The sequence below is a fragment of the Staphylococcus sp. GDY8P67P genome (genome assembly GCF_017892545.1).
GTDB classification, from domain to species: Bacteria; Bacillota; Bacilli; order Staphylococcales; family Staphylococcaceae; genus Staphylococcus; species Staphylococcus ureilyticus.
Genome location: NZ_JAESLH010000006.1, coordinates 1 through 57,422, shown reverse-complemented (window position 1 = coordinate 57,422; position 57,422 = coordinate 1). Strand labels below are relative to the sequence as shown.

Below are 57,422 nucleotides of genomic sequence, written 5' to 3'. Positions count from 1 at the left end.
GTAACATGGAAGCAGCAATGCCTACCTCAGATGATCAAGACGGCGAAAATAGCATGCCTTCTGTTAAACTCAAAGACATTGCCAATATTTCAGTTGGTGATGAACGACAATCTATTTCTAAAACAAATGGCAAAGATGCAGTCAATGTACAAGTGACGAAAGCACAAGATGCCAATACTGTTAAAGTAGCAAAAGATACGAAAAAAGAAATTGATGAATTTACCAAAGACAATAAAGATATCAAAGCTACTAAAGTTATGGATACTGCGAAACCAATAGAAGACTCGCTGTATACAATGATTGAAAAAGCAGCACTCGGTACGATTGTTGCCATAATTGTTATATTATTATTTTTAAGAAATATTAGAACAACAGCAATTTCAGTCGTTTCGATACCGATGTCTATATTAATTGCAATGGTTGCATTGAAATTAACAGATGTGTCGTTAAATATATTGACACTTGGTGCGTTAACAGTTGCGATAGGTCGGGTGATCGATGATTCAATTGTTGTAGTTGAAAATATTTATAGACGTTTATCAGATAAAAAAGAAACACTAACTGGTAACAACCTCATTATTAGTGCGACGAGTGAAGTATTTAAACCGATAATGTCGTCGACTATCGTTACTATTATAGTTTTTCTCCCATTGGCGTTTGTCAATGGTTCAGTAGGTGAGATGTTTAGGCCATTTGCATTAGCGATTGCATTTAGTTTACTAGCTTCTTTACTTGTTTCGATTACCATCGTACCTTCTTTAAGTGCTACTTTCTTCAAAAAAGGTGTCAAACAACAGAGAGAAGAAACATTAGGTCTGGTAGGAAGAGGATATAAACGTATACTCCGCTGGTCATTAGCGCACAAATGGATTGTAATGATTTTAAGTACAATCATTTTAATCGCTAGTATCGGTTTAGGGGCCGCTAAACTGGGGACTAGTTTTATCTCAACTGGAGAAGATAAATTCATGGCATTAACTTACACTCCTGAACCAGGTGAGACAGAGCAAGGTGTATTAGAACATGCCGAACAAGTACAAAAATACTTGAACACTAAAGATAAGGTGAAAACAGTTCAGTACTCTGTAGGTGGAGCAACGCCAACGGATCCTACAGGTAGTTCAAATAGTATGGCTATCATGGTTGAATATGAGAGTGATACACCTAACTTTGATGAAGAACCAGATAAAGTATTAAAACATATCAACAAATATCATCATCCTGGAGATTGGGCAAATCAGGATATGGGTACAGGTGGTACAAATAATGAATTAGCAATCACTGTTACTGGTCCATCTGTTGATGCTATCAAAGGAACTGTCAATAAAGTCGAAAAAGAAATGAAACATATTCATGGCATTGCTAATGTTAAGTCTGATTTATCTCAAACATACGAACAATATAATATCAAAGTCGATCAAAATAAAGCTTCCAATTATGGTTTGTCTGCATCACAATTAGCCATGACATTAAATCAGAATACACCTGAGCAAAGTGTCACAACCGTAAAGGAAAATGGTAAATCGATAGATGTGAAAATTAAAGAAGATAAAGAAACGGATTGGACAGAAGAAAAACTTAAAAATGCTAAAATACAAACAGCTACTGGTCAATCTATTGAATTAAGTGATATCGCAAAATTAGAAAAAACAACGACGCCAAACAAAATAGAAACTAAAGCAGGAGACTATACGTCAAAAGTTTCCGGAAAAGTGACAAATGATGATGTTGGCGGGACTTCACAGAAAGTGTTGTCACAGTTAAATAAAATAGATAAGCCGAATAACGTAGACGTCAACATGGGAGGGGCAAATGAAGATATAGGAAATGCAGTAACACAATTATCTATGGCGATGTTAGCAGCAATTATTATAGTTTATTTAGTACTTGTGTTAACATTTAAAGGCGCATTGGCACCTTTCACAATATTATTCTCATTGCCATATACAGTGATAGGTGTAGTGGTTGCATTAGTGGTGACTGGCGAGACAATATCTGTACCTAGCATGATTGGTATGCTTATGCTAATTGGTATTGTTGTAACCAATGCAATTGTGTTAATTGATAGAGTGATTAATAAACAACATCAAGGTATGGCAATGCAAGCGGCACTGTTAGAAGCAGGAGGAACGCGTATCAGACCAATACTTATGACAGCATTAGCAACGATTGGTGCGTTGCTGCCAATGTTATTTGGTCAAGACAGTTCTATTATTATTTCAAAAGGTATGGCAGCGACTGTAGTAGGTGGATTGGTTTCTTCAACCTTATTAACTTTAATTGTTGTACCAGTAATATATGAAATATTATTTACATTAAAGTCAAAAATCTTGAGAAAAAGAAAGTAAAATAAAATGCGGACATACGAGATGACATGCTTTTTGTAGATTTTGTATGTCCGTACTTATATATATGAGCACATGTTTGAATATATAAAATCAGCCCCGATAAGTTTCTTTTAATCAGAAATCTTGTCGGGGCTGATTTATATGTGTGACGTTACAGTATTTTAAAATAGTGGTTTTTAATATAAAACTAAAGTCAAAATAACATAAATTACAAATAAGATAACGCTCATTATATTTAAAATTTGAACGGCTTTTTGGTCTTTTTTGCCGTTTTTGAAAGCTGTAATTTCTACATTACCTATGATAAGCAGTAGGACAATAAAGACCCACCAATTGATTGCTGGGAACGATAATGTTGTAATAGCTACCACGAATAATAAAAGTAAAGACATAATAATACGTAAAATACGCGTTATAATGGTGTTCATTTTAAATATACTTATGTAACTTACGATTAAATATAACACTGGCAAAAATATAAGATACAGTTGCATTTATTACATCCTTTCTATGTTCGCCCTTAATCTTAGCATGTAAGTTATTGATTTACTAGGATGTTATTTATTTTCTTTTTGTCTAATTTCTGAACGTACCTCTGACATTTCTTGCTCTATTTTTTCAAGTTGTTTTATTAAAGGATCCACAGATTGATTAACTGATTCTCTTTTTTCGAGGTCTCCTTGTAATCTAACATAATCATATTTCAGTTCCGCTAATTTATCATTTAAATCCATTCAATTACCTCCATTTTTGTTTAATGTAAGCATTTCGTATATAAGTTGAATTATAACATGGATTCGAAAGCTTCTAAAATGGTTGCCACTTATGTTAAAGTATGAAAATAGAATGAAAACAGATGATTGGATGAAAGAAGGAATAATGTGACCCAACAATTTATCATTATTATATTACTCATTGCATTAGGCTATGTACTCAAACGGATAAATTACTTTAAAGCTAACGATAGTCAAGTCTTTTCAACACTCGTATTAAACATAACATTACCTTCTTTAGTGATTGTTAATTTAAATGGTGCAAGTTTAGATTTGTCACTATCAATATTACCGATAATGATGATATTGTATGGTGTTATCGCTAAGGTCATCGTGATTTGGTTTTTCTTAAAATATGACAATCACATACGTGGAACAGTTGGCATGATGACAGCTTCGCTAAATATTGGTTTATTTGCTTATCCACTTGTAGAAGCGATATGGCCTAAAACAGGAATGATATATTTTGGAATGGCAGATATAGGTGGCGCAATGATTATGTTTGGTGTTACATACTTTGTTGGCAGTTATTTCAGTAGTGCAGGTGATAATTTTGATTTTAAATATTTAGGAAAGAATTTACTTAAATCGGTTCCTTTAATGACATATATCATTATGTTTATATTAAATATGCTTAATATACACTTCCCAGAGCCTGTAATTAAATTTTTCTCTGTACTATCTGGCGCTAATATGCCACTTTCAATGATATTATTAGGTTTGATGCTCAACTTTAGTATTGATAAACGCTTCTTGCCTATTGCTTTAAAGTATTTAGGTTTACATTATGGATTGGGAATCATCGCAGGATTGCTCGTTTACTTCTTTTTACCAGTTGATAATGATATGATTAAAACAACACTACAAGTTGCTTGGTTATTACCAGTAGGTGTTGCTATTATACCTTATTCCATTCAATTTAAGTATAAGACTTTGCCACTCGTTGGAATGGTGAGTAATTTAACGATTTTAATTAGCATTATTATTTTGTATGTATATCAAGCGTTATTTGTTTAATTGATTTTTGGAAGACTATGAAACGATTTGAATATAAAAAATAAGGGTCTGGGACATATCAATGGTGTCCCGGACCCTTAAATATTGAGCATAAGTATTAATGACTAAATGCATGTGTTTGGATTGGCGTGATGACTTTATCCTTTACCTCCCATAAACGCGGGGTAATTAGTCATTCCGCCATCAACGTAAATGGTAGTTCCATGAATATAACTTGCTAAATCAGAGGCAAGAAATCTTGCTACATTTGCGACTTCATTTGCTTCACCAATCTCTTTTGCCGGAATCATTTCTAATGTTTCTGCACGTGTTGCTGGGTCTGAAAATTTTTCTTTTGTATGTTCCGTTACAATTGCCCCTGGTGAAATATTATTAATGCGGATGCCATATTGAGCATATTCCATAGACATTGTTTCCATCATTAATTTTAAACCACCTTTACTAGCAGCGTAATTCACATAGTTAGGCCAAGGGATTTTATCATGTACACTTGAAGTATTAAGAATAACACCTTTTTTATTCTCTTTGAGAAATTGATTAACTGCGGCTTTGGAACCTAAAAAAGCACCTGTTAGGTTAATATCAATTACTTTTTGCCACTCATCTAAAGGCATTTCATGTGTTGGGATTGCTTTTTCAAATCCGGCATTGTTAATCATGATATCTAATGTACCAAAGTGATTTACAGTAGTTTGAATGAGGTGATCAATATCATTTTCTTTAGAGATATCTGCTTGAACTTTTAATGCTTTGCCACCAGCATTTTCAATTAATTTAATTGAGGCTTCTATAGCATCCATATGACGTTCGGATCTGTAGTTTAATACGACATTCGCTTGTTCTTCACCAAACTGCTCTGCCATGGCTTTTCCAATACCACTACCAGCCCCAGTAATAATGACTACTTTTCCTGCTAAATCTTTAAACATTTAAGATTCCTCCTAGTTATTCGGCATAAATTTTGATGAATTAAAGTGTTTAGTCGAATATAGTTTTATAACACTTGATTAAGCTTTAATATTGCCTAAAACAAATGCAGCGATAACGATTAAAATGATACCTGTCCAGATGCCTATCATCTGACGTTTATCTTTTCGTTCACCTAAAAGAAAAATGCCACCAAGTGTAGAAACAATTACTAATAATTGTGAAAATGAGAAACTTGTCGCCACACCTACTTTTGGTTGTGAATAGAACATAAACAAGTTTCCTATACCCCATATGACACCAGGTATTAGATTCCAAACTGTACTTCTAATCGTAGTTTCATGTTTAGCTGATAATATTAATCCACCTATTGCCATACCAATAGATTGGAAAAATAGGGCATTCATACCATCAACACCAAAAATTTGTGCAACTACAACATAGACGACATAACCTACAGTGGAAATTAACAAGATAGGAATTGCTTTACCAAAGTTTTTCGTACTTTCTGAAGCTTCATTTTTACCTTTAATTGAAGTAAGCGCAATACCGCCAACAAGTAAAATCATTGCAACTAAGCCAAGAATTACTTGTGTGCCAGTACTCCATTCACCTAAAAATATAGCACTAAATAAAGTGGTACCTACAAGTTGTAACCCTGTTGAAATTGGCATTGTTTTAGATACGCCAATTAAACTGACTGATTTTAATTGATAACCTTGTCCTAATGCCCAAAAAGCACCAGATATTAAACCTACAATAATGACGATGGGGTCATCGAATTTTGTATTGCCAGTAAGTAATAATAAGATACCTATGATAAGTGCACCGAAAGTAGTCCCTCTGATTTGATTGTAAGGGCCACCACCAACGAGTACATTAATTAAAACAACACTTCCCCAAAATAATGCTGGGAGCAGGGCAATTAATAAATCCATAATTAAGCTTCACTCACTCTCTATTTATTTTTACTTTCCCTTTATAAAACAATCACTGAAGATTGCCCTAGACACTCATTTTAAAGTAAAGGTATCGAATAGTAAAAATATTAGATTACAGTTCAGCTTTTTAATTTTTAAAAAAGTCTATATGGATATTAAAAATGTAAAAATATAAAACACTTATAATTTAAATGTATGCCGCTACGTACTTGAATTTTTTATATTCATAATTAATGTTAAAACCTAATTCGTTGAAACGCTCAACAAGTGTAGTATTTTTACTGCGTATTTTAAAATATATCTTATCAATATCAAAAGTTGAAAAAGCAAAATGTAGAGAATATGATAGTAAATCAAAAGCAATCCCCATTAATCTGTAATCAGAGTGCGAAGAAAAGTATTTGATTTCAGCTATATGGTTGTTTTCAGCGATTTCAAGATATAAATAACCTTTTAATAATCCTTCAGACATGAATATAAATAGGCGATGGTACTCATCTAATGATTTTACAATTTCAGCAGCAGTCATTACATCATGTTTAAATGTTTGATCATGTAATTTACTAAAATAAGGATAGAACGCAGGTTGATATTCAATAATATTTTGTTCATTACCAACATTTCCAATATCTTTTGTAGAAATGAGATAGTAGTCAGTAAAGCTATAGGATGCACCTAATGATTTCATAAACGGTAAGTATTCTTGTTCATGTTCTTCAAAAGAAAAATTAAAATTTGCAGTATCAGGTTTACTTTGAGCTAAAGCATCAAAAAGTTGTGTCATTTCTTCGATAGTAGGCGTAATATTTTTGTGTATGAATGGGCCTAATACTTTATATTTATTATCTTCGTACTTTAAAGCTAAAAGTAACATTGTAATTTCATCTTGATTGTTCACTTGTGCAAATACACCAGGATCCTGTATTGCATTGATAATAACAGACCTAATATCATTATGCATTTGTGGTAATTTGTACAAATAAGAAGCAGATTGATAGTTAGCATTATTCAAAAATTCCAAGATTTGATCGACATCGTTCGGATTTGTTGTTTTCATATAATACCTCCATATGATGAACTATTAAGTTAATTATAAGAACTTTTTCATGTAAATGGAAGTTTTGATGTGCTATATACATGTTACAATAAGAATATCATTGAACTGAAAGGACGAAATTATGAAATCACTCATTATTGCAGAAAAACCTTCTGTAGGTAGAGATATTGCGCAAGCATTAAATATAAATGATAAACGTAATGGTTACTTTGAAAATAATAAATATATTGTGACTTGGGCATTGGGGCATTTAGTTACAAATGCTACGCCAGAACAATATGATAATAATTATAAAGAATGGAAACTTAACGATCTCCCTATTATACCTAACCGTATGAAGACGGTTGTCATAAGTAAGACCAAAAAACAATTTTCTATTGTACAATCATTAATCAATAACAAAAACACAAAAGATATTATTATCGCAACAGATGCCGGTAGAGAAGGTGAACTTGTTGCGCGTTTAATTTTGGATAAATCTCATAATAAGAAACCGATTAAAAGGTTGTGGATTAGTTCAGTAACAAAAAAAGCAATTAAAGATGGCTTTTCAAAATTACAAGATGGTCGTAAATTTAACAATTTATATTATGCAGCACTTGCTCGAAGTGAGGCAGACTGGATTGTTGGTATCAATGCAACGCGTGCATTAACTACGAAATATGATGCACAATTGTCTCTCGGTAGAGTTCAGACACCGACGATACAACTCGTTCAAATGAGACAAAACGAAATTAATCACTTTTCTCCACAAACTTATTTTAAAATGAATATTGTTGCTGGGGGGCTTACATTCCAATGTGTGACGCCAGAGACAAGTAATGATAAATCAGTTTTTGAAAAGATAAAAAGTGAAATCAGTGAGAAAGACGGTTTGATTGAAAGTATTAATAAAAAACATAAAAAGTCCTATGCACCTAAACTGTTCAGTTTAACAGATTTGCAACAAGAGGCATACAAACGTTATCACTATGGTCCAAAAGAAACATTGAATGTTTTACAGACTTTGTATGAAAGACATAAACTAGTAACATACCCACGAACAGATTCTAATTATTTAACTGATGATATGGTAAATACACTAAAAGATAGAATACAAGCTATCATGGGCACATCGTTAAAAGAAATTGCAAAAAAACAATTAACACAATCTTTTTCAATAAATGAAAAATTTATAAATAATCAAAAAGTATCAGACCACCATGCAATTATCCCAACAGAAGTACGTCCAGATATGAATCAACTAACCCAACGTGAAACAAAAATTTATCTGATGATTGCTCAAAGATTTTTAGAAAATCTTATGCCGCCACACGAATACGAGGCTGTATCAATCCAAATTGTAAGTGGGAAATATAAATTCGAATTTAAAGATAAAATCACTAAAAAATTAGGGTTTAAGGCGATTTATGAAACTGAAGCATCAGTAAACGAGCAAATAGAAAAATTAACAAAATCATCCAAATTGCATATCACACAAGCTAAAATTGAGCACCATGAAACAACGCCACCTTCATATTTTAATGAAGGTACATTATTAAAAGCGATGGAAAGCCCACAAAAATTCTTTAAATTAAACAATAAAAAATATAATGAAACATTAAAAGAAACAGGTGGAATTGGAACAGTTGCGACTAGAGCAGATATCATTGAAAAATTATTTAATATGAATGCAATCGAATCACGTGACGGTAAAATCAAAGTTACCTCTAAAGGAAAACAAATACTAGAGCTTGCACCACAAAAATTAACATCTCCGCTATTAACTGCTGAGTGGGAAGAAAAACTATCTTTAATAGAACAAGGTAAATATAATGCCAATCAATTTATATCTGAGATGAAAAATTTCACACATGAAGTTGTCAGTGAAATAAAAGAAAGCGAACAGAATTATAAACACGATAATTTAACCACAACGGAATGTCCTACATGTGGCAAATTTATGATTAAAGTTAAAACTAAAAATGGACAAATGCTGGTTTGTCAGGATCCGAAATGTAAAACTAAAAAGAATATTCAAAGAAAAACCAATGCGCGTTGTCCAAATTGCCATAAAAAAATGATGTTGTTTGGAAAAGGAAAAGAAGCAGTATATCGTTGTGTGTGTGGACATACTGAAACACAAGCACAAATGGATAAACGTCATAAAAATAAAAAATCAGATAAAGTAAACAAAAAAGATTTAAAAAAATATATGAATAACAATGATGGCTTAGAGAACAATCCATTTCAAGATGCGTTAAAAGGTTTGAAATTTTAAATTAATCGAACGAATAGCATTAATTTTGACAAGAAGTTCGTGTTTGCTATTGTAAAATAATGAAATTGGTATTAGAATGTGTAGGTATTTTAAAAAAAGGAGAACTAAACCGTGAAAAAGTATTTCAAGTTTGAAAAACATAAAACAAACTATAAGAAAGAGATACTTGGTGGGCTTACAACTTTCTTGTCAATGGCATATATCTTAGCTGTCAACCCTCAAGTACTAAGTTTAGCAGGCGTAAAAGGTGTTTCAGAAAATATGAAAATGGATCAAGGTGCTATTTTTGTTGCTACAGCACTAGCAGCGTTTGTTGGTTCGTTATTCATGGGCTTGATAGCTAGGTATCCAATTGCCTTAGCACCCGGCATGGGCTTAAATGCGTTTTTCGCATTTACAGTGGTGTTAACAATGGGAATTCCATGGCAAGTAGGTTTGACTGGTGTGTTATTCTCTGGTGTAGTTTTTGCAATACTAACTATGACAGGTTTAAGAGAGACCATTATTAATGCAATACCCTATCAAATGAAAATGGCGGTTTCAGCGGGTATAGGTTTGTTTATTACCTTTGTAGGATTACAAAGCTCAGGAATTATTACTAATAATGATTCTACGTTAGTGACTTTGGGTCATATAACTGATGGTCCAGTATTGTTAACAATATTTGGGATTATAATAACAGTGATTCTGTATGCTGTTAGAGTACCTGGTGCTATATTTATTGGTATGGTACTAACATCTATTTTAGGTATGCTTACAGGATTAATACATACACCAAGTGGCATTGTAGGCAAAGTACCAAGTATTGAACCTACTTTTGGAGCCGCTTTTGAAGCATTCAAAGATCCCGGTCAGTTGTTCACTGTGCAATTTTTAATTGTAATTTTAACGTTTTTATTTATAGATTTCTTCGATACTGCAGGTACACTTGTTGCAGTAGCAACACAAGCAGGTATGATGAAGAATAATAAATTACCGAGAGCTGGACGCGCATTATTTTCTGATTCATTAGCAACGATAGTTGGTTCAATTTTTGGTACGACAACAACAACTTCCTATATTGAATCTACTTCAGGTGTCGCTGTAGGGGCGCGTACTGGATTTGCTAGTGTTGTTACAGGTTTTTGTTTCCTATTAGCGATATTTTTTAGTCCTTTAATGGAAGTAGTAACAAGTGCAGTGACTACGCCAGCGCTTGTAGTCGTGGGTGTGTTGATGGCTGCCAATTTTGCGGAAATAGATTGGAAAAAATTCGAAGTTGCCGTACCGGCATTTATCACGATCATTATGATGCCATTATCTTATTCAATCGCAACTGGTATTGCTTGTGGTTTCATCTTTTATCCAATCACAATGTTGATTTCTAAAAGACATAAAGAAGTCCACCCAATCATGTATGCTTTAATGATATTGTTTATATTATATTTTGTATTTGTTCACGGCTAAATAAAAAATCCTTTTGCAGCGTTTCGTATCGCAGCAAAAGGATTTTTTTGTAAGCACTTATTACTAATAAAAATTTTATAAAAAAGGATGTGTTTCTTCATTATAATATAGCTATCATAACTATATATTTTTAAAACTTCTTATTCTCTTGTTTGTGTTGTGTATAAACAACTTTTGCATGTTTATTTGGAACATAAAGTGGTGTCGAAAAAATAATTAACACAAAGAACAACATTAAAAAGAATAAAATCCAATGCACAATCATACCAACAAAAGGTACAAATGCTAAAAAGGAACCGAAAACACCTAATAAAGGAATCACTAACATTGGTTTAATAGAATTTTGTTTATCGACGACTAATATAATCACGATTACAAAGTAGAGCAATGCATTGATTAATAAAGGTTGCCAACCAAAACTAAAAATAATACTCCCACCTAAAAACGGAATACCATATATAAACTCACCAACAATTAATATTAAACTCAAAATTATAAGCGTTGTACGAATACCACTTTTCATTAATATTCACTCCTAACTAAATAATAGTATAAACGAAATAAATGAAATAGAAATAAAAAAGAACAAATAATCAATTAAAATTACAAACATCAAAAATTTCCGAAAAGAGGTTGAACTGAATAAGTAGTTCAAGTATAATAACAAGGTATGTGTTAGGCAAATAGTAAAAACATTTGCAGAAAAGCTTGATAAATCACTGCTTTTCATGTAACATATCTAATGTTGGACTTTAAGAACACGCGATGAAGCGAAAGGTTACTGACACACCCGGCCGCTTTGCCATGGCGCTGTGTGAGATAGTTTTCGTGGAGAAGTCTATCACTTAAATGTAGACGAATAAGGAGGGAAAATTATGGCAAAACAAAAAATCAGAATCAGATTAAAAGCTTATGATCACAGAGTTATCGATCAATCTGCAGAAAAAATTGTTGAAACAGCAAAACGTTCTGGTGCAGATGTTTCTGGACCAATTCCGTTACCGACTGAAAGATCAGTTTACACTGTAATTCGTGCCGTGCATAAGGATAAAGATTCACGTGAACAATTCGAACAACGTACACATAAACGCTTAATCGATATTGTTAACCCTACACCTAAAACAGTAGATGCTCTTATGGGCTTAAACTTACCATCTGGTGTAGACATCGAAATCAAATTATAATAGAAAAATTTAGGAGGTGGACTTTCGATGACCAAAGGAATCTTAGGAAGAAAAATCGGGATGACACAAGTTTTCGGAGAAAACGGTGATTTAATCCCTGTAACAGTAGTAGAAGCTAGTGAAAACGTAGTATTACAAAAGAAAACTGAAGAAGTAGATGGCTATAATGCAATCCAAGTAGGTTATGCTGATAAAGCAGCTTACAAAAAAGGAAGCAAATCAAGCAAATATGCTAATAAGCCAGCTGAAGGTCACGCTAAAAAAGCGAGCTCAGCACCTAAGCGCTTCATTCGTGAATTCAGAAACGTCAATGTTGATGAATACGAAGTAGGTCAAGAAGTCTCAGTTGAAACATTTGAAGCTGGTGACATCATCGATGTAACTGGCGTATCTAAAGGTAAAGGATTCCAAGGTGCTATCAAGCGCCATAACCAAGCACGTGGACCAATGTCACATGGTTCTCATTTCCATAGATCACCTGGTTCAGTAGGTATGGCATCTGATGCTTCAAAAGTTTTCAAAGGACAAAAAATGCCAGGACGTATGGGTGGAAACACAGTAACAGTCCAAAACTTAGAAGTAGTTCAAGTTGACGCTGAAAACAAAGTTATCTTAGTAAAAGGTAACGTACCAGGTCCGAAAAAAGGATTCTTAGAAATTTCTTCATCAATTAAAGGTAATAAATAATTATAGAGCGAAAGGAGGAAATGCATAATGGCAAATTATGATGTATTAAAAGTAGATGGAACTAAATCAGGTTCAGTTGAATTAAGCGATGCAGTATTTGCAATCGAACCAAACAACAACGTTCTTTTTGAAGCAATTAATTTACAACGTGCTTCATTACGCCAAGGTACACATGCTGTTAAGAACCGTTCAGCAGTACGTGGTGGTGGACGTAAACCATGGAGACAAAAAGGTACAGGACGTGCGCGTCAAGGTACTATTCGTGCGCCACAATGGCGTGGTGGTGGTATCGTATTCGGACCAACACCAAGAAGCTATGCTTACAAAATGCCTAAGAAAATGCGTCGTTTAGCTTTACGCTCAGCATTATCTTTCAAAGCACAAGAAAATAGCTTAACAATTGTAGATACATTAAGTTTTGAAACTCCGAAAACAAAAGAATTCAAAACTGTACTTTCTAACTTAGAACAACCTACAAAAGTGTTAGTGATCACTGAATCTGAAGATGTAAATGTTGCACTTTCAGCACGTAACATCCCAGGTGTTCAAGTAACAACTGCACAAGGTTTAAACGTTCTAGATTTAACAAGCGCTGACAGTGTCGTAATCACAGAAGCAGCTGCTAAAAAAGTTGAGGAGGTGCTCGGATAATGGAAGCAAGAGACGTTCTTAAGCGCCCCGTAATCACTGAAAAATCTTCAGTTGCAATGGCTGAAGACAAATATACATTCGATGTTGATACTCGTGCGAATAAAACACAAGTAAAAATCGCTGTAGAAGAAATCTTTGATGTAAAAGTTGATAATGTGAATATTATTAACTACAAACCAAAGAAAAAACGTATGGGCCGTTACCAAGGCTATACAAACAAACGACGCGTAGCAATCGTTAAATTAAAAGAAGGATCAATCGATCTATTTAACTAAAAAATTACCAATAAGGAGGTAAACGACAATGGCTCTAAAAAAATATAAGCCAATTACTAACGGTCGTCGTAATATGACTAGTTTAGATTTCGCTGAAATTACGAAAACTACTCCTGAAAAGTCACTATTACAACCGCTACCGAAAAGAGCGGGACGAAATCATCAAGGTAAATTGACTGTACGCCATCATGGCGGTGGACACAAACGTCAATATCGTGTAATTGATTTCAAACGTAACAAAGATGGTATCCAAGCAAAAGTTGATTCAATTCAATATGATCCAAACCGTTCAGCAAATATCGCATTGTTATTTTACGCTGATGGAGAAAAACGTTATATTATTGCACCTAAAAACTTAAAAGTAGGTCAAACACTTGAAAGTGGTGCAGAAGCAGATATTAAAGTAGGTAATGCACTACCACTACAAAATATTCCAGTAGGTACTGTTATCCATAATATCGAGTTGAAACCTGGTAGAGGTGGACAAATCGCTCGTTCTGCTGGTGCAAGTGCACAAGTATTAGGTAAAGAAGGTAAATATGTATTAATCAGATTAAGATCTGGCGAAGTACGTATGATTCTTTCAACTTGCCGTGCTACTATTGGACAAGTTGGTAATATCCAACACGAACTTGTTAACGTTGGTAAAGCTGGACGTTCAAGATGGAAAGGTATCCGTCCAACAGTTCGTGGTTCTGTAATGAACCCTAACGATCACCCACACGGTGGTGGTGAAGGACGCGCACCAATCGGTATGCCTTCTCCAATGTCACCTTGGGGCAAACCAACACTTGGTAAGAAAACACGTCGCGGTAAAAAATCATCAGATAAACTTATCGTTCGTGGACGTAAGAAAAAATAAAAATAACTTATTTGGGTGTGCGGCTTAACCGCTGCACGCACATAATAAGAAGGGAGGCGCCACTATGGCTCGTAGTATTAAAAAAGGACCTTTCGTTGACGATCACCTAATGAAAAAGGTTGAAGCTCAAAGCGGAAGCGAGAAAAAACAAGTAATCAAAACTTGGTCACGTCGTTCAACTATTTTCCCTGATTTCATCGGACATACATTCGCTGTATATGATGGACGTAAACATGTGCCTGTATTTGTAACAGAAGATATGGTTGGTCATAAACTTGGAGAGTTTGCACCAACACGTACATTTAAAGGTCACGTTGCAGACGATAAAAAAACAAGAAGATAATATCTAACAGGTAGAGGAGGAAATTGGAATGGAAGCAAAAGCGGTTGCTAAAACAATAAGAATCGCACCTCGTAAAGTTAGATTAGTATTAGATCTAATTAGAGGCAAAAGCGCTGGTGAAGCGATAGCGATTTTGAAATTAACAAACAAGGCTTCATCACCAGTAATTGAGAAATTATTAATGTCCGCTTTAGCTAATGCAGAACATAACTATGACATGAACACAGATGAGTTAATAGTTAAAGAAGCTTATGCTAATGAAGGACCAACTTTAAAACGTTTCCGTCCACGTGCACAAGGTAGTGCAAGTGCGATCAACAAACGTACAAGCCACATTACAATCGTCGTAAGTGACGGTAAAGAAGAAGCTAAAGAAGCTTAATAAAATCTTAAGGAGGGAACACTGTGGGTCAAAAAATTAATCCAATTGGACTTCGTGTCGGTGTAATCCGTGATTGGGAAGCTAAATGGTATGCAGAAAAAGACTTCGCATCATTATTACACGAAGATTTAAAAATCCGTAAGTTTATTGATAACGCATTAAGTGAAGCTTCAGTTTCTCATGTAGAAATTGAACGTGCTGCTAATCGTATCAACATCGCTATTCACACTGGTAAACCTGGTATGGTAATCGGTAAAGGCGGTTCAGAAATAGAAAAACTTCGTAACAAATTAAATTCATTAACAAATAAAAAAGTACACATCAACGTAATTGAAATCAAAAAAGTAGATTTAGATGCTAAATTGGTAGCGGAAAACATTGCGCGTCAATTAGAAAATCGTGCATCTTTCCGTCGTGTACAAAAACAAGCTATTACAAGAGCGATGAAACAAGGCGCTAAAGGTATCAAAACACAAGTATCTGGTCGTTTAGCTGGTGCTGATATCGCTCGTGCAGAACAATATTCAGAAGGAACTGTTCCACTTCATACACTACGTGCTGACATAGGCTATGCACACGCAGAAGCAGACACAACTTATGGTAAGTTAGGTGTCAAAGTGTGGATTTATCGTGGAGAAGTTCTTCCTACTAAGAACACTAGTGAAGGAGGAAAATAATAATGTTACTACCAAAACGTGTTAAATATCGTCGTCAACATCGTCCTAAAACAACTGGTCGTTCTAAAGGCGGTAACTATGTAACATTTGGTGAGTATGGTTTACAAGCAACTACAACGTCTTGGATCACATCTCGTCAAATCGAATCAGCTCGTATTGCAATGACTCGTTATATGAAACGTGGCGGGAAAGTTTGGATCAAAATCTTCCCACACACACCTTACACTAAAAAACCTTTAGAAGTTCGTATGGGTGCTGGTAAAGGTGCCGTTGAAGGCTGGATTGCTGTTGCAAAACCAGGTAGAATTTTATTTGAAGTTGCAGGCGTAAACGAAGAAGTTGCGCGTGAAGCATTACGTTTAGCTAGTCACAAACTTCCAGTTAAAACTAAGTTTGTAAAACGTGAAGAATTGGGTGGTGAAACAAATGAAAGCTAAGGAAATTAGAGACTTAACCACTTCTGAAATCGAAGAACAAATCAAATCTTCAAAAGAGGAGCTTTTTAACCTACGCTTTCAGTTAGCTACAGGACAATTAGAGGAAACTGCACGTATTCGTACAGTAAGAAAAACGATTGCACGTCTAAAAACTGTTGCTCGTGAAAGAGAAATTGAACAAGGTAAGGCTAATCAATAATCAAATTGAAAGAGGAGGTTACTAAAGTGAGCGAAAGAAATGATCGTAAAGTTTATGTAGGTAGAGTCGTTTCCGATAAAATGGATAAAACAGTAACTGTACTTGTTGAAACATACAAAACACACAAACTATATGGCAAACGAGTAAAATACTCTAAAAAATACAAAACACATGATGAAAACAACTCAGCTAAATTAGGGGACATCGTTAAGATTCAAGAAACACGTCCTTTATCAGCAACTAAGCGTTTCCGTTTAGTAGATATTGTTGAAGAATCAGTAATTATTTAATAAACAGTGAAGATAAAGGAGGTTTAACTCATGATCCAACAAGAAACACGATTAAAAGTAGCAGATAACTCTGGTGCACGTGAAGTACTTACAGTCAAAGTATTAGGTGGATCTGGTCGTAAAACAGCGAACATTGGTGACGTAATCGTCGTTACTGTTAAACATGCTACACCAGGCGGCGTTGTCAAAAAAGGTGAAGTAGTTAAAGCTGTTGTTGTACGTACTAAATCAGGTGTACGTCGTAATGACGGTTCATATATCAAATTTGATGAAAATGCATGTGTCATCATTCGTGACGACAAAGGCCCACGTGGTACTCGTATTTTTGGACCAGTTGCGCGTGAATTACGTGAAGGTAATTTCATGAAAATTGTATCATTAGCTCCAGAAGTACTTTAATAAACTATTTATAAATATATAAATTTAAGGAGGTGCCACACATGCATATCAAAAAAGGTGACAACGTAAAAGTTATCGCAGGTAAAGACAAAGGTAAAGAAGGTAAAGTAGTAGCTACTGAACCTAAAAAAGACCGTGTCGTTGTGGAAGGTGTTAACACTATTAAAAAACACCAAAAACCAACTCAATTTAATCCTGAAGGTGGAATCTTAGAAACAGAGGCAGCAATCCATGTTTCTAATGTACAATTATTAGACCCTAAAACGAATGAACCTACTCGTGTAGGTTACAAATTCGAAGACGGTAAAAAAGTTAGAATTGCAAAAAAATCTGGCGAAGAAATTAAATCTAATAATGAATAATTAATTGAAAGGAGGATCCACTGTGAATCGTTTAAAAGAAAAATTTAATACTGAAGTTACAACGGACTTAGTAAAAAAATTCAACTATAGTTCTGTAATGGAAGTACCAAAAATAGAAAAAATTGTAGTAAACATGGGTGTTGGAGATGCTGTACAAAACTCTAAAGTATTAGATGATGCTGTAGAAGAATTACAAGCTATCACTGGTCAAAAACCATTAGTAACTAAAGCGAAAAAATCTGTCGCTACATTCCGTTTGCGTGAAGGTATGCCAATCGGTGCTAAAGTAACTTTACGCGGTGAAAGAATGTATGACTTTTTAGATAAATTAATTGCGGTATCACTTCCACGTGTTCGTGACTTCCGTGGTGTATCAAAATCAGCATTTGACGGTAGAGGTAACTACACTTTAGGTGTTAAAGAACAATTAATTTTCCCTGAAATCGACTATGACCGAGTAAGTAAAATACGAGGAATGGATATCGTTATCGTAACAACTGCTAACACTGACGAGGAAGCTCGTGAATTGTTAACACAATTCGGTATGCCATTTCAAAAATAATCTCTAAAGGAGGCTAATTAAGTGGCTAAAAGTTCAATGGTTGCTAAGCAACAAAAAAAACAAAAGTTCCAAGTACGTGAATATACGCGTTGTGAACGTTGTGGTCGTCCACATTCTGTATATCGTAAATTTAAATTATGCCGTATTTGTTTCCGTGAATTAGCTTATAAAGGCCAAATCCCTGGCGTTCGTAAAGCTAGCTGGTAATAGAAAAAAGTCTGAAAGGAGGCAACATTCAATGACAATCAACGATCCAATTGCAGATATGCTAACTCGTGTAAGAAACGCAAACATGGTGCGTCACGATAAGTTAGAATTACCTGCATCAAATATTAAAAAAGAAATTGCTGAAATATTAAAAAGTGAAGGTTTCATTAAAAACGTAGAATACGTTGAAGACGATAAACAAGGGGTTATCCGTTTATTCCTTAAATATGGTCAAAACAATGAACGTGTTATCACTGGATTAAAACGTATCTCAAAACCAGGTTTACGTGTTTATGCTAAAGCAAACGAAGTACCTAAAGTATTAAATGGTTTAGGTATTGCATTAGTTTCTACTTCTGAAGGTGTAATCACTGATAAAGAAGCAAGAAAACGTAATATTGGTGGAGAAATCTTAGGTTACGTTTGGTAATAATTAATAACAAGGAGGTGCGATAACATGAGTCGTGTTGGTAAAAAAATTATTGACATCCCTAGCGACGTTACAGTAACTATCGAAGGAAATACAGTTTCTGTTAAAGGTCCAAAAGGCGAATTATCACAAACAATGAATGAAAGAATGACATATAAGCAAGATGAAAACACATTAGAAGTTGTTAGACCAACTGATTCTCAAAATGATAGAACAGTTCATGGTACAACTCGTGCTTTGATTAATAATATGATTCTAGGTGTTAAAGATGGCTATAAAAAAACACTTGAGCTTGTAGGTGTTGGTTACCGTGCTCAAATGCAAGGTAATGACCTAGTATTAAACGTTGGATACTCACATCCAGTTGAATTTAAAGCTGAAGATGGAATCACTTTCGGTGTTGATAAAAACACTACAGTAACTGTAGAAGGTATTTCAAAAGAACAAGTTGGAGCGATTGCTTCAAACATCCGTTCAGTAAGACCTCCAGAACCTTACAAAGGTAAAGGAATCCGTTACCAAGGTGAATACGTTCGCCGTAAAGAAGGTAAAACTGGTAAATAATAAATAACTTTCAGAAGAAAGGAGTAATAAAATGATCAGCAAAATTGATAAAAACAAAGTGCGTTTGAAAAGACATGCACGTGTCCGTAACAAATTGTCTGGCACTGCTGAAAAACCACGTCTAAATGTTTATCGTTCAAACAAACACATTTATGCACAAGTTATCGATGATGTTAATGGCAAAACATTAGCACAAGCTTCAACACAAGAAAAAGATCTAGCTAATGAAACTGGATCTAAAGTTGATTTATCAGCTAAAGTCGGCGAAACAATTGCTAAAAGAGCAAATGAAAAAGGCGTAAAAACAATTGTATTTGACCGCGGAGGATATTTATATCACGGACGTGTTAAAGCATTAGCAGAAGCAGCTCGTGAAAATGGTTTAGAATTTTAATTTAAAGGAGGGACATTTACATGGCTCGTAGAGAAGAAGCGAAAGAATTTGAAGAACGCGTTGTTACAATTAATCGTGTTGCAAAAGTTGTAAAAGGTGGTCGTAGTTTCCGTTTCAGCGCTTTAGTAGTAGTTGGAGATAAAAACGGTCGCGTTGGATTCGGTACTGGTAAAGCACAAGAGGTACCTGAAGCAATCAAAAAAGCAGTTGAAGCAGCTAAGAAAAACTTAGTTGAAGTTCCACGTGTCGAAGGTACAACTCCTCACATGATTACTGGACAATTCAGTTCAGGTAGTGTATTAATGAAACCAGCTGCACCTGGTACTGGTGTTATTGCGGGTGGTCCTGTTCGTGCGGTATTAGAACTAGCAGGTATCACTGATATCTTAAGTAAATCTTTAGGTTCAAACACACCAATCAACATGGTGCGTGCAACAATTAATGGATTACAAAACCTTAAAAATGCTGAACAAGTTGCGAAATTACGTGGCAAGTCAGTAGAAGAATTATATAATTAAGGAGGGAAAATAAGTTATGGCTAAATTACAAATTACCCTCACTCGTAGTGTTATAGGTCGTCCAGAAACACAACGTAAAACTGTTGAAGCTTTAGGTTTGAAAAAAACAAACTCTTCAGTAGTTGTTGAAGATAACCCTGCTATTCGTGGGCAAATCAACAAAGTAAGTCACTTAGTGACAGTAGAAGAAAAATAATTAAGGAGGTGCCGAAATGAAATTACATGAGTTAAAACCAGCAGAAGGTTCTCGTAAAGTTCGTAACCGCGTAGGTCGTGGTGCAGCTACTGGTAACGGTAAAACTAGTGGCCGTGGACAAAAAGGACAAAAAGCGCGTTCAGGTGGTAGTATCAGACCAGGATTTGAAGGTGGACAATTACCTTTATTCCGCCGTTTACCAAAACGAGGTTTTACTAACATTAACCGCAAAGAATATGCTATTGTTAACTTAGACCAACTTAATAAATTTGAGGATGGTACTGAAGTAACTCCTGCTTTATTAGTAGAATCTGGTGTAGTTAAAAGTGAAAAATCTGGTATTAAAGTACTAGGCAATGGTTCACTTGACAAGAAGTTAACAGTGAAAGCTAACAAATTCTCTGCTTCTGCAGCAGAAGCTATTGATGCTAAAGGCGGAGCACACGAGGTGATCTAATGTTTCAAACGCTTGTGAGCTTCTTTACTACAAAAGAAGTTCGTAACAAGATCTTTTTTACGCTCGCAATGTTAGTTATTTTTAAAATAGGTACTTATATTCCAGCACCTGGCGTAAATCCAGCTGCTTTTGACAGTCAACAAGGTTCTCAAGGTGTCACTGACTTACTGAATACGTTTGGTGGCGGAGCCTTGCAGAACTTTTCTATCTTTGCCATGGGTATAATGCCATATATTACTGCATCAATTGTGATGCAGTTATTACAAATGGATATTGTTCCAAAGTTTTCAGAGTGGGCAAAACAAGGTGATGCAGGTAGAAAGAAACTTAATAACGTAACCCGTTATTTTGCGATTGTACTTGCTTTTATCCAATCAATAGGAATGGCGTTCCAATTTAATAATTATTTACAAGGTCAACTTATTATGGATCAGTCCGTAATAAGCTACCTGACAATAGCTGTTGTATTAACAGCTGGAACAGCGTTTTTAATTTGGATAGGTGAACAAATCACTCAATTCGGTGTTGGTAATGGTATTTCCATCATTATCTTTGGAGGTATTTTATCTTCATTACCTTCATCATTAATCCAGTTTTACCAACAGTCCTTTGTAGGACAAGATGACACAACTTTAGCATGGTTAAAAGTTATTGGGTTAATTGTTGGAATGATATTGCTAACAGTTGGTGCAATATTCGTACTACAAGCTATTAGAAAAATACCAATTCAATATGCGAAAAAACAGTCTGCACAACGATTAGGTTCACAAGCAACATATTTACCTTTGAAAGTTAACTCTGCAGGGGTTATCCCAGTCATCTTTGCAATGGCGTTCTTCTTATTACCAAGAACATTAACTTTGTTCTTCCCTGATGCAAGTTGGGCGCAAAAAGTATCTGACGTTGCAAATCCATCGAATAATATAGGGATGATTGTTTATGTAATCCTTATTATTGCATTTGCATATTTCTATGCATTTGTACAAGTCAATCCTGAAAAGATGTCTGATAACCTTAAAAAACAAGGAAGTTATGTTCCGGGTATTAGACCTGGCGAACAAACAAAAAAATATATTACTAAAGTTCTCTACAGATTGACCTTTGTAGGATCAATATTCTTAGCTGTCGTTGCTATACTACCAATCATTGCTACTAAGGTGATGGACTTACCACAATCGATTCAAGTCGGTGGTACAAGTCTACTTATCGTAATTGGTGTTGCGATTGAAACAATGAAGAGTCTTGAAGCTCAAGTGAGTCAAAAAGATTATAGAGGCTTTGGTGGTAGATAAATTGTAGGAGGGCACTTATGAATATCATTTTAATGGGTTTACCTGGCGCAGGTAAAGGAACTCAAGCGAGTGAAATTGTTAAGAAATTCCCAATTCCACACATATCTACTGGAGACATGTTCAGAAAAGCGATTAAAGATGAAACGGATTTAGGCAAAGAAGCTAAATCATACATGGATCGTGGAGAATTAGTCCCTGATGAAGTTACTGTGGGCATCGTAAAAGAAAGAATTTCTGAAGACGATGCAAAAAAAGGATTCTTACTTGACGGCTTTCCTCGTACTATTGAACAAGCAAAAGCATTAAGTGAAATCATGCAAGAATTAGATAGAAAAATTGATGCTGTTATCAATATAGAGGTACCTGAAGAAGAATTAATGAACCGCCTTACTGGTCGTAGAATTTGCGAAAAATGCGGGCACACTTATCATCTTGTATTCAATCCTCCAAAAGTTGATGGCATTTGTGATATTGACGGTGGTAAATTATACCAACGTGAAGATGACAACCCAGAGACAGTTGCAAATCGTTTAAATGTCAATGTGAAACAATCTAAGCCAATCCTAGAATACTATGATAATGAAAATGTATTGAAAAACATTGATGGTTCAAAAGATATTAACGAGGTTACTTCAAACGTAATCGATATTCTTGAGAATCTAAAATAGTATCAACTTTGTACGGTCTATGTAATGCCAAGAGTATAAACGAAAAAGAGTGACAATGCGATATAGTAATTCATTTTAATTTTGTTGAACTTATTAACAACACTTATAGACTCGTAGGGTTAGAGTTGATCTTAGACGATAACCAACTATTGTAAAAAGGGGGAAGTTAATAAATGGCTAAGCAAGATGTTATTGAATTAGAAGGTACAGTATTAGATACTTTACCAAATGCAATGTTTAAAGTAGAATTAGAAAATGGTCATGAGATTTTAGCTCACGTTAGTGGTAAAATCAGAATGAATTATATTCGAATTCTACCTGGCGACAAAGTAACTGTAGAAATGTCTCCGTATGATTTAACACGCGGAAGAATTACGTATCGTTATAAATAATCGTCACTCCATAATATAGGGAGGTATTAAAATGAAAGTAAGACCATCAGTAAAACCAATTTGCGAAAAATGTAAAGTCATTAAACGTAAAGGTAAAGTAATGGTAATTTGTAGCAATCCAAAACACAAACAAAGACAAGGTTAATAAAGAGAGGTGTAAATAATTATGGCACGTATAGCAGGAGTAGATATTCCACGTGAAAAACGTATTGTTATTTCGTTAACTTATGTATATGGTATCGGTACTACTACAGCTCAAAAAATTGTTGAAGAAGCAAATGTATCTGCAGATACACGCGTTAAAGACTTAACTGATGACGAATTAGGTCGTATCCGTGAAGTAATCGACAATTATAAAGTAGAAGGTGACTTACGTCGTGAGCAAAACTTAAACATTAAACGTTTAATGGAAATCTCATCATACCGTGGTATCCGTCACCGTCGTGGATTACCAGTACGCGGACAAAAAACAAAAAACAATGCTCGTACTCGTAAAGGCCCAGTTAAAACTGTAGCTAACAAGAAAAAATAATAGGTAAAGGAGGCAAATTTTAAATGGCACGTAAACAAGTATCTCGTAAACGTAGAGTGAAAAAGAATATTGAGAATGGTGTAGCACATATCCGCTCAACATTCAATAATACAATCGTAACTATTACTGATGAATTTGGTAATGCTTTATCATGGTCATCAGCAGGTGCACTTGGATTTAAAGGATCAAAAAAATCAACACCATTCGCAGCACAAATGGCATCAGAAACTGCAGCTAAAGCAGCTATGGAACATGGTTTGAAAACTGTTGAAGTTACAGTTAAAGGTCCTGGCCCAGGTCGTGAATCAGCGATCCGTGCATTACAATCAGCTGGATTAGATGTAACTGCAATCCGTGACGTTACTCCAGTACCACATAATGGTTGTCGTCCACCAAAACGTCGTCGCGTATAATATTATCGTTATTGTCGCAAGTCACTGAGAAACACAGTACAATTCAAGTCGACGTAATCAAGGAGGATATTTGTAAATGATTGAAATCGAAAAACCTAGAATTGAAACAATTGAAATTAGTGAAGATGCTAAATTCAGTAAGTTCGTTGTTGAACCACTAGAACGTGGCTACGGTACTACACTAGGAAACTCCTTACGTCGTATCCTACTATCTTCATTACCAGGTGCAGCCGTTAAATACATCGAAATCGAAGGTGTATTACATGAATTCTCAGCAATAGATAATGTTGTAGAAGATGTTTCAACAATTATCATGAACATCAAAAAACTAGCATTGAAAATTTATTCTGAAGAAGATAAAACATTAGAGATTGATGTAAAAGATGAAGGCGAAGTTACTGCAAGTGACATCACACATGATAGTGATGTAGAGATTTTAAATCCTGAGATTAAGATCGCAACAGTATCTAAAGGTGGACATTTAAAAATCCGTCTTGTTGCTAATAAGGGTAGAGGTTACGCATTAGCAGAACAAAATAACACTAGTGATTTACCAATTGGTGTAATTCCAGTGGATTCACTATATTCACCAGTAGAACGTGTTAACTATACTGTAGAAAACACACGTGTAGGTCAAAGTAGTGATTTTGATAAATTAACTTTAGATGTTTGGACTAATGGTTCTATTACGCCACAAGAGTCTGTTTCTCTAGCGGCAAAAATCTTAACTGAACATTTGAACATCTTCGTTGGATTAACTGATGAAGCTCAAAATGCTGAAATCATGATTGAAAAAGAAGAAGATCAAAAAGAAAAAGTACTTGAAATGTCTATTGAAGAATTAGACCTATCTGTACGTTCATATAACTGTTTGAAACGCGCAGGTATTAATTCTGTTCAAGAATTAGCTGATAAATCTGAAGCAGATATGATGAAAGTGCGCAATTTAGGACGTAAATCATTAGAAGAAGTTAAATATAAACTTGAAGATCTAGGTTTAGGTCTTAGAAAAGAAGATTAATATAAAGGAGGTTAACTCATGGGTTACAGAAAATTAGGACGTACATCTGATCAACGTAAAGCGATGTTACGTGACTTAGCTACTTCACTTATTGTAAGTGAGCGTGTTGAAACTACAGAAGCACGTGCAAAAGAATTACGTAGTGTTGTTGAAAAATTAATCACTTTAGGTAAAAAAGGAGATTTAGCATCTCGTCGTCAAGCTGCTAAAACTTTACGTAATGTTGAAATCTTAAATGAAGATGAAACAACACAAACTGCACTTCAAAAATTATTTGGTGAAATTGCTGAACGTTATACAGAACGTCAAGGCGGTTACACTCGTATCCTTAAAGTAGGCCCTCGTCGTGGTGACGGTGCTGAATCAGTAATTATAGAATTAGTTTAATTTAAATACACATACTACTATGTATAAAGCAAATGAGTGCAACGATAATGTTTGCCACATACAAATATTGTCTAGCTCAGAGTACCCCATCAAACTTAATAAATTTTAAAGCGTGAACTCAAATATGATGGGGTGCGCGCTTTTTTTTGTTAGTCCCCCTTAATTCGAAGAATTTAGGGGGACTTATGCAATTGCAAAGCAATAGCGAACCACTGTGCCTTAATTCGAAGAATTTAGGGGGACTTATGCAATTGCAAAGCAATAGTGAACCACTGAGCCTTAATTCGAAGAAGATAAGGAATGCCTTTACGGATTAAATGCATAAGTAGATCTAGCTAAGCAAAGCTTAGAGAACTGCTTTAGATTTATGCAATTGCAAAGCAATAGCGAACCACTGAGCCTTAATTCGAAGAAGATAAGGAATGCCTTCACGGAGTGAATGCATAAGTAGATCTAGCTAAGCAAAGCTTAGAGAACTGCTTTAGATTTATGAAATTGCAAAGCAATAGCGAACCACTGAGCCTTAATTCGAAGAAGATAAGGAATGCCTTCACGGAGTGAATGCATAAGTAGTTCTAGCTAAGCAAAGCTTAGAGAACTGCTTTAGATTTATGCAATTGCAAAGCAATAGCGAACCGCTAAGCCTTGATTCGAAGAAGATAAGGAATGCCTTCACGGAGTGGAGACATGAGCAGTTCTAGCTAATCAGCGATTTGTTTATAAATTCATATAAGTTTATTGTTAGGTATCAGTAATTGTTAATCGTGAAATATAATCTTTAGATGTTTAATGGTATCTTTTTGAAGACTCAATAAATGAGATTTAAAAGAAAAATTAGTGAAGAAGAAGTGCTTATTTATTATTTTTCATGTAAAATGATTAAGTATATAATTAATATTTTTGATTTAGGAGATAACTGACATGGTAACGCAAGCAGAAGAAATAATTAAATTTGATCACGTATCTTTTAAATATAATAGCGATGAACCACTTGCGTTAAATGATGTATCATTTAGCATACCAAGAGGTAAATGGACTTCTATAGTAGGCCACAATGGTTCAGGTAAATCAACGATAGCAAAACTGATGATAGGCATTCAAAAACCTTTTGAAGGCCAAATTTATTTGAACGGTATAAGTATCAATGATGATAACTTAAATGAGTTAAGACAACATATAGGAATTGTATTTCAAAATCCAGAAAATCAATTTGTAGGGTCTACTGTAGAATTTGATGTAGCTTTTGGTTTAGAAAATAATGCGATATCTTACGAAAAGATGCACGAAATTGTACCCAAAGCATTAGCGGATGTAGATATGTTGGATAGAGCCACATATGAGCCGCAATCACTTTCAGGTGGTCAAAAACAGCGTGTCGCAATCGCAGGTGTCTTAGCATTAAATACGGATATCATTATATTAGATGAAGCGACGTCTATGTTAGATCCAGAAGGCAGAACAGAATTAATTTCATTAATTCACCGTTTAAAAGAAGAAAAAGATGTGACAATCATTTCCATCACTCATGATTTATCAGAAGCTATAGATGCGGACCATTTAGTTGTTTTAAACCAAGGTTCCTTATATCAAGCAGGTTTGCCTCAAGTTATTTTTAATAAAGGAGCGGCACTGACACAAATTGGTTTAGATTTACCGTTTGCAATGAGAATGAGCCAACAACTCTTAGGTGTTACTGACTATATTTCTTACGAAAGGTTGGTAAGCAAATTATGACTGTTAAATTTGATCAAGTATCTTATGTTTATCAAAAAGGAACACCTTATGAGCATCTTGCATTGAAAGACATTGTAACCACTTTTGAACAAGGAAAGTATTATGCAGTAATTGGTCAAACAGGCTCAGGCAAGTCTACATTAATTCAGCATATTAATGGACTACTCAAACCTTCACATGGCTCTTTAGAGGTCAATGATGTCCAAATTACACATAAAACTAAAGATAAGTATTTAAAACAAGTACGAAAACGTGTGGGGGTAGTATTCCAGTTTCCAGAATCACAACTTTTTGAAGACTCAGTAGAACGAGAAATATTATTTGGACCTAAAAATTTTAATATGCCACTTGAAGAAGTAAAAGTACGGGCATTTCAATTATTAATCGAATTCGGTTTTAATAGAGATATACTTGAACAATCGCCTTTCCAAATGTCGGGAGGCCAAATGAGAAAAATAGCAATTACTTCTATCTTAGCTATGGATCCAGATATTGTCATATTAGATGAACCCACTGCAGGTCTTGATCCTAAAAGTAGAAATCAAATCATGGAAATGTTAAAGAAACTTCAAGTTGAACAACATAAAACAATCATATTAGTCACGCATGAAATGAATGACGTTGCAAAATATGTTGATGAAGTAAAAATTATTAAGCAGGGCAAATTAGTTGAAAGCTGTTCTCCAAGAAAATTGTTTAATGCAAATGACTATGTTAAAGACATGCACTTGGATGTTCCAGACATCGTTAAATTACAGAGAGACATTGAAGCAAAACATCAAATTAAATTTGACCGTATTGCATTAACCGAATCAGAATTCACTGAGATGTATAAGGAGTGGCAAAAAAATGAGAGATAAGTTTATTATAGGACGTTATCTTCCATTAGACACTTTTGTACATCGTCGTGATCCACGTGCAAAATTAATTTTTGTCTTTTTATTTATTATATTAATATTTTTTGCACATTCATTTTTTACTTATTTATGGTTATTTATAATCATTGTAACCATGATGAAAACTGCTCATATAAAAGCTTGGTTTTTAATTAAGGGGTTAACCCCAATATGGATTTTTCTGATTTTCACCTTTTTAATGCATTTATTTTTAACTAAAGGTGGTATACGGATATTTGAATTCGGTTTTATTTCAATTGATACACATGGTATTTTAGAAGGTATTTATATTGTCTTGAGGTTAATGTTTATCATTATGGTGTCTACAATTATGACTTTAACGACAAGTCCTTTAGATCTTACTGATGCATTTGAAAGGTTATTATACCCATTAAAGTTGATAAAAATACCTGTACATTTACTGAGTATGATGATGTCAATTGCTTTACGTTTTATTCCAACTTTAATGAATGAACTGGATAAAATTATCTTAGCACAGAAATCAAGAGGTTCTGAAATCAGTTCAGGGGGATTAATCAATAGAGTGAGCGCGTTTATACCTTTGTTAATTCCTTTATTTATCTCAGCTTTCCAAAGAGCTGAAGATTTAGCAATTGCAATGGAAGTACGTGGTTATGATACAAACAAACAGCGAACGAGTTTTCGTCAATTAAACTGGCAAAAGTCTGATAGCTTGTTATTGATATCAATAATACCAATAGCAATAATATTATTTGTGTTAAAGTATATGGGAGTGTAAAGGATGGTTCGTGTTTTAGTAAATATTTCGTATCAAGGTAGTCAATTCTTAGGTTTTCAAATTCAAAATAATGGTAGAACGGTACAACAGCAATTTGAAAAAATACTTAAGCGCATGCACAAGCGACATGTTAGAATTCATCCTAGTAGCCGAACTGATCGTGGTGTGCATGCAATAGAGCAATATTTTCATTTTGATTCAGAGCTTAACATTTTACCAGATCAATGGCAGTATGCAATGAATCGGGCATTACCTGATGATATTTTTGTGAAACATGTTTCATTTGTAGATGCGTCATTCCACTGTAGATATGATTGTGTGGGTAAAACTTACCGCTATAAAGTTTATCAATCACCTAATAAAAATCCATTTGAATGTGGTTTGAAAGCACACGTACCTGAAAGTTTAGACTTTGAAAAGATGTCTCAGGCTGCCAGTTTATTTATGGGTACACATGACTTTACTGGTTTTTGTTCTCAAAAAACAGAAGTTGAAAGTAAAGTACGTACTCTATATGAAAGTAGAATCGAAAAAACAGAATATGGTTTTGATTATGTAGTTACTGGTTCAGGGTTTTTATATAATATGGTACGTGTGTTAGTTGCATTTTTAATTGGTGTGGGTAAAGAGAAATTTCAGCCTGAGTCAGTTCCACAATTATTAAAAGCGAAAGATCGCAATAAAGTTCCGTTTACTGCACCAGCAGAAGGATTATATTTGGAACATATATACTTGTCTCCCGAAGCACTCATAAGTGATTTTGGTGAAGACATAAAAATATATCAAAAAAAATCCACACAAAATAGGTAAATTACATTGACAAAACACCATAAAAATTATACGATAACTAACGGTATTGTTTTATATCACCCCACGATAAGCCCCGGAATCTTATTGTGTAACAAGATATAGAAGCACGTAGAAATTATAAATTAACAAAATAAATGCATTTAAGTTTAAATATCATTTCAATTAGACAAGAAACATTTATTTATTCTAGGAGGACAATTATATGCGTCAAACATTTATGGCTAATGAAGCAAACATTGAGCGCAAATGGTATGTTATTGATGCTGAAGGTCAAACACTTGGTCGTTTATCATCAGAAGTAGCTGCTATTCTACGCGGTAAAAATAAAGTAACTTATACACCACACGTTGATTCAGGTGATTATGTAATTATCATCAACGCTGCTAAAATTCAATTCACTGGTAATAAAGAACAAGACAAAATGTATTACCGTCACAGTAACCACCCAGGCGGAATCAAATCAATCTCTGCTGGTGAGTTAAAAGCTAAAAACCCAGAACGTTTACTTGAAAACTCAATTAAAGGTATGTTACCAAGCACACGTCTAGGTGAAAAACAAGGCAAAAAATTATTTGTATATGGTGGCGCTGAACATCCACACGCTGCACAACAACCAGAAAACTACGAGTTACGTGGTTAATTAAAAGGAGGAAATTACATTGGCACAAGTTGAATATAAAGGCACAGGCCGTCGTAAAAACTCAGTAGCACGTGTACGTTTAGTACCTGGCGAAGGTAACATTACTGTTAACCACACTGATGTACGTAGCTACTTACCATTCGAATCATTAATCTTAGACTTAAACCAACCATTTGATGTTACAGAAACTAAAGGTAACTATGATGTATTAGTTAACGTTCACGGTGGTGGTTTCACTGGACAAGCACAAGCTATCCGTCACGGTATCGCACGTGCTTTATTAGAAGCAGATCCTGAATATAGAGGTTCATTAAAACGCGCTGGATTACTTACACGTGACCCACGTATGAAAGAACGTAAAAAACCAGGTCTTAAAAAAGCTCGTCGTTCACCACAATTCTCAAAACGTTAATATATCAAATACTGTGGCGAATACGCTTCACCTACAGATTTGTACATTAATTGCTTAAGTAATTGGTGTTTATATAGCAACAATATTTCTAACTTCCCATATTCGTATGGGAAGTTTTTTTGATTTATAAAATATTAAAAAACAATTTTTACTGCTTTTAAAATTCAAAGCATTTGGTTTACTTTAGTAAGTTCAGTTAGTATGAAGTATAATAAAGTAAAAATGGTATTAGAGGTTATACATATGACATTCAATGAATTAAAACATCTCTTGAAGCAATTGATTTTCGTGTTAATATTTATTTTTTTAGCTAGTATTGTCGTTTTGACTTTGAATCAACTGTTTAACAAAACTCACATTAAAAACATGTCTAACGAGACATCGATTCCTACATTTTATTTGCATGGTTTTGCCGGTACAGCTAATTCAGAAAAATACATGGTTAATTCAGCAGTGCAAAATAATATTACAAATGACGTTGTTGAGGCCAAAGTTTCATCAAAGGGAAAGGTGACATTTAATAAAAATATAGTTAATAATATGAAACGCCCGATTATAAAAATCATTTTTGAAGATAATGAGGAAAAAGATTTAGAAAAAGATGCGCAATGGATTAAAAATGTTATGATTGCTTTTAATGCAAAATATCATTTTAAAAAATTCAATTTTGTAGCTCATTCTATGGGAAATCAATCATTTAGTTACTATATGTTAAAGTATGGTGATGATAGTGCCTTACCTAAGTTAAATAAGCAAGTGAGTTTAGCTGGAAACTTTAACGGGGAAGTGGATATCAATGGTTTGGACTTAAATATATATTTAGATAAAAATGGCAAACCTAACAGGATGTTAAAAGCATATAGAAATTTATTATCTATGCAAGCGCACTATCCTAAAAATGCTGAAGTGCTTAATATTTATGGAGATTTAAAAGACGGAACCCATTCTGATGGTAGAGTTACAAATGTATCTTCAGAATCGTTAAGGTATCTCTTGTCAAATCACGTTAAAACTTATAAAACATACAAAGTATATGGACCAAAAGCAGAACATAGTGAGCTCCATGATAATAAAAAAGTTACAGATCAAATGAATGCATTTCTTTGGGGCTTATAAATGAAAAAGATAACTCTATGATTTTAGAATTATCTTTTGTACAGTTTTGAATCCATGTTATTTACTCATTCTAAAAGGCTTAAAATGTATTATTTTCAGCTGCTAATAATTGTAGTAAGTTTTTGCGATTTGCTTCACCATATACATGTGGCTGTATCATCATTTCATCTGCATTATATTGATTTGCGATAGCTTTAAGTTGAGTGAAAACTTCATTTGGCAAACCACTGATAACACGTGCTTTATTTTGATGCATTTTTTCTATTTCTCTAGTGGATGGCTGTCTTTGTTGCGCAAATGTAATTGATGGATAATGACTAGGTTGTTTTAAATAATTAATGCGTAATAGCCATAGATGAAAAGCTTGTTCTAACTCTTTGATTTTTTGAATGTCATTTGCTGTGATGACAAAAGTTGAAATAATAACATAAGGTGTTCGGTTTGGATGAAGTTCTGAAAATAGCTTACGATAAACAGCGATAGATTGTTTAACTTTATTTTTATTTTTCCCCATTAAAGCGGTGACAAAAGGTAAGCCGTGTTGTGCGGCGAGTTCAGCGCTATTTTGACTTGTGCCTAATAAATGCATATTAGGTTGCGTTGGGATTAAAGGCGTGGCGTATAATCCAGGAAATCTTTGCTTTTGAATGTCATCATTAAAATAGTTTGTTAGATCCACAATTTGTGTTTCAAAATCAATGTTAGCTGTTTTGTTTTCATTTAACGCTTGATTTACATTTTTAAAACTGAAAGAGCGGCCAATGCCTAAATCTACTCTACGAGGGTGACGTCCTTCTAATATTTTAAAGACTTCTGCTATTTTATAAGCACTATAGTGGGGAAGCATAACGCCACCACTGCCAATGCGTATCGAAGTAGTATTTTCTAACAAAGCCATCATAATCATTTCTGGAGCACTAGAAGCAACTGACAATACTTTGTGATGTTCAGCAACCCAAAATCGATAAAAATCTAATGATTCAGCAAGTTGAGCTAATTCAACAGAATGATTTATCGCTTGAGTGGTGTTACTACCTTCAAATATTGGGACATAGTCTAGTATACTTAATCGCATGTTTACATTCTCCTTCATTACAATCATTTAAGTGCTCTATTCTGTTTATCATAACATGTGGACAAAATATCAAATAAGCGATTTGATTGATTGCATCACCTCATCACTATAAAATAGAAGAAAAGATGAAATGGAGGCAAAATAATGAAAACAGAAAGCATTGTATTAGCAAAACGTCCAGAAGGTATACCTTCAGATGATGTATTTAGATACGAAACTGTTGAAATAGATGAGCCTAGTAAAGATGAGATTCAAATTGAAGCGATATATATTTCGGTAGATCCATATATGCGTGGCAGAATGGATGATAGTAAATCTTATATTCAACCATTTCAATTGGATGAACCATTGGCAGGTCATATTGTTGGAAAAGTAATACAATCCAATGCTGATGGTTTTGAACAAGGCGATTATGTTGTAGGTATGCTACCTTGGCAAAAACACACAAATGTATCAGCACAAAGTGTTACGAAAATTACCCAGCGAGACATTCCACTATACTTATATCTTAGCGTACTAGGTATGACTGGCCAAACAGCATATCACGGATTGCTAAAAATTGGACAACCAAAAGAAGGGGAAACAGTTGTTGTATCTGCAGCTTCAGGAGCTGTGGGTTCAGTAGTAGGTCAAATTGCTAAACTCAAAGGTGCTCGTGTAGTTGGTATTGCAGGTGGAACAAGTAAAACAGAATATTTAACTGATCAATTAGGATTTGATGCTAGCGTAGATTATAAAGCTGATAACTTCTCAGAAAAATTAGCTCAAGCGGTGCCTGATGGTGTAGATGTTTATTTTGAAAATGTTGGTGGACACATTGCAGATGAAGTTATGAAACACTTAAATCAATTTGCTAGAATTCCAGTATGTGGAGCGATTTCTGGTTATAATGATAAGGGTATTGAGCATGGTCCACGGATTCAACCAATTTTAATAAAATCACAAGCACTTATGAAAGGGTTTGTTGTGGCTAATTATGCAGACGACTTTAAACAAGCTAGTCAGCATCTTGCACAGTGGGTAAATGAAGACAAAATAAAAACAAAAACTTCAATCGTAGAAGGATTTGAAAACGTGCCTAATGCATTTAGAAATTTATTTACTGGAGACAATTTTGGTAAACAAGTGGTTCAAGTATCAGATAATTTATAACTAAAGGAGATGCACATATGAAAGCAATTGGTGCAGACAAACCGTTTACATTAGATGAGGGTAATCAATTTTATGAAATGGATATAGAGACGCCAAAACCTCAGCAGCGTGAGTTATTAGTACGTTTAACAGCTATTAGCGTTAATCCAGTAGATACGAAAATTAGACAATCGTCTATAAATGAGTCGCCAAGAATTCTAGGTTATGATGCTGTAGGCATTGTAGAAGATTTGGGTGAAGATGTTAAACAATTTAAAATTGGAGATGAAGTTTATTACTCAGGCTCACCATCATATCAAGGCTCAAATCAGACCTATCAACTTGTTGATGAACGCTTAGTAGCATTAAAGCCAAGTAATATTAGTGATACAGAAGCGGCAAGTTTACCATTAACTGGCTTAACAGCATCAGAGACACTTTTTGATGTTTTTAATATTTCTAAAAATCCTGAAGAAAATAAAGGTAAATCCTTATTAATAATTAATGGGGCAGGTGGCGTAGGCAGTATCGCGACACAGATAGCAAAATATTACGGATTACATGTCATCACCACTGCATCACGTGATGAAACGTATAATTGGTCAAAATCATTAGGTGCGGACATCGTGTTGAATCATAAAAATAATTTGACAGATGAATTTAAAAAATATGAAATTAGTGAAGTAGATTATATTTTTTGTACTTTTGATACGGACTTATATTATGAAAAAATGATTGAACTTGTAAAACCACGTGGTAAAATTGCGACAATTGTTGCTTTCAATCATGAGCAAGATTTGAATTTACTAAAGCCTAAAAGCATAACCTTTACTCATGAATATATGTATTCAAGACCTTTGAATCAAACAGAAGATATGGCTATTCACGGTACGTATCTAAAAGACATCACTGATAAAGTAGAATCTGGTGATTATCAACCAACAGCAAATGAAGTGTTAAAAGGATTAACAGCAGATAATATTTTTGAGGCGCATAGAAAAATGGAAAATCATAGAATGGTCGGTAAATTGGTTATTTCAATTTAACAAAAGTGAAAAGTATTCTTAACGAAAACACTGTTAGTTATATATAAATTATTGTTAAATCATATGTGATATGCCAAAGCGATTTGATTAAATTAAGAGCTTTCAAGGAGCAAATGCAGTCAAATTATTATATTTGATTGTTATTTTGCTCCTTTATTTTTTCAACATAACCGTCTATCACATGTTCGGTATCATCATTTTCACTTTTGAATATATGTGCGTCTTAAAATAAAAGTTATATATAAATTAAAATGTTAAATGCAATTAAATTCATAAATTACGCATATTAGCACGATGTAAGGGTATATGTGACACATAAAGTAAAGGGAGAGTGTCATGTTAATATGCGATTTAGAAAATTAACAGTGGTTTTTTGGGTAGCGTTAACGATTTGTACGCTATTTGTTATATATGGAGCAATTGCGCCTAAACAATTAGAGTCGGTTACACAAGCAATTACCAATTTTATTGCAGTAAATTTTGGATGGTATTATTTACTATTAGTATTAGCCATTTTAGTTGTATCTATCTATTTATTATTTTCTAGATATTCAACAATAACTTTAGGTCAAGAGGGAGAAGACCCAGAATTTTCACTTAAATCATGGTTTGCAATGTTATTTAGTGCAGGTATGGGGATAGGCTTAGTATTTTGGACAACAGCTGAACCCATCAGTCACGCATTTACTTTAACACCGATACATAAAGCAGGAACACAAACTGCTATAAATGAAGCGATGCAGTTTTCATTTTTTCACTGGGGTATACATGCGTGGGCAGTGTACGGAATTGTTGGACTCGTGTTTGCGTACTTTAATTTTCATAAAGGATATCCTGGATTAGTTAGTGCTACATTAAGACCCATTTTGGGTGAAAAAATGATGCGAGGCCCAATAGGTGGCGCAATCGATGTGCTTGCAATTATTGCCACAGTAACTGGTGTTGCTGCGACATTAGGTTTTGGTGCATTACAAATTAATGAAGGGTTGAATTTCTTATTTAAAATACCTTCTAATTTTGGTACACAAGTTGTGATTATCGTTATAGCTACAGTGTTATTTACCTGGTCTGCTTGGTCCGGTATTGATAAAGGCATTAAAAACTTAAGTAATATTAATATGTTTTTAGCTTTTGTAGTTTTGATCGCATTATTTTGTGTCGTTCCTACGTTAAATATTTTAAATATGTTTACGAATTCATTGGGTGATTATATTGCTAATTTCTTTAATATGAGTTTACGTATCCCACAAGCAGGTGGAGAGAAATTCCAATGGTTACAACAGTGGACAATCTTCTACTGGGCATGGTGGGTTTCTTGGGCGCCATTTGTTGGTATATTCATTGCTCGGGTTTCTCGAGGTAGAACAATTAAAGAATTTATTTTAGGTGTACTTTTTGTACCAGCACTTGTTTGTTTTTTATTCTTTGCAGTATTCGGGGCATCTGCAATTTATTTACAGCAAAATGGTATTGCCAACATTGCTAAAGAGGCAACTGAAACTGCAACATTTGCAACGCTTGAGCATTTCCCATTAGGATTTTTACTCAGTATTATCACGCTCATTGTAATTATGATTTTCTTTGTTACTTCAGCAGACTCAGCAACTTACGTGCTTGGTATGTTGAGTTCTAAAGGTAGTATAAACCCATCCGGTATAGTAAAAGTAAGCTGGGGGATTATTTTAGCTTTATTTGCGATGATTATGATTTATACAGGTGGTACACAATCAATACAAAATTTATTAATCATTGCAGCTTTGCCTTTTTCAATCGTCATTATCTTTATGATTTGGTCACTATTCAAATCATTATCAATTGAAAAACCGCGTCCTAGCAATAAATTACTTGTTTCTGATGAAAAGTATTTACAATATCGAAAATCAAATCAAGATCATGAAAAAAATACCTAATTACAAATGCATCATGGCAGTGATTAAAATTATTTTACCAAATACATTATAATTTCAATTTAAAATGTTTTTACGTTTATTTAACGGGGTATAAAGATGTATGACATGTACATATAATTTGACTATAGGAGGTGTCATACGAGGTGAAGCGAATTAAAAATTTTATACTAGGTCTATTAATCGTAGTCATCGTTGGTTTTTTACTATTTATGTATATCAAAGATTCTAGAATTAGTGAGTACCAGGACTACTTCAAGCAATTTAATTGGTTTGAACCAACGTTAATTGGCTTAGCAGCTCTATTGATTTTAATAGGTCTAATACTTGTATTTAGCTTGTTTAAACCTACGTATAGAAAACCTGGACTTTATAAAGACTATGAAGATGGACATATTTATGTATCGAGAAAAGCAGTTGAAAAATCTGCATACGATACACTTGTAAAATATGACCAAATTCGTCAACCAAATGTTATAGCGAAACTATATAATAAGAAAAAGAAATCACATATTGCTTTAAAAGCTGATTTCTTTGTTCCGGGTGATGTTCAAGTTGGTTCATTAACAGAAGAAATAAGAAATGACATTAAACAAAATGTTGAGCATTTCACTGAATTACCAGTTTCAAAATTAGAGGTTAACGTTAGAGATCAAAAAGCCTCAGGCAAACGTGTGTTGTAAGGGAGGGTTATCATGGCTAACAATAATAACCAACAAAGACAAGATTCTACACAAGAAGTTGTTGATTTTTTCAAAACATTTAAATGGAGAATAATTGGATTTTTAGCATTTCTAATTATCGCTATATTATTTTTAACGTTAGGTTTCTGGAGTACAATATTAATTATCGTTTTGTGTTTAATTGGTATTGGTATTGGGTATACTAAAGACCGTAAGCAAGATTTTTTAAATTTCTTAAATCGATGGAGTTAATTAATTTAAATAGTATATTATTAATTTTAAAATCTTATATAACAAAGGAGAATTAATTATGGCAGTAGATAACAATAAAGCAAAACAAGCATATGATAACCAAACTGGAGTAAACGAAAAAGAGCAAGAAAAACAACAACAGCAGCAACAACAGCAACAAGAACCAGAATTCACAAATAAGTTAACGTTCTCAGACGAAGTTATTGAAAAAATTGCTGGTATTGCCGCACGCGAAGTAAATGGTATTTTAGAAATGAAAGGCGGCTTCGTTGATAACATTTCTAGTTCATTCGGAAGCAGCAACAATGTAACACAAGGTGTTAGCGTTGAAGTAGGCGAAAAACAAGCTGCAGTTGATTTAAAAGTTATTTTAGAATATGGTGAATCTGCACCTAAAATTTTCCGCAAAGTAACAGATTTAGTTAAAGAACAAGTAAAATATATTACTGGTCTTGAAGTTGTAGAAGTGAATATGCGTGTTGAAGACGTGATGACTAGAAAAGAATGGTCACAAAAAAATGAAAAAAGCCAAAATTCAAGCAACGAAAATAAAGGCTTACAATAACACATAATTTAAAAAATACCGGTAAAGGTAATCCTTTACCGGTATTTTTTGTATATATATTGTGTATATTTATTTCTGATGTAAAGGATTGTCAACTTTAATATAGGTATAGTAATCCGCTTCATCAGTCAGACGCATGGTTGTAACACATTTATAATCTATTTTGGGTGCCAATAGGATTGATTTTATATTTTTCACGCGTTGTTGGTCATCTATATCGTTTGCAATATCATTTAATTTAGCAATTAAAATATCTCGAATCAATTGCCAAAGTTGCTTTTCAAAATTAGAATCTTCACTTGATTTTGTAATACTGACAATTAATTCACTGAGATGATTTTGAATACTTGAATAAAAGACTTTATTAAATACTGTTTGAGGTTGATCAGATAAAATTAAAGATTTTTCATGAAAACTTGCAGTACTATAACCCATCTTATTCAAGCGTATGCGATCGATACGTAACCCCTCAAAATCACGTATATAAAGCCTATCTAATCGTCCATCTTCACTAAATGTAGCGATTGAATTTTGTAAATGTGCTTCAAGGGCGATACCGTATTTCACATATAGAGGAATCGTGATATCTATTAAGGCTTGACCGTATTGATTTATCCAAGATAAAGCAGCGATTTCAAAGGTCGGAAACTTATTTTTTTCTTTATATTTGTTAATTAACGAAACAATTAATGGTTCATTATTATATATAGTTGAACTAACTAACGCTGAAGGGATGATAGGTGTAGTTTCATTTTTAATTAAATGATAAATATTGGTTCTAAATAATGTACCTAGTTGTTCACTTCTTTTAGTTCTGGTAGTGACTTTGTCCAATGAATTATAAAAATGAATACCAGCAAGTTCATCAATTGTATCAGCGTTTATATGCTTAAATAATGAATCTTTTTGTTTTATATCATTAAGGATATGTGTTACTTGTGGACCATTTATTGTAGTTTGCTCAGATAATGTTCTAATCTCACCAGTAATATGAACATTAGTTGATAACTTGATATGAGGTGACTTTTTAGGATATTTGGGCATTAAAGTTCTAAATGATAATCCTGCGTAATAAAATTGTTGATAATCAATTGGTATCAATCGATTTGTTTTTAATTCTTCTTTATATTCTTGTAATAAGATATGGTCGTATTGCCATGGATGGACGACCATGACGTAATATTGATTAACTTGATCATGACCAACATGATCAATAACAGCTGCTTCTAACCCTTCAAACAATCTAAAAAGTAAATCATTTTCTTCTTCAATATAAGTCTGAGCTTTTGCTATTGATTTATGTATTAAAATAAATTGTAAGGATATGGCATTACCAAATTCGGCTGAATAATTAATTACAGTTTCTGGTGTCATTCCTTTACGTAATTTAGCACCCGGATGAATTGGGTGACCTTCAATAACAAACTGTTCAGAACTCAAATAACTGTCCTCTGCATTCATGATTAATTCATATAAGCTTTTTTTATTGTTTTCTAATGTATATGCTTGATAACTTAATGCAATGGCCATATTTGTGACACTGTTGTTCAAATCTTCATAAAATTGTGTACTAGCTTCATTATCTAGCTCTGGTGATATCGTTAAAATAATATTTAATATTTCATTTGGATGTTGGACTCTATTGTAATTTCCGTTGTCTTCAATATAAAATGGTCCTTGAACGTCTAGACGATCAAATGCATGATTTCCTGTAATCGTTGCATATAGCGTCTTATTAACTTTCGGAAACGCAATGGATAACAATTTGCTGTTTGCTGGTAAGTGCACAATGTTCAAATCTTGGTTAGAAATAATCTTACTGTAACTCCGACTGTCTATTAAATTTTCTCTATGTAATGAAGAAATTAATCTTTGAGATATTTTATCTCGACTTTCTAAAAGCATATTTAAAAACAATTGTGCCCATTGTTCATTGATTGATAATAAATAATCAAATGCATGTTGTTCATCATTGTTCATTTTATTTGATAAATTGTTGTTAATACTTTTTGAATTCATAAAGCACCTCTAAATATTATTTTACAAAAGTATAGGATATTTGTATAATCCATAATATCGATAATGATAATTATTATCAATTAAAAAGTCGGGTGAAAATATGGCAAAGTACTTTTTTTCAAGTTCTTTCCTATTGTTTTTAGGAAATTGGATTGGACATATCACTTTAAATTGGTATGTGTATTCGTTATATCATAACGCAATTTATCTTGGACTGATTAATTTTTTCCGCCTTGTACCTATTTTGCTCATAAGTGTATGGGCTGGTGCAATAGCAGATCGATATAATAGGGGGAAACTACTGAAAATAACTATCTCTTCCTCTTTTCTACTTACCACTTTACTGTGTGTCTTAATCTTTCAAGATTGGGATATACCGATTGTAGTATTTTTATTATATTCTTTGGGTAGAGGTATGATGAGTGCAATAGAAACACCAGTACGTCAATCTGTGCTACCAGATTTGTCGAAACGCTTAACAACAACTCAGGTGGTTTCATACCATTCATTTATTATTAATATTTGTCGATCAATAGGTCCTGCTATAGCTGGTTTAGTAATGGCAAACTATAACGCACAAATAAGTTTCAGTATACAAGCGATATGTTACTTAATATCTCTGATACTATGTTTGCCTCTAAAGTTTGAACAACCGCATTATAATGAAGTGGAAAAACAAATGAGTATTAAATTTGTGTTTGAATATTTTAAGGATAATAGCGTGGGTACAAGGATATTTGTAACATCCTTGTTTATCATGGCTAGCGGTTTTACATATACTTCACTATTACCAGTTTTAACAGATAAGACGTTCCCTGAACAAGTCACGATGTTTGGGACAGCGATGACATGTTGCGCAATAGGTGGAATTATTGCGACGATGATTTTACCTAATTTATTAGAAAATATTCCTATGGTGAAGATGTATTATTATAGTTCGATATTATTTGGCGTCTCTTTGTTAGGCAGTATTAGCCAGAATACGATATTATTTTTTATTTCAATATTCTTAATCGGTCTGTTCAGTCAATGGGCGCGTACAACCAATAGGATTTATTTTCAACATCGTGTTAAATCAGAGCATCGAGGGAAGGTATTAAGTGTTGTAATGATGGATAGGGGGATGATTCCTTTAGGTGCTATGATCATGAGTTTTTTAACAGAATATATAGGTGTTATTGAAACATTTATAATTATGGGATTAAGCACCTTAACGATTGCATTAATATTTGGCATGATTAACAGACAAAGAAGAAACGGAGGCAATGTTGTATGATGCATCATTTATGGAAATCAGCAGATTTAAATATTCAATATCGCATGTTTAATGCGATTCTTAAAGAACATATTTTTCCAGAGAAAATGTTTTTTAAATCTTTTGATAACTGCGTAGAACTACAATATAAAGGACAAGCATTAGCTGTTAACTATATCAGAAAGAGTCCGTTAATGCGTTATGTTTTTGAGGGTGAGCTACGTTATATTAAAGGTGATGCAAGTGTCACTATTAAAACTTTGGAACAATTACTTGAAATATTAACAAATCAATTTGATATTCCTATTAGCGCTAGACTAACTGCAGAGTTACAATCAAGCCGAGAAGGTTTAGCGATGAGTTATGAAAATTTTAAGCATAGACAATCTAACATTCGTGATAGTTTGAAATTTTCAAGAATGCCTAGGACCATCAACTTTTTTACATGGCTTCAACATATGAAAGAAAATAATGGTGTAAATGATTTAATTTATTCTGAAAGTCTTGTAGAGGAAGGCCATCCTACGCATCCTTTAACTAAAACAAAGCTGCCATTAACGAAAGAAGAAGTTAAATTATATGCGCCGGAATTTGAAAAAATTATTCCATTGAAAATTATGCTTATTCATAAACAATTTTGTATAGCAACTGCGATGGAAGGTGATGAACAATATATCATCAATCAAGTCATTCCTGAATATAAAGATAAAATAAAAGTATTTCTAGCTTCACATGATTTAGAATTAGCAGATTATCGCATTATACTTGTACATCCATGGCAATATGAAAATGTTATTCCACAACAATTTGGTCATTGGATAGAAACACAACGTCTTTTAGCGACGCCCTTTGACATAAAATCCAAAGCAACATTGTCTTTTAGAACAATGGATTTGCTCGATAAATCTTTTCATGTCAAGTTACCAATCAATGTACAGGCGACAAGTGCAGTGAGAACTGTTTCATCAGTAACCACCGTTGATGGCCCGAAATTAAGTTATGAGTTACAAGATATGATGGATGTATATCCTCAATTGAAAGTCGCTATGGAGCCCTATGGTTTACATGCTGATACAGATGAAGATAGCGCACGACAATTAGCTTGTATCGTGCGCTATCAGCCACAAATTTCAAACACTGGTCTCACGATAGTAACAGGAAGTTTAGTCAACAGAAACCCTGTAGATAATCAAATTATTGTTGATAGTTATATAGAATGGCTTGGTTTAAAAGTAAGCAAAGCTTCAATTAAAACATTTATTAGTAATTATGCATTAACGCTTATAAAACCATTAATAGCGTATATCCAAGATTATGGTATTGCTTTAGAAGCACATATGCAAAATACCATTGTTCATTTGGATCAAGAATTTAAAATGGAATTTTTGATTAGAGATTTAGGAGGCTCAAGGATTGATTTAAATACGTTGAGGGGCCGATTACCTCACATTAATATTACTAATAAAAGTTTAATAGCTGAAAATATTGAAGCGGTAATCGCAAAATTCCAACATGCAGTCATTCAAAATCAAATGTCAGAACTAATCCATCATTTTACACAATATGAAGATATTGAAGCAGATGAATTATTTGAACTTGTGCGTGAAGCTGTTGAACAATCTATTGACCCTCAAAAAGCACATGCACAAATATTACGACAAACCTTATTTGGATCCAAGATTAATGTAAAAGCATTGTTACGCATGAGAATGGAAGGTAAGGTTAAAAATTATTTAACTGTAGATTTAGATAACCCTTTAAGTAAAGAGGTGTAATTATGGCAAAGATCAAAGTAAATCTTTCTAAAATTAAGTACAATGCCATGACTTTAAGTGCGCTTTTAAATCAGCACCATATTGATTTTACACCTGTGATTAAATGTGTGGCTGGCGATGAAAAAATCGTTGAAATGTTTAAAAATATTGGCATTACACATGTTGCAGACGCAAGAATCAGTAATATTCAAAAAAGTACGGATAAAGCAATGTCTTATACATTAATTAGAAATAGTAACCGTAATGAATTAGAAAATTTAGTTCATTACGTTGACACGAGTATTCAAACTGAATTGGCAACAATACGACAAATCAATGAAATCGCAAGTAATTATGATGTGAAACATAATATATTGTTAATGGTTGATTGGAAAGATGCTAGAGAAGGTGTGTTGACTTACGATGTGATTGATTATATTAAAGAAATTATTAACATGCATCATATCTATCTTAAAGGATTGGCTTTTAATTTTATGTGTTTTAATGCAATTGCTCCGACTGAAGAAGATGTTAAGCTGATTAATCAATTTATAACTTCAATCGAGGAAGTCATGCATATGCAATTCGATGTTATCTCAGGTGGCAACTCTAGTATGCTATTACAAATGCTTTATAATGACTTAGGGAAAATTAACGAATTAAGGATCGGAGAAACTTTATTTAGAGGCATTGAAACGACGACGAATCATTCATTTGATACTTTATATCAAAATGCCATCATTTTAGAGACAGAAATTGTGGAAATTAAGCCACGTATTAACGTAAATGATGGTCAACATTATTTACAAGCAATTGTAGATATAGGAAATTTAGACACAGACGTCAACGATATTCAACCATTACATCATCAAGTGAAAGTTTTGGGTGCAACGAGCGATCACCTTATGATAGATTTGTTAAATAATGAACATTATCATATTGGAGATAAAATTCAGTTTAGCCTAGGTTACAAAGCTTTAGCGCAAAGTATGTTTGTGCCTAATTTACCAAAAGACTATAAGCGTGATGATATCATTGAAAAAATGTGTTATCCCCAAATTAAGGGAATATTGAATAAAATTTGATTTTTATCAAGTTTTAATAAAAAAATTATTGACATTGAGAATCGTTATCAATAAAATTAGATGTGTAATGATACATATCTAAGGAGTGAAAACGATGAAGCAAAGATCTAAATGGATGGGTCTGTTATTAATTACAGTAACGCTTATCTTGCTAGCGGCTTGCGGTAAGGTTAGTGACAATGGTTCTGACCAATCTAAAAATGACGACAAAAGTAAAAACGGCACAACGATAAAGCATGATGGGGGAACAACGAACATTGATAAAAAACCTAAACGTGTAGTTGCACTTGAGTTTTCATTTGTTGATGCATTGGCTGCATTAGATATTAAACCGGTTGGTGTGGCAGATGATGGAAAAAAAGAGAGGATTTTAGCACCGATTCGTGAAAAAATAGGTGATTATCAATCAGTGGGTGCACGTAAACAACCAAATTTGGAAGAAATTAGTAATCAGAAACCAGATTTAATTATTGCAGATAGCAACAGACATAAGGGTATACAAAAAGATTTAGAAAAAATTGCCCCAACGATTATGTTACCAAGCTTTGATAGTGATTATAAAGATAACCTAGATGCTTTTAAAACAATTGCTAAAGCTACAGGTGAAGAAGATAAAGGAAAAGAGAGACTAAAAAAACATAATGAGTTAATGGATAAATACAAGAAAGAAATAACAATGGATAAATCACAACCAGTATTAGCGACAGTCATTGCCAAATCTGGTTTGCTCGCACATCCAGAAAACACATATGTTGGTGAATTATTGAAAGAATTAGGCTTTAACAACGCGCTTAATAAAACTGAAACAGATAACCTATCTAAATATTTGAAAGGACCATATTTACAACTAAATTCAGAAGTGCTTTCAGATATTAATCCAGGACGCATGTTTATCATGGTGGACAAGGGAAAAAATGATCCAAACTTGAAAAAACAAGAAGAAGAACCAGTTTGGCAAAGTTTAGATGCTGTTAAAAATGATAGAATTGCAGTTGTAGATAGAAATACTTGGGCTCGTGCACGAGGCATCATTTCTTCTGAAGAGATAGCTAAACAATTAGTAGAGATTTCAAAAGATGAAAAAAATGATAAACAACAAAAGTAAGGTGAACGGTAAATGACTAAGTCTAATAGCATTAACCAAACCAAAACTGAAGATAAGAAACATAATAAACGCACAGCACTCACATTTATTGTGAGTGTGTGTGCGCTTTTTGTGATTATTTATTTTAACTTAAGTGTAGGAGCATCTCATATTACATTAAATGATTTTAATGATTATTTTTTAACACATTCACATACTAAACAAACATTTTTAATACATAATGTACGAATCCCAAGAATGTTAGCAGGATTATTCATAGGTGCAGCGCTAGGGTTAGCAGGATTGTTAATGCAAGCAATGACTAGAAATCCATTGGCTTCTCCTCAAATATTTGGCGTAAATTCTGGCGCATCTTTCGTGATTGTATTGATTACTATGATCATGCCTTCATTGTCGACTTATGCCACGATATTCGCTTTTATAGGTGCATTTATAGGAGGGCTTACGGTTTATGCATTATCTGGCTCAACAAAAGGGATGACACCCATTAAGTTAGCGCTTGCTGGAATGGCTATCCATTTATTTTTTTCAAGCATGACACAAGGCATTATCTTATTAAATGAAGATGCTACATCAACGGTAATGTTTTGGTTAGTAGGTTCTTTATCGTCGATTACATGGACGCAAGTTTTAGGTATCTTGCCGTGGTTGATACTTGCATTTATTTGTACAATTATCATTTCTAAACAATTGACAATCATGGAATTAGGTGAAGATTTAGCAACTTCATTAGGCCAAAATGTTAAATTAATAAGAATGATTATTGGTATCTTAGTTATTGTACTGGCAGGTACTTCTGTTTCAATAGCAGGTCCAATCGGTTTTGTAGGTTTGATTGTACCGCATATCGTTAAACATTATATTCAAACAGATTATAGATTAATGGTTCCTTTAACAATGATTATCGGCGCAAATTTATTATTATTATCTGACGTTTTAAGCAGATTGATTGCCTTTCCTTTTGAATCACCTGTAGGCATAGTAACGTCATTTATAGGTGCTTTTTATTTCTTAGCATTTACAATAAAAGGGGTGAGAAGGCTATGATGAGACCATTCATATTTCGATATTCGCTTGTCACAGTATTGTTATTGATTGCGTCGATTGCGTCTCTTTCCATAGGTGCTGTATTCATCAATCCGTTTGAAGCAGTAAGTAGCCTTTTTACACAAAATAATTTTATTATTAACGAATATAGAGCACCAAGAATGTTTTTAGCATTAATTGTAGGTAGTAGCCTTGCCATTTCTGGCGCATTAATACAGGGCGTTGTAAGAAATGCGCTAGCTTCCCCTGATGTGATTGGTATTACCAAAGGTGCAAGTTTATCTGCTGTTACAATTATCATGTTATTTCCATCAGCGCCTTTATTTATATTACCGTTTGGCTCTTTTGCAGGTGCATTAATTATCAGTATGATTTTAACTATATTAATATCAAAATTTAATGTAAAAGGTTCTAAGTTAGCGCTAATTGGTTTAGCGATAGGTGCGATATGTACAGCAATCGTGCAATATATGCTCATACGTAACCCGCTTGATGCTAATACGGCATTAGTCTGGCTGACAGGTAGCTTATATGGTCATAGTATGTCAAATGTGTGGGTGATATTACCTTGGTTTATTGTTACATTACCAGTGATATTTTATTATTGTCATCAACTAGATATTTTAACATTAGGAGATGATATAGCGATTGCACTCGGAGCAAAAGTGAAAAAGGTAAAGGCAATACTTTTATTTTTAGCTGTTATTCTAGCAGGCGCTTCAATATCTGTTGTTGGGGGTCTAAGCTTTTTAGGACTTATTGCACCTCATATGGCTAGACAGTTAGTTGGTCACAAGCACAAACATATTACATTTATGTCTGGTTTGTTAGGCGCTTTAATTTTAATGATAAGTGACAGCCTAGCAAGAGGTATTCACCCGCCAATTGATATTCCAGTTGGTGTTATCGTCGCTATTGTTGGTGTGCCTTATTTTCTGTTTTTATTAAGAAAATTATAAATTTAATATATAAAAGATTGAAAAAGAAAACGCTTTCATTTAAAGTAGAGGCTGAGAAACAATAGATTCGTACTAGCCTCATTGCACATTGACAGTAAATGACTGAGCTGAAAATAAAAGTCCACTTCATTTTTTATCGAGTTAAAGGGACTTATGCATGAGCGACGGCTCAAGCAATTAATTTATAATTTTTTCAATTCTAGTCATGCTTGCCGGGGTGGGACGACGAAATCTATTTTATAAAATTAGATTTCTGTTCCACTCCCTTTTATTATCTATAAAAAATAACGACATTAAAAAGACATAAAAATTTGATTTACATATTTATACAAAATAGGTTATAATTATTGCTGTTGCTTTTAAAGTGTTTATAAAAATATATACACACCTAAGGGGTGAACAAAATGGACGATTACAGTAAAGCACAAATTATTAAAGGAAGATTAAAATTCATTTTGATGTCAGTTTTGGGGATCATACTATTTTTGATTCCTGTAACTGTGACTGAAGATGGCGAAAAGCAAACAACTTTACCAGTGGCATTTTTAGCAGGCTTATTAAAAGATTTATTAGGTGATGCGATGCCATTAATCATTGTAATAATAATAACTATTTCAGGTGTTTTATCTATCATCTGTTCGACGGTATTAAAAAATAAATTGCAACCTGAAGGATTAATGAATAATGCATTTAATGTCAAATTTGTTTGGCTTATTTTAAGAATTTTAGCCGTAATTTTTGTCTGGATGACATATTTAAAAATGGGATCAAAAGCAGTTTATTCTGCTGATACTGGTGGTTTAGTGTTTGAAAGTTTATTACCAACGCTTGTATCTGTATTTTTCTTTGCTGCGCTTTTTTTACCTTTATTAATGGAGTATGGCTTATTGGAATTATTAGGACCTATTTTCAGACCAATCATGAGACCATTATTCACATTACCAGGACGTTCGACAGTGGATAATTTAGCATCATTTATTGGTGATGGGACAGTTGGTGTTTTAATAACAAGTAGACAGTATGAAGGTGGTTTTTATTCTAGACGTGAAGCGACAGTTATAGCCACTACCTTCAGTGTAGTATCATTAACCTTTGCAATTGTAGTTGCAGAAACAGTACATATGCAAAATCATTTCTTTTATTTTTATTTATCAGTAATTGTATCATGTATTGTATGTGCTTTGATTTTACCTAGAATATGGCCGTTGAGTACGATTAAAGATGAATATTCAAAAGAAGTATCTGAGGAAATGCGGACTGAAAAGTTACCTGCAAATAAAACTGCTTTGAGACATGGTTTTGACATGGCTACTGAAACTGGAATCAAAGCACCAGGATTCAAATCGTTCTTTAAATCTGGTTTTAAAACAGTTATAGATATGTGGTTCGTTATATTACCTGTTGTGATGAGTGTTGGAACTTTAGCTACGCTCATTGCGACTTATACTCCAATATTTGGAATTATAGGTAAACCTTTTGTTCCTTATTTAGAGTTATTGCAAATTCCAGAAGCTGCACAAGCTTCAGAAACTGTCTTGATCGGTTTTGCTGACATGTTCTTGCCATCTATTTTAATTGAAGGCGTTGGAAATGACATAACATTGTTTGTCATTGGTGCTTTAAGTATTACGCAGTTGATTTATTTATCTGAAGTGGGTGGCGTGATTTTAGGATCTAAAATCCCAGTTAGTATTTTTAAATTATTTGTTATTTTCTTGATTAGAACAATCATTGCTTTACCGATTATTGCATTAATGGCCCATCTTTATTTTAATTAAATTAAACAAAATAAAACACACATAAACTCGTATTTGAAATTATTTTAAAAGTGATTGACCTTTAAAACGTTTCTTATATGTGTAAATGTGTGTGTTTTATTTAATTAGTGAAGTTTTGTTAAAACAGTTGCTTTAACGATTTTATTTCCTAAAATAGGTGATGGTTCATCTTGTGAAGAAGTGTTTCTTTGACTGTGCGCCTCTTTAAAAGCATCACTTTTTAGCCAACCATTAAAAGCTTCTTCATTTTCCCACCACGTATTAACATACATTTGGTCGTAATCTGTCTCGTCGTCTATTAACCATACTTCAATATGATGAAAGCCATCTAAATCTTGAATTTTTCCACCTTGTGTAAATTTCGGAGCTAGCTTTTCAGCAAACCCTTTCTTAACATCTATTCGATTAGTAACTACATACATATTTTCCACCTACTTTCATTTTGATATTTTTAGTATAGCATTTAACTAAACTGTTATCTGATTGCAAACCCTTATTTATTATTTCATGTGTTTGCATATAAAAAGAAGTGAAATCCTATTTTTCAGAATTTCACTTCTTTTTATAATCAATTAAATTCACTAAATTTAACTTTTAGTGACTACTATTTTGTAATTTCATTATAAACTTTTTGATCATTTTGTGTGTAAATAATGTATTCATGGTTATCAGTATCGATGATAACACGATTAGTTTTTCCAAATGTAGAACCAATACGTGAAACTTTATCTCTATCTAATTTTGGAACTGCATGGATATTTTGATCTTGTGAAACATTTTTAATCTCGCTTGTTGGAATCTTAATATCAGCGACTCTCCATTGAATTCTTACTTCATTGTTATCTTTTTTTACTGTCATTGCCATATCGTGAACACATCCTTTAAATTATTTATAGCTATAGCATACAATAAAAAGTAATCGTTTTCAAGTGATTGTGTGATACTTTTATTTATTATGTCATACTATTTGTCTTTTACGAAAGTATGTTCGCATTATTGTGGATTTTATGGTAAAATTTAGCCGAGAAAAGGGGCAATGAACATGACAGGCAAAACTCACACATCATGCGGTTTGTTAGTAGGTGCATTAACTATAGAATACTATCAGACAGATTTATTTACATCGATAACAATAATGACACTTGCAGTTATATCAAGCTTATTACCTGATATTTGTCACACGCAGAGTAGAATTGGCAGGCGATTCAAAGTATTAAGTTTTTTTGTTCGTATACTGTTTGGGCACAGGACATTCACACACTCGTTATTATTTATTTCTATAATTGGTATCCTTTTATATATTATTCAAACACCAGAGTATTATTTAGTTTCAATTATCCTTGGTTTGCTTTCACATGTTATACTAGATATGTTAACGCCTAGAGGTGTAAAGTTATTATATCCAATACCGTTAACGATTAAATTCCCCTTAGTTTTTAAAACAGGTGGCTTAGTAGACTTATCGTTAGCAGGCGCGCTTTCAATAGGTGCACTATACGTATTATTCAAACCATTCTTTAATCATTTCTTTTTAAATTTATGATGATTATGGTTGTGATTATATTTGTAATAATATAAAGTGCATATAGTGAAATTATATATTCCTATTAGATATAAGATATATTTTTTATCTATTTTGAATATAAAGGAGAGAGGACATGTTAGATAAGAAAGAGTTAGAAAAGTTTAACCAAGAACATCTAATAGAATTTGAAAAATTAATGAGTAATAATGAAAAAGAACAATTAGCTAGTCAAGTGGATCAATTAGATTTAACTTACATTCAAAATTTATATCGTGATTTGTATTTAAATAAACAAATAATAGATGACATATCTTCAGTAAATGAAGTGAAATACGATATCAAAGAAAATTTCTCTGAAGAAGAAATTAAACAATTTGAACATGTTGGCCTAGAAGCTATTAAAAAAGGAAGATTTGCAGTAGTTTTAATGGCAGGCGGACAAGGCACACGATTAGGATACAAAGGACCTAAGGGTGCATTTGAGATTGAAGATGTGAGCCTATTTGAATTACAAGCACGTCAATTACTAGAATTGAAAGAACAATCGGGTGTTTATGTAGATTGGTACATTATGACAAGTAAAATAAATGATAGTCAAACTCAGTTGTTTTTTGAAGAAAAAAATTATTTTGGATATGACAAGAACCACGTTCATTTCTTTATTCAAGATAATATCGTTGCATTATCTGAAGAAGGAAAACTTATTTTAGATGTAGATAGTTCTATTTTAGAAACGCCAAATGGTAACGGTGGTGTATTTAAATCACTGAAAAAAGCAGGCTATCTTGAAGATATGACTGAAAACGGGGTTGAATATATCTTTTTAAATAACATTGATAATGTTTTAGTGAAGGTGTTAGATTTGTTTTTTGCAGGATACACTTTCCAAAATAGTATGGATATTACGACGAAATCGATTCAACCTAAACACGGTGAGAGTGTTGGAAGGTTAGTTAAAAATGCTGATAAAGATACCGTGCTTGAATACTCTGAACTAGAAGCGGAAACTGCAAATCAATTAAATAATGCAAACATTGGTATACATATGTTTAAGTTACAATTTATTAACGCTGCTGTAGATAATAAATTGCCTTATCATTTAGCAGTAAAACAGCTTAAACAATTGGATGACGATTTTGGAATTATTGAAAAACCCGCTTTAAAATTTGAATTATTTTATTTTGATATTTTCCAATATGCAAATAGTTTTCTTACATTACAAGTGCCAAGAGAAGAAGAGTTTTCTCCGTTAAAGAATAAAGAAGGAAAAGATAGTGTAGAAACTGCTACAGCTGATTTAAAACGTTTAAATAGGATCTAAGAAAAGGTGATTACACTAATGACTAAACCATTAGAGGTTAAAAGTAATAAAGTCACTAAAACATTTAAAAATATCATACCATTAACATTTGGAGAAGAAATTGGTAATGCAGTATCACATGGCGTCGCTGCCTTTGTAACATTATGCGCTTTACCATATGCAGCGTTACAAAGTTATTTTGCGCATGGTATTTTAGGTTCTTTTAGTGTTTCTATCTATGTAATAAGTATTTTTTTAATGTTTTTATCTTCAACGGTATATCATACAATGCCTAATCATTCGTCGCACAAATTTATTCTTAGAATCATTGATCATAGCATGATTTATATTGCCATTGCCGGTACCTATACACCTGTATGTCTAGTGTTAGTAGGTGGTTGGATAGGTTGGACAGCAATGATAGTTTTATGGGGCATAACCATTTGGGGCATACTCTATAAATCATTGGCTAAACATGTAAATCATAAGCTTAGCTTAACGATGTACTTAGTGATGGGTTGGATTGGGATAATATTTTTACCTACAATTCTTTTCGATACGAGCTTGAAGTTTATGTTATTCATATTGTTGGGTGGCATAGCCTATACGATAGGTGCTTGGTTCTATGCACAAAAAGAGCGACCGTATTTTCACATGATTTGGCATTTATTTATTTTAATAGCTTCTGTGTTTCACTTTATAGCTATTTTATATTTTATGTAATGATCGAATAGATGGAACGTTTTAATGTAAAACATTATTAATTTATAAGATTAATGAGATTAAAGAAATACAGCTAATCAGGGAAGCGGGAGATAAATCAAAATGGTTCATTTGATTTTAATTCTCGCTTTCTTTTTAGTCATTTTTATAGGGCAAAAGAAGTAATTTACTGGAAACCTATTGAACTTAGGCACAAATAGTGATTTAGTAATGATTGATAATGAATGTTTCGTGTTAGGAGATTAAATATGAATATAAAAACATTTGGTGTTGTTGTTGCATTAATACTAATTATGTTTATGTCTGCAATTGAAACTTCAATCGTTTCATTAGCATTGCCAACTATAAAAGAAGATTTAAATGTGACTGGTTCAATATCACTGATATTTTCAGTTTACTTTATAGCAATTGTGATTGCTAATCCAATTGTAGGTGAATTATTGGATCGCACTAAAATTATATACATAACACTTTTGGGATTAGTATTTTTTACAATTGGAAGCTTTTTTTCAGGTATAAGTAGTACATTTGGTATTTTAATTATCTCGCGTTTTATTCAGGGATTGGGTGCAGGAATAATGATGGCTTTGAGCCAAATTGTACCAAAGCTTGCTTTTGCAATTCCTTTAAGATATAAAATTATGGGAATTGTAGGTAGTGTGTGGGGGATATCCAGTATTATAGGTCCGGTCTTAGGTGGCGGAATTTTAGAATTAGCTACTTGGCATTGGTTATTTTTCGTTAATATACCTATCGCTATCATCGCCATGTTATTGGTCATATTTACGTTTCATTTTAAACATGAACAGACGACAACTTCACATAAATTAGATATGAAAGGACTTATGTTATTTTATCTGTTTGTTTTCTTTTTAATGTTTACAGTAATGAATAACAATCTGTGGTATTTAAATTGTCTTTCATTTATTATAGCAATTATTATGGGTATGATATTAATTAAAAATGAAAAGGGTGTAGCAGCTCCTTTCTTCCCTGTTAAAGAATTTAATAAAACTATCATACTCGTTTTTACTACAGATTTTTTATATGCAATGATACTGATGGGATATAATTTATATATGCCAATATATCTACAAGAAGAACTGGGTCTGTCTCCCTTGCAGAGTGGATTTGTTATTTTTCCAATTTCCTTTGCTTGGTTAGTGTTGAATTTTAATTTAAATAGGTTAGAAGCAAAAATGTCTAGAAAAGGTTTGTATATATTTGCTTTTACTCTTTTAACAATATGTGGCATTTTTATATTCGCAGGTACAAAAACACCGATATTTATAGCGTTTAGTTTATTGCTGGCTGGTGTTAGCTTTGGAACAGTATATACGAAAGACAGTGTAATAACTCAAGAAGAAACGTCACCTCAGAATATGAAACGCATGATGTCACTATATACATTAACGAAAAGTCTAGGTAATTCTATCGGCTCTACAATTATGGGAACAGTTTATGGTTTAACGGTTTCATTTATCCATTTACCGATACACAATGTGATTATACTTAGTCTTATCATCTTAATCATATTGTTTGTACTTTGGCAGACACAATATAAACAAGATAATCACAAATGCAATTCTTAGAATAAAAATGAAAAGTCATATGTATTTTAATTATTAAGCAAGTATTGAAGTTTAGTGAATTTTAATACTTGCTTATTTGTATTTTGGTGTATGTTGTTATAATGGTAAAATAAGAAACAGTTTTTTTAATTAAGAATTAATGTAAAATAAACAGAAAATAAATTAGATGAAGGGGAGGACAGTAAGCAATGAAATATATAAAGTATTTATTTACGACGCTTATTGTACTTTCGGTATTTATCATTTCAGGTGCTATATTTCTTGCATTCTTAGGATTTGGTTTATATGGATTAAGTCGTATCCTTATATTTTTTCATCTAGCATACTTTGGTTATAATAAAAGTTTTTATGATAACTTGATCTATTATGGTAGTTATATCGTATTGGGTTATTTTACATTGTTTATCATTGAAAATTTGATGGATTATTTTAGGAAAAAACTACCAGATAACCCTTATTTTCAAGGAATAACGTATCATTTAATAACATTTACTGTTACCACATTACTATTCTATTTTATAGTTCACATTCATTATGCATATATAGATATTGATTTTTGGGTAATTGTTGTAATTATGGGTATGTTATTTGTGTGTAAAGAAGTCTTTTATCCTGATAGCGAAAATCTTAATCAGAATAAATAGTCGATGATATAAGTGGTGAGAGGTGATTAAGTGTCCGTAGAATATTTGTCTAAAACAAATAGAAACATGATTGTTGCGGTTATGATTATCAGTGCTTTTATTGCTATATTAAATCAGACACTTTTAAATACAGCTTGCATTAATGCACTTCATAAAAGAGAGATTTCTCATGGAGCTGCAATAAGTAATTTTGGCCGTGTTACTACGGGCTCCTTAGGCACTGCCTTGATGGTTACAGTTATGACAATAGGAACAAAGATATATACTCAGAATGCTAGAGGTATAGAAAATAAAGAACTATTACAACGACAAGCGATTGCTAATGGTGTGGAGTTCTCATTTATAGTTATTAGTGTATTCGTTATTATTGGGTTTATCATAGCTTTGTTTATTAAGGAAAACAGGGATGTCAACGAATTTAACATGCGAAAGGTATAAAGAAAGTATAGAGGTTAGCTCCAGTTGTTAAGAATTAAAACAAACTGAGCTAACTTCTTTTGTATTACTAAGATTATATTTATACTAAATGTAAACTACTTAAAGCAAAATTAAGTGATGTTTGTTAGAATATTAATGGATATATTTATAAAATAGAGGGGGACGCTTTGTGTTAACGATAGAGCAAGTTAAAGAACTTGTTGGAGAACTTAAAGATCCAATTATTAATGTTCCTTTAAAGGAAACAGATGGAATCATAGAGGTAACAACAAAAGATGAGATAGAACATGTAAGTGTGAAAGTGGCAATGGCTCAGTTAGGAGGACAGCCTCAGTTAGATTTACAAATGGCTATTGTGGAAGTGCTAAAAGAAAATGGTGCGAATACTGTTGGGATAAGGTTTGAGGAGCTGCCGTCTGATGTTGTTGAACAATATAGAGGTAACAGTGATGACCAACCACAAACAATAGAAGGGCTATTATCAAAAGATAATCCTGTTGAATTTATAGCGATTGCTTCTGGAAAAGGGGGCGTTGGTAAATCCACTGTTGCTGTAAACTTAGCTGTTTCACTAGCAAGAGAAGGCAAAAAAGTTGGACTCGTAGATGCTGACATATATGGATTTAGTGTTCCAGATATGATGGGAATAGATAAAAAACCGGAAGTAGACGGCAAAGAAATTATACCGGTTGAAAGACATGGTGTTAAAGTAATCTCAATGGCATTTTTTGTTGAAGAAAACGCACCAGTTATATGGAGAGGACCTATGTTAGGTAAAATGTTAACTAACTTTTTTGTTGAAGTACGATGGGGAGATTTAGATTACCTGCTTTTAGATTTACCACCAGGTACTGGTGATGTTGCTTTAGATGTACATACGATGTTACCATCCAGTAAAGAAATCATTGTTTCTACACCTCATCCAACTGCAGCTTTTGTTGCAGCAAGAGCGGGAGCTATGGCTAAACATACAGAACATTCTATATTAGGTGTCATAGAAAACATGTCATATTTCGAAAGTAAAGAAACCGGAAATAAAGAGTATGTATTTGGTAAAGGTGGCGGAGAAAAATTAGCAGATGAGTTGCAAACTGAGCTTTTAGGTCAATTACCTTTAGAGCAACCATCATGGAATCCAAAAGATTTCGCACCATCCATTTACCAAGCAGAAGATCGACTAGGTAAAATATATCAATCAATGGCAAAACAAATCATCGACAAAACAAAAAAATAAGGTTTTTAGAAGCGTGAGTAGAAAATTAAAGTTTTCTACTCATTTTTTTCTCTTGCAATTTTTTGAATTGGTGTTAAAATGATTTCTTGTGACCAACAAATGTGTTGTTATATAGTTGTAAAAGTTTGCTACAAAAATTTATATAAACCATTGACTTTTTATAGTCAAATTGATAATATATAAAAGTCGTCAAAAACGGCAAAACATTATTTAAATAAATTTTTAAAAGTGTAAAAAATATACTTGAAAAAAAGGAAATAATATTTTAATATTATTAAAGTGATGTTAAGTGATTGTTAAATAAATTGATTTTTTGTTGACGAAACGTTAACGAAGATGATAAGATAGAAAAGCAATTATTTATCGAAAATGAACATTGAAAACTGA

Annotated in this window: 70 protein-coding genes (1 of these 70 running past the window's edge); 60 read left to right on the top strand and 10 right to left on the bottom strand. The window is 33.2% G+C overall.

What is annotated here, in order from left to right; all coding sequences use genetic code 11:
* On the top strand, positions 1–2,348 hold the 3' portion of the coding sequence (locus tag KA833_RS02675) for an efflux RND transporter permease subunit (RefSeq protein ID WP_210128047.1). It extends 823 nt beyond the left edge of the window; only the last 2,348 of its 3,171 coding nucleotides appear in the window; the start codon falls outside the window, past its left edge; the stop codon is at positions 2,346–2,348.
* A gap of 176 nt (positions 2,349–2,524) precedes the next feature.
* Here KA833_RS02675 and mspA read toward each other — a convergent pair whose 3' ends face one another.
* Positions 2,525–2,842 carry a membrane stabilizing protein MspA gene (gene mspA, locus KA833_RS02670; RefSeq protein WP_046208433.1) on the bottom strand — a complete coding sequence of 106 codons (318 nt, stop codon included), beginning with the start codon at positions 2,840–2,842 and terminating at the stop codon, positions 2,525–2,527.
* Between the two features lie 63 nt (positions 2,843–2,905).
* Positions 2,906–3,082, bottom strand: a complete 177-nt coding sequence (locus tag KA833_RS02665; RefSeq protein WP_164987263.1) for an SE1832 family protein — start codon at positions 3,080–3,082, stop codon at positions 2,906–2,908.
* A 147-nt stretch (positions 3,083–3,229) separates the two neighbouring features.
* Between KA833_RS02665 and KA833_RS02660 the strand changes: the two genes are divergently transcribed.
* A complete protein-coding gene (locus KA833_RS02660; protein WP_046208432.1) occupies positions 3,230–4,138 on the top strand; it encodes an AEC family transporter in 909 nt (302 codons plus the stop codon).
* A gap of 137 nt (positions 4,139–4,275) precedes the next feature.
* On the opposite strand, the gene KA833_RS02655 is transcribed toward KA833_RS02660, so the two are convergent.
* The 3 genes from KA833_RS02655 to KA833_RS02645 form a co-directional block, all read right to left on the bottom strand.
* Positions 4,276–5,067, bottom strand: a complete 792-nt coding sequence (locus tag KA833_RS02655) for a glucose 1-dehydrogenase (RefSeq protein ID WP_070657865.1) — start codon at positions 5,065–5,067, stop codon at positions 4,276–4,278.
* Between the two features lie 78 nt (positions 5,068–5,145).
* Positions 5,146–6,003, bottom strand: coding sequence for a RhaT/GlcU family sugar-proton symporter (locus KA833_RS02650; protein ID WP_046208430.1), 858 nt, complete (start codon positions 6,001–6,003; stop codon positions 5,146–5,148).
* 190 nt (positions 6,004–6,193) lie between these two features.
* A complete protein-coding gene (locus KA833_RS02645; protein ID WP_210128049.1) occupies positions 6,194–7,063 on the bottom strand; it encodes a GNAT family N-acetyltransferase in 870 nt (289 codons plus the stop codon).
* A 121-nt stretch (positions 7,064–7,184) separates the two neighbouring features.
* Here KA833_RS02645 and KA833_RS02640 point away from each other — a divergent pair, with 121 nt between their 5' ends.
* Both KA833_RS02640 and KA833_RS02635 read left to right on the top strand, forming a co-directional pair.
* Positions 7,185–9,323, top strand: coding sequence for a DNA topoisomerase III (locus tag KA833_RS02640; protein ID WP_107525446.1), 2,139 nt, complete (start codon positions 7,185–7,187; stop codon positions 9,321–9,323).
* A 111-nt stretch (positions 9,324–9,434) separates the two neighbouring features.
* Positions 9,435–10,769 (top strand): NCS2 family permease, encoded by a 1,335-nt coding sequence (locus KA833_RS02635; protein ID WP_046208428.1) that lies wholly within the window; start codon positions 9,435–9,437, stop codon positions 10,767–10,769.
* Positions 10,770–10,899: 130 nt separating this feature from the next.
* Here the strand turns inward: KA833_RS02635 and KA833_RS02630 are convergent, their stop codons facing one another.
* Complete coding sequence (locus tag KA833_RS02630; protein WP_046208427.1) at positions 10,900–11,292, bottom strand: hypothetical protein; 393 nt, start codon at positions 11,290–11,292, stop codon at positions 10,900–10,902.
* A gap of 352 nt (positions 11,293–11,644) precedes the next feature.
* Here KA833_RS02630 and rpsJ point away from each other — a divergent pair, with 352 nt between their 5' ends.
* The 36 genes from rpsJ to KA833_RS02450 all read left to right on the top strand — a co-directional run bounded on the left by rpsJ (position 11,645) and on the right by KA833_RS02450 (position 31,918).
* Positions 11,645–11,953 (top strand): 30S ribosomal protein S10, encoded by a 309-nt coding sequence (rpsJ, locus tag KA833_RS02625; RefSeq protein ID WP_194375799.1) that lies wholly within the window; start codon positions 11,645–11,647, stop codon positions 11,951–11,953.
* Positions 11,954–11,980: 27 nt separating this feature from the next.
* Positions 11,981–12,640 carry a 50S ribosomal protein L3 gene (rplC, locus tag KA833_RS02620; RefSeq protein WP_046208426.1) on the top strand — a complete coding sequence of 220 codons (660 nt, stop codon included), beginning with the start codon at positions 11,981–11,983 and terminating at the stop codon, positions 12,638–12,640.
* 27 nt (positions 12,641–12,667) lie between these two features.
* Positions 12,668–13,291 (top strand): 50S ribosomal protein L4, encoded by a 624-nt coding sequence (gene rplD / locus KA833_RS02615; protein WP_046208425.1) that lies wholly within the window; start codon positions 12,668–12,670, stop codon positions 13,289–13,291.
* On the top strand, positions 13,291–13,566 hold the full coding sequence (gene rplW, locus KA833_RS02610) for a 50S ribosomal protein L23 (protein WP_046208424.1): 276 nt from the start codon (positions 13,291–13,293) through the stop codon (positions 13,564–13,566). The genes rplD and rplW overlap by 1 nt, the downstream gene beginning before the upstream one ends.
* Before the next feature lie 28 nt (positions 13,567–13,594).
* Positions 13,595–14,428: a 50S ribosomal protein L2 gene (rplB, locus tag KA833_RS02605; protein ID WP_046208423.1), complete on the top strand. Its 834-nt coding sequence runs from the start codon at positions 13,595–13,597 to the stop codon at positions 14,426–14,428.
* A 64-nt stretch (positions 14,429–14,492) separates the two neighbouring features.
* Positions 14,493–14,771 (top strand): 30S ribosomal protein S19, encoded by a 279-nt coding sequence (gene rpsS / locus KA833_RS02600; RefSeq protein WP_019468644.1) that lies wholly within the window; start codon positions 14,493–14,495, stop codon positions 14,769–14,771.
* A gap of 28 nt (positions 14,772–14,799) precedes the next feature.
* Positions 14,800–15,153 (top strand): 50S ribosomal protein L22, encoded by a 354-nt coding sequence (rplV, locus tag KA833_RS02595; RefSeq protein ID WP_019468645.1) that lies wholly within the window; start codon positions 14,800–14,802, stop codon positions 15,151–15,153.
* A gap of 23 nt (positions 15,154–15,176) precedes the next feature.
* Positions 15,177–15,830 (top strand): 30S ribosomal protein S3, encoded by a 654-nt coding sequence (gene rpsC, locus KA833_RS02590; RefSeq protein ID WP_019468646.1) that lies wholly within the window; start codon positions 15,177–15,179, stop codon positions 15,828–15,830.
* Between the two features lie 2 nt (positions 15,831–15,832).
* Positions 15,833–16,267, top strand: coding sequence for a 50S ribosomal protein L16 (rplP, locus tag KA833_RS02585; protein WP_019468647.1), 435 nt, complete (start codon positions 15,833–15,835; stop codon positions 16,265–16,267).
* Complete coding sequence (gene rpmC, locus KA833_RS02580) at positions 16,257–16,466, top strand: 50S ribosomal protein L29 (RefSeq protein ID WP_002482620.1); 210 nt, start codon at positions 16,257–16,259, stop codon at positions 16,464–16,466. Before rplP ends, rpmC begins: the two co-directional genes overlap by 11 nt.
* A gap of 26 nt (positions 16,467–16,492) precedes the next feature.
* Positions 16,493–16,756 (top strand): 30S ribosomal protein S17, encoded by a 264-nt coding sequence (gene rpsQ / locus KA833_RS02575; RefSeq protein WP_019468648.1) that lies wholly within the window; start codon positions 16,493–16,495, stop codon positions 16,754–16,756.
* A 30-nt stretch (positions 16,757–16,786) separates the two neighbouring features.
* Positions 16,787–17,155 (top strand): 50S ribosomal protein L14, encoded by a 369-nt coding sequence (rplN, locus tag KA833_RS02570; RefSeq protein ID WP_019468649.1) that lies wholly within the window; start codon positions 16,787–16,789, stop codon positions 17,153–17,155.
* Between the two features lie 41 nt (positions 17,156–17,196).
* On the top strand, positions 17,197–17,517 hold the full coding sequence (gene rplX, locus KA833_RS02565; protein ID WP_040029978.1) for a 50S ribosomal protein L24: 321 nt from the start codon (positions 17,197–17,199) through the stop codon (positions 17,515–17,517).
* A 22-nt stretch (positions 17,518–17,539) separates the two neighbouring features.
* Positions 17,540–18,079 (top strand): 50S ribosomal protein L5, encoded by a 540-nt coding sequence (gene rplE, locus KA833_RS02560; RefSeq protein WP_046208422.1) that lies wholly within the window; start codon positions 17,540–17,542, stop codon positions 18,077–18,079.
* A gap of 21 nt (positions 18,080–18,100) precedes the next feature.
* Entirely contained in the window at positions 18,101–18,286 is a 186-nt protein-coding gene (locus tag KA833_RS02555; protein WP_046208421.1) for a type Z 30S ribosomal protein S14, read from the top strand.
* A 31-nt stretch (positions 18,287–18,317) separates the two neighbouring features.
* The gene (gene rpsH, locus KA833_RS02550) at positions 18,318–18,716 is read left to right on the top strand and encodes a 30S ribosomal protein S8 (RefSeq protein ID WP_019468652.1); all 399 of its coding nucleotides are present in this window, start codon (positions 18,318–18,320) and stop codon (positions 18,714–18,716) included.
* 27 nt (positions 18,717–18,743) lie between these two features.
* Positions 18,744–19,280, top strand: coding sequence for a 50S ribosomal protein L6 (gene rplF, locus KA833_RS02545; protein WP_019468653.1), 537 nt, complete (start codon positions 18,744–18,746; stop codon positions 19,278–19,280).
* 31 nt (positions 19,281–19,311) lie between these two features.
* The gene (gene rplR / locus KA833_RS02540) at positions 19,312–19,674 is read left to right on the top strand and encodes a 50S ribosomal protein L18 (RefSeq protein ID WP_046208420.1); all 363 of its coding nucleotides are present in this window, start codon (positions 19,312–19,314) and stop codon (positions 19,672–19,674) included.
* A 20-nt stretch (positions 19,675–19,694) separates the two neighbouring features.
* On the top strand, positions 19,695–20,192 hold the full coding sequence (rpsE, locus tag KA833_RS02535; RefSeq protein ID WP_019468655.1) for a 30S ribosomal protein S5: 498 nt from the start codon (positions 19,695–19,697) through the stop codon (positions 20,190–20,192).
* Between the two features lie 16 nt (positions 20,193–20,208).
* A complete protein-coding gene (rpmD, locus tag KA833_RS02530; protein ID WP_002482630.1) occupies positions 20,209–20,388 on the top strand; it encodes a 50S ribosomal protein L30 in 180 nt (59 codons plus the stop codon).
* A 16-nt stretch (positions 20,389–20,404) separates the two neighbouring features.
* Positions 20,405–20,845: a 50S ribosomal protein L15 gene (rplO, locus tag KA833_RS02525; protein WP_046208824.1), complete on the top strand. Its 441-nt coding sequence runs from the start codon at positions 20,405–20,407 to the stop codon at positions 20,843–20,845.
* Positions 20,845–22,137, top strand: a complete 1,293-nt coding sequence (secY, locus tag KA833_RS02520) for a preprotein translocase subunit SecY (protein WP_046208418.1) — start codon at positions 20,845–20,847, stop codon at positions 22,135–22,137. Before rplO ends, secY begins: the two co-directional genes overlap by 1 nt.
* 17 nt (positions 22,138–22,154) lie before the next feature.
* Complete coding sequence (locus tag KA833_RS02515) at positions 22,155–22,805, top strand: adenylate kinase (RefSeq protein ID WP_019468658.1); 651 nt, start codon at positions 22,155–22,157, stop codon at positions 22,803–22,805.
* A gap of 173 nt (positions 22,806–22,978) precedes the next feature.
* Positions 22,979–23,197, top strand: coding sequence for a translation initiation factor IF-1 (infA, locus tag KA833_RS02510; RefSeq protein ID WP_001118443.1), 219 nt, complete (start codon positions 22,979–22,981; stop codon positions 23,195–23,197).
* Between the two features lie 31 nt (positions 23,198–23,228).
* A complete protein-coding gene (gene rpmJ / locus KA833_RS02505) occupies positions 23,229–23,342 on the top strand; it encodes a 50S ribosomal protein L36 (RefSeq protein WP_002482634.1) in 114 nt (37 codons plus the stop codon).
* A 21-nt stretch (positions 23,343–23,363) separates the two neighbouring features.
* A complete protein-coding gene (gene rpsM, locus KA833_RS02500; RefSeq protein ID WP_046208417.1) occupies positions 23,364–23,729 on the top strand; it encodes a 30S ribosomal protein S13 in 366 nt (121 codons plus the stop codon).
* Between the two features lie 23 nt (positions 23,730–23,752).
* Positions 23,753–24,142 carry a 30S ribosomal protein S11 gene (rpsK, locus tag KA833_RS02495; RefSeq protein ID WP_019468660.1) on the top strand — a complete coding sequence of 130 codons (390 nt, stop codon included), beginning with the start codon at positions 23,753–23,755 and terminating at the stop codon, positions 24,140–24,142.
* A gap of 76 nt (positions 24,143–24,218) precedes the next feature.
* Positions 24,219–25,163, top strand: coding sequence for a DNA-directed RNA polymerase subunit alpha (locus KA833_RS02490; protein WP_210128051.1), 945 nt, complete (start codon positions 24,219–24,221; stop codon positions 25,161–25,163).
* An 18-nt stretch (positions 25,164–25,181) separates the two neighbouring features.
* On the top strand, positions 25,182–25,550 hold the full coding sequence (gene rplQ / locus KA833_RS02485; RefSeq protein WP_046208416.1) for a 50S ribosomal protein L17: 369 nt from the start codon (positions 25,182–25,184) through the stop codon (positions 25,548–25,550).
* A 921-nt stretch (positions 25,551–26,471) separates the two neighbouring features.
* On the top strand, positions 26,472–27,284 hold the full coding sequence (locus KA833_RS02480) for an energy-coupling factor transporter ATPase (protein WP_070657854.1): 813 nt from the start codon (positions 26,472–26,474) through the stop codon (positions 27,282–27,284).
* The gene (locus KA833_RS02475) at positions 27,281–28,144 is read left to right on the top strand and encodes an energy-coupling factor transporter ATPase (protein ID WP_046208414.1); all 864 of its coding nucleotides are present in this window, start codon (positions 27,281–27,283) and stop codon (positions 28,142–28,144) included. The genes KA833_RS02480 and KA833_RS02475 overlap by 4 nt, the downstream gene beginning before the upstream one ends.
* Positions 28,134–28,940: an energy-coupling factor transporter transmembrane component T family protein gene (locus KA833_RS02470; protein ID WP_046208413.1), complete on the top strand. Its 807-nt coding sequence runs from the start codon at positions 28,134–28,136 to the stop codon at positions 28,938–28,940. Before KA833_RS02475 ends, KA833_RS02470 begins: the two co-directional genes overlap by 11 nt.
* A gap of 3 nt (positions 28,941–28,943) precedes the next feature.
* Complete coding sequence (gene truA, locus KA833_RS02465) at positions 28,944–29,750, top strand: tRNA pseudouridine(38-40) synthase TruA (protein WP_046208412.1); 807 nt, start codon at positions 28,944–28,946, stop codon at positions 29,748–29,750.
* A 202-nt stretch (positions 29,751–29,952) separates the two neighbouring features.
* Positions 29,953–30,390, top strand: a complete 438-nt coding sequence (rplM, locus tag KA833_RS02460; RefSeq protein ID WP_046208411.1) for a 50S ribosomal protein L13 — start codon at positions 29,953–29,955, stop codon at positions 30,388–30,390.
* Between the two features lie 19 nt (positions 30,391–30,409).
* Positions 30,410–30,802 carry a 30S ribosomal protein S9 gene (rpsI, locus tag KA833_RS02455; protein ID WP_019468668.1) on the top strand — a complete coding sequence of 131 codons (393 nt, stop codon included), beginning with the start codon at positions 30,410–30,412 and terminating at the stop codon, positions 30,800–30,802.
* 243 nt (positions 30,803–31,045) lie between these two features.
* Positions 31,046–31,918, top strand: coding sequence for an alpha/beta hydrolase (locus tag KA833_RS02450; RefSeq protein WP_145381663.1), 873 nt, complete (start codon positions 31,046–31,048; stop codon positions 31,916–31,918).
* Positions 31,919–31,997: 79 nt separating this feature from the next.
* Here KA833_RS02450 and KA833_RS02445 read toward each other — a convergent pair whose 3' ends face one another.
* Positions 31,998–32,993 (bottom strand): LLM class flavin-dependent oxidoreductase, encoded by a 996-nt coding sequence (locus tag KA833_RS02445; protein ID WP_046208408.1) that lies wholly within the window; start codon positions 32,991–32,993, stop codon positions 31,998–32,000.
* A gap of 144 nt (positions 32,994–33,137) precedes the next feature.
* Here KA833_RS02445 and KA833_RS02440 point away from each other — a divergent pair, with 144 nt between their 5' ends.
* The 6 genes from KA833_RS02440 (at position 33,138) to KA833_RS02415 (ending at position 38,577) form a co-directional block, all read left to right on the top strand.
* Positions 33,138–34,145, top strand: coding sequence for an NADP-dependent oxidoreductase (locus KA833_RS02440; RefSeq protein WP_210128053.1), 1,008 nt, complete (start codon positions 33,138–33,140; stop codon positions 34,143–34,145).
* Between the two features lie 17 nt (positions 34,146–34,162).
* Complete coding sequence (locus KA833_RS02435; RefSeq protein ID WP_064209391.1) at positions 34,163–35,170, top strand: zinc-binding alcohol dehydrogenase family protein; 1,008 nt, start codon at positions 34,163–34,165, stop codon at positions 35,168–35,170.
* Between the two features lie 344 nt (positions 35,171–35,514).
* Positions 35,515–37,080, top strand: a complete 1,566-nt coding sequence (locus KA833_RS02430) for a BCCT family transporter (protein WP_210128055.1) — start codon at positions 35,515–35,517, stop codon at positions 37,078–37,080.
* 143 nt (positions 37,081–37,223) lie between these two features.
* A complete protein-coding gene (gene amaP, locus KA833_RS02425; protein ID WP_019468674.1) occupies positions 37,224–37,760 on the top strand; it encodes an alkaline shock response membrane anchor protein AmaP in 537 nt (178 codons plus the stop codon).
* A gap of 12 nt (positions 37,761–37,772) precedes the next feature.
* Positions 37,773–38,012: a DUF2273 domain-containing protein gene (locus KA833_RS02420; RefSeq protein WP_019468675.1), complete on the top strand. Its 240-nt coding sequence runs from the start codon at positions 37,773–37,775 to the stop codon at positions 38,010–38,012.
* 58 nt (positions 38,013–38,070) lie between these two features.
* Positions 38,071–38,577: an Asp23/Gls24 family envelope stress response protein gene (locus tag KA833_RS02415; protein WP_046208404.1), complete on the top strand. Its 507-nt coding sequence runs from the start codon at positions 38,071–38,073 to the stop codon at positions 38,575–38,577.
* Between the two features lie 69 nt (positions 38,578–38,646).
* On the opposite strand, the gene KA833_RS02410 is transcribed toward KA833_RS02415, so the two are convergent.
* A complete protein-coding gene (locus KA833_RS02410) occupies positions 38,647–40,596 on the bottom strand; it encodes an IucA/IucC family protein (protein ID WP_210128057.1) in 1,950 nt (649 codons plus the stop codon).
* A 100-nt stretch (positions 40,597–40,696) separates the two neighbouring features.
* Between KA833_RS02410 and KA833_RS02405 the strand changes: the two genes are divergently transcribed.
* The 7 genes from KA833_RS02405 to KA833_RS02375 all read left to right on the top strand — a co-directional run bounded on the left by KA833_RS02405 (position 40,697) and on the right by KA833_RS02375 (position 49,579).
* Positions 40,697–41,872 (top strand): MFS transporter, encoded by a 1,176-nt coding sequence (locus KA833_RS02405; protein WP_064209393.1) that lies wholly within the window; start codon positions 40,697–40,699, stop codon positions 41,870–41,872.
* Positions 41,869–43,626 (top strand): IucA/IucC family protein, encoded by a 1,758-nt coding sequence (locus tag KA833_RS02400; protein WP_210128059.1) that lies wholly within the window; start codon positions 41,869–41,871, stop codon positions 43,624–43,626. Before KA833_RS02405 ends, KA833_RS02400 begins: the two co-directional genes overlap by 4 nt.
* Before the next feature lie 2 nt (positions 43,627–43,628).
* Entirely contained in the window at positions 43,629–44,690 is a 1,062-nt protein-coding gene (locus tag KA833_RS02395; RefSeq protein ID WP_046208400.1) for an alanine racemase, read from the top strand.
* 94 nt (positions 44,691–44,784) lie between these two features.
* Positions 44,785–45,795 (top strand): ABC transporter substrate-binding protein, encoded by a 1,011-nt coding sequence (locus tag KA833_RS02390; protein ID WP_046208399.1) that lies wholly within the window; start codon positions 44,785–44,787, stop codon positions 45,793–45,795.
* A 12-nt stretch (positions 45,796–45,807) separates the two neighbouring features.
* Entirely contained in the window at positions 45,808–46,842 is a 1,035-nt protein-coding gene (locus KA833_RS02385; protein WP_070037706.1) for a FecCD family ABC transporter permease, read from the top strand.
* Complete coding sequence (locus tag KA833_RS02380) at positions 46,839–47,801, top strand: FecCD family ABC transporter permease (RefSeq protein WP_192946168.1); 963 nt, start codon at positions 46,839–46,841, stop codon at positions 47,799–47,801. The genes KA833_RS02385 and KA833_RS02380 overlap by 4 nt, the downstream gene beginning before the upstream one ends.
* Before the next feature lie 404 nt (positions 47,802–48,205).
* Complete coding sequence (locus KA833_RS02375; protein ID WP_046208396.1) at positions 48,206–49,579, top strand: YjiH family protein; 1,374 nt, start codon at positions 48,206–48,208, stop codon at positions 49,577–49,579.
* Between the two features lie 104 nt (positions 49,580–49,683).
* Here KA833_RS02375 and KA833_RS02370 read toward each other — a convergent pair whose 3' ends face one another.
* Together KA833_RS02370 and KA833_RS02365 are read right to left on the bottom strand one after the other, a co-directional pair.
* Positions 49,684–50,001, bottom strand: coding sequence for a heme oxygenase (locus KA833_RS02370; RefSeq protein WP_046208395.1), 318 nt, complete (start codon positions 49,999–50,001; stop codon positions 49,684–49,686).
* 182 nt (positions 50,002–50,183) lie between these two features.
* Complete coding sequence (locus KA833_RS02365; protein ID WP_046208394.1) at positions 50,184–50,444, bottom strand: SunI/YnzG family protein; 261 nt, start codon at positions 50,442–50,444, stop codon at positions 50,184–50,186.
* Positions 50,445–50,621: 177 nt separating this feature from the next.
* On the opposite strand from KA833_RS02365, the gene KA833_RS02360 reads away from it, so the two are divergent.
* From KA833_RS02360 to KA833_RS02330, 7 genes are all read left to right on the top strand, one after another.
* Complete coding sequence (locus tag KA833_RS02360) at positions 50,622–51,122, top strand: metal-dependent hydrolase (protein ID WP_046208393.1); 501 nt, start codon at positions 50,622–50,624, stop codon at positions 51,120–51,122.
* A gap of 115 nt (positions 51,123–51,237) precedes the next feature.
* On the top strand, positions 51,238–52,425 hold the full coding sequence (locus KA833_RS02355) for a UTP--glucose-1-phosphate uridylyltransferase (protein ID WP_046208392.1): 1,188 nt from the start codon (positions 51,238–51,240) through the stop codon (positions 52,423–52,425).
* A gap of 18 nt (positions 52,426–52,443) precedes the next feature.
* Complete coding sequence (trhA, locus tag KA833_RS02350; RefSeq protein ID WP_046208391.1) at positions 52,444–53,127, top strand: PAQR family membrane homeostasis protein TrhA; 684 nt, start codon at positions 52,444–52,446, stop codon at positions 53,125–53,127.
* Between the two features lie 248 nt (positions 53,128–53,375).
* Positions 53,376–54,719: a multidrug efflux MFS transporter SdrM gene (gene sdrM / locus KA833_RS02345; protein ID WP_046208390.1), complete on the top strand. Its 1,344-nt coding sequence runs from the start codon at positions 53,376–53,378 to the stop codon at positions 54,717–54,719.
* 188 nt (positions 54,720–54,907) lie between these two features.
* Positions 54,908–55,363, top strand: coding sequence for a SepA family multidrug efflux transporter (locus KA833_RS02340; protein WP_046208389.1), 456 nt, complete (start codon positions 54,908–54,910; stop codon positions 55,361–55,363).
* 30 nt (positions 55,364–55,393) lie between these two features.
* Positions 55,394–55,801, top strand: a complete 408-nt coding sequence (locus tag KA833_RS02335; RefSeq protein WP_210128061.1) for an MFS transporter — start codon at positions 55,394–55,396, stop codon at positions 55,799–55,801.
* A 169-nt stretch (positions 55,802–55,970) separates the two neighbouring features.
* On the top strand, positions 55,971–57,035 hold the full coding sequence (locus KA833_RS02330; protein WP_046208387.1) for an Mrp/NBP35 family ATP-binding protein: 1,065 nt from the start codon (positions 55,971–55,973) through the stop codon (positions 57,033–57,035).
* Positions 57,036–57,422 lie beyond the last annotated feature (387 nt).

Excerpts from the sequence above, each read along its gene's own strand:
- mspA (WP_046208433.1), bottom strand. The coding sequence starts at position 2,842 with ATGCAACTGTATCTTATATTTTTGCCAGTGTTATATTTAATCGTAAGT.
- KA833_RS02665 (WP_164987263.1), bottom strand. The coding sequence starts at position 3,082 with ATGGATTTAAATGATAAATTAGCGGAACTGAAATATGATTATGTTAGA.
- KA833_RS02655 (WP_070657865.1), bottom strand. The coding sequence starts at position 5,067 with ATGTTTAAAGATTTAGCAGGAAAAGTAGTCATTATTACTGGGGCTGGT.
- KA833_RS02650 (WP_046208430.1), bottom strand. The coding sequence starts at position 6,003 with ATGGATTTATTAATTGCCCTGCTCCCAGCATTATTTTGGGGAAGTGTT.
- KA833_RS02645 (WP_210128049.1), bottom strand. The coding sequence starts at position 7,063 with ATGAAAACAACAAATCCGAACGATGTCGATCAAATCTTGGAATTTTTG.
- KA833_RS02640 (WP_107525446.1), top strand. The coding sequence starts at position 7,185 with ATGAAATCACTCATTATTGCAGAAAAACCTTCTGTAGGTAGAGATATT.
- KA833_RS02630 (WP_046208427.1), bottom strand. The coding sequence starts at position 11,292 with ATGAAAAGTGGTATTCGTACAACGCTTATAATTTTGAGTTTAATATTA.
- rpsJ (WP_194375799.1), top strand. The coding sequence starts at position 11,645 with ATGGCAAAACAAAAAATCAGAATCAGATTAAAAGCTTATGATCACAGA.
- rplC (WP_046208426.1), top strand. The coding sequence starts at position 11,981 with ATGACCAAAGGAATCTTAGGAAGAAAAATCGGGATGACACAAGTTTTC.
- rplD (WP_046208425.1), top strand. The coding sequence starts at position 12,668 with ATGGCAAATTATGATGTATTAAAAGTAGATGGAACTAAATCAGGTTCA.
- rplW (WP_046208424.1), top strand. The coding sequence starts at position 13,291 with ATGGAAGCAAGAGACGTTCTTAAGCGCCCCGTAATCACTGAAAAATCT.
- rplB (WP_046208423.1), top strand. The coding sequence starts at position 13,595 with ATGGCTCTAAAAAAATATAAGCCAATTACTAACGGTCGTCGTAATATG.
- rpsS (WP_019468644.1), top strand. The coding sequence starts at position 14,493 with ATGGCTCGTAGTATTAAAAAAGGACCTTTCGTTGACGATCACCTAATG.
- rplV (WP_019468645.1), top strand. The coding sequence starts at position 14,800 with ATGGAAGCAAAAGCGGTTGCTAAAACAATAAGAATCGCACCTCGTAAA.
- rplP (WP_019468647.1), top strand. The coding sequence starts at position 15,833 with ATGTTACTACCAAAACGTGTTAAATATCGTCGTCAACATCGTCCTAAA.
- rpmC (WP_002482620.1), top strand. The coding sequence starts at position 16,257 with ATGAAAGCTAAGGAAATTAGAGACTTAACCACTTCTGAAATCGAAGAA.
- rplN (WP_019468649.1), top strand. The coding sequence starts at position 16,787 with ATGATCCAACAAGAAACACGATTAAAAGTAGCAGATAACTCTGGTGCA.
- rplX (WP_040029978.1), top strand. The coding sequence starts at position 17,197 with ATGCATATCAAAAAAGGTGACAACGTAAAAGTTATCGCAGGTAAAGAC.
- rpsH (WP_019468652.1), top strand. The coding sequence starts at position 18,318 with ATGACAATCAACGATCCAATTGCAGATATGCTAACTCGTGTAAGAAAC.
- rplF (WP_019468653.1), top strand. The coding sequence starts at position 18,744 with ATGAGTCGTGTTGGTAAAAAAATTATTGACATCCCTAGCGACGTTACA.
- rplR (WP_046208420.1), top strand. The coding sequence starts at position 19,312 with ATGATCAGCAAAATTGATAAAAACAAAGTGCGTTTGAAAAGACATGCA.
- rpsE (WP_019468655.1), top strand. The coding sequence starts at position 19,695 with ATGGCTCGTAGAGAAGAAGCGAAAGAATTTGAAGAACGCGTTGTTACA.
- rpmD (WP_002482630.1), top strand. The coding sequence starts at position 20,209 with ATGGCTAAATTACAAATTACCCTCACTCGTAGTGTTATAGGTCGTCCA.
- rplO (WP_046208824.1), top strand. The coding sequence starts at position 20,405 with ATGAAATTACATGAGTTAAAACCAGCAGAAGGTTCTCGTAAAGTTCGT.
- secY (WP_046208418.1), top strand. The coding sequence starts at position 20,845 with ATGTTTCAAACGCTTGTGAGCTTCTTTACTACAAAAGAAGTTCGTAAC.
- KA833_RS02515 (WP_019468658.1), top strand. The coding sequence starts at position 22,155 with ATGAATATCATTTTAATGGGTTTACCTGGCGCAGGTAAAGGAACTCAA.
- infA (WP_001118443.1), top strand. The coding sequence starts at position 22,979 with ATGGCTAAGCAAGATGTTATTGAATTAGAAGGTACAGTATTAGATACT.
- rpmJ (WP_002482634.1), top strand. The coding sequence starts at position 23,229 with ATGAAAGTAAGACCATCAGTAAAACCAATTTGCGAAAAATGTAAAGTC.
- rpsM (WP_046208417.1), top strand. The coding sequence starts at position 23,364 with ATGGCACGTATAGCAGGAGTAGATATTCCACGTGAAAAACGTATTGTT.
- rpsK (WP_019468660.1), top strand. The coding sequence starts at position 23,753 with ATGGCACGTAAACAAGTATCTCGTAAACGTAGAGTGAAAAAGAATATT.
- KA833_RS02490 (WP_210128051.1), top strand. The coding sequence starts at position 24,219 with ATGATTGAAATCGAAAAACCTAGAATTGAAACAATTGAAATTAGTGAA.
- rplQ (WP_046208416.1), top strand. The coding sequence starts at position 25,182 with ATGGGTTACAGAAAATTAGGACGTACATCTGATCAACGTAAAGCGATG.
- KA833_RS02480 (WP_070657854.1), top strand. The coding sequence starts at position 26,472 with ATGGTAACGCAAGCAGAAGAAATAATTAAATTTGATCACGTATCTTTT.
- KA833_RS02475 (WP_046208414.1), top strand. The coding sequence starts at position 27,281 with ATGACTGTTAAATTTGATCAAGTATCTTATGTTTATCAAAAAGGAACA.
- KA833_RS02470 (WP_046208413.1), top strand. The coding sequence starts at position 28,134 with ATGAGAGATAAGTTTATTATAGGACGTTATCTTCCATTAGACACTTTT.
- truA (WP_046208412.1), top strand. The coding sequence starts at position 28,944 with ATGGTTCGTGTTTTAGTAAATATTTCGTATCAAGGTAGTCAATTCTTA.
- rplM (WP_046208411.1), top strand. The coding sequence starts at position 29,953 with ATGCGTCAAACATTTATGGCTAATGAAGCAAACATTGAGCGCAAATGG.
- KA833_RS02450 (WP_145381663.1), top strand. The coding sequence starts at position 31,046 with ATGACATTCAATGAATTAAAACATCTCTTGAAGCAATTGATTTTCGTG.
- KA833_RS02445 (WP_046208408.1), bottom strand. The coding sequence starts at position 32,993 with ATGCGATTAAGTATACTAGACTATGTCCCAATATTTGAAGGTAGTAAC.
- KA833_RS02440 (WP_210128053.1), top strand. The coding sequence starts at position 33,138 with ATGAAAACAGAAAGCATTGTATTAGCAAAACGTCCAGAAGGTATACCT.
- KA833_RS02435 (WP_064209391.1), top strand. The coding sequence starts at position 34,163 with ATGAAAGCAATTGGTGCAGACAAACCGTTTACATTAGATGAGGGTAAT.
- KA833_RS02430 (WP_210128055.1), top strand. The coding sequence starts at position 35,515 with ATGCGATTTAGAAAATTAACAGTGGTTTTTTGGGTAGCGTTAACGATT.
- KA833_RS02420 (WP_019468675.1), top strand. The coding sequence starts at position 37,773 with ATGGCTAACAATAATAACCAACAAAGACAAGATTCTACACAAGAAGTT.
- KA833_RS02415 (WP_046208404.1), top strand. The coding sequence starts at position 38,071 with ATGGCAGTAGATAACAATAAAGCAAAACAAGCATATGATAACCAAACT.
- KA833_RS02410 (WP_210128057.1), bottom strand. The coding sequence starts at position 40,596 with ATGAATTCAAAAAGTATTAACAACAATTTATCAAATAAAATGAACAAT.
- KA833_RS02405 (WP_064209393.1), top strand. The coding sequence starts at position 40,697 with ATGGCAAAGTACTTTTTTTCAAGTTCTTTCCTATTGTTTTTAGGAAAT.
- KA833_RS02400 (WP_210128059.1), top strand. The coding sequence starts at position 41,869 with ATGATGCATCATTTATGGAAATCAGCAGATTTAAATATTCAATATCGC.
- KA833_RS02395 (WP_046208400.1), top strand. The coding sequence starts at position 43,629 with ATGGCAAAGATCAAAGTAAATCTTTCTAAAATTAAGTACAATGCCATG.
- KA833_RS02390 (WP_046208399.1), top strand. The coding sequence starts at position 44,785 with ATGAAGCAAAGATCTAAATGGATGGGTCTGTTATTAATTACAGTAACG.
- KA833_RS02385 (WP_070037706.1), top strand. The coding sequence starts at position 45,808 with ATGACTAAGTCTAATAGCATTAACCAAACCAAAACTGAAGATAAGAAA.
- KA833_RS02380 (WP_192946168.1), top strand. The coding sequence starts at position 46,839 with ATGATGAGACCATTCATATTTCGATATTCGCTTGTCACAGTATTGTTA.
- KA833_RS02375 (WP_046208396.1), top strand. The coding sequence starts at position 48,206 with ATGGACGATTACAGTAAAGCACAAATTATTAAAGGAAGATTAAAATTC.
- KA833_RS02370 (WP_046208395.1), bottom strand. The coding sequence starts at position 50,001 with ATGTATGTAGTTACTAATCGAATAGATGTTAAGAAAGGGTTTGCTGAA.
- KA833_RS02365 (WP_046208394.1), bottom strand. The coding sequence starts at position 50,444 with ATGGCAATGACAGTAAAAAAAGATAACAATGAAGTAAGAATTCAATGG.
- KA833_RS02360 (WP_046208393.1), top strand. The coding sequence starts at position 50,622 with ATGACAGGCAAAACTCACACATCATGCGGTTTGTTAGTAGGTGCATTA.
- KA833_RS02355 (WP_046208392.1), top strand. The coding sequence starts at position 51,238 with ATGTTAGATAAGAAAGAGTTAGAAAAGTTTAACCAAGAACATCTAATA.
- trhA (WP_046208391.1), top strand. The coding sequence starts at position 52,444 with ATGACTAAACCATTAGAGGTTAAAAGTAATAAAGTCACTAAAACATTT.
- sdrM (WP_046208390.1), top strand. The coding sequence starts at position 53,376 with ATGAATATAAAAACATTTGGTGTTGTTGTTGCATTAATACTAATTATG.
- KA833_RS02340 (WP_046208389.1), top strand. The coding sequence starts at position 54,908 with ATGAAATATATAAAGTATTTATTTACGACGCTTATTGTACTTTCGGTA.